The sequence below is a fragment of the Arthrobacter sp. Sr24 genome, from assembly GCF_054511175.1.
On sequence record NZ_JBTNDB010000002.1, the window covers coordinates 1 to 57,671 of the forward strand.

Genomic DNA, 57,671 nt, shown 5'->3' on the forward strand with positions numbered 1-57,671 from the left:
GTCCTTTGTGAGTTCTTTGATCGGTACTCACTGACCATCGCACGATGGCTCTTCACATCAGAAATTCGATGCCAAGCAACGGGAAACTACACCACTTCACGGGACGTAACCAAGTTTCCCTGCCTGGTTTCAAGAAGTGGCTTCAACTTTTGGCTTTCAGGGCCGTGGATGTTGAGATGTTCCGATCTTAAACTGTGTAGCCCCTCATGGATGAGAGCATGGTCAACGCGTGCCCGGATCGAATTTCGTTGCCGGGAGTCCAAACGTTCCGAACTCTAGTTTTTGGGGCCACTCGTGCCGGCGGGTAGATGCTGCTTGTCGGACCGGGAAATGCTGACGGCCGCAACGACGGTACCAATCACCACGCCCACCAGAGTATCGGCGACGCGGCTCACTGCGGCGTCCGGACCCAAATTTGTGCCCAGCCCGGTCATGATCAGTGCCATGGGGGTCACCGCGATGGTGGTCAAAGTGTAGTTCTTGAGCACCAGAAGCTCCGCCATCACTTGGAGAATGATGACGAGAACCACGGAGGGCCAGAAGTCCAAGGCCAGCGATAAGATCCCTACTGCCACGATGGCGCCGAGCACGTTACCAACCAAACGTTGGATACTGCGCTGCACGGTGGTGGCATAGCTCAGGCCCTGCTGCGCTGCGATGGCACCCATAGTGGCCCAGAGGGGATGATTCAGGCCAAGTCCGACGGCGGCCCAGCCCGAGAGTGCGGCGGCTGCGGCCATGCGAAGGGCTTGGTGGATGCTGGCCCTAGCGCTCAGCTCGGCCTTGGCTGATTCCATGAATCCCTGCGGCACGAGGCTCCGGGTGGGAGCTGTGGCTGACATTGCGGAGTTCAGTGGTGCTGAAGCGGGTGGGATGCCGTGGATCTTTCGAAGCTCGGATTCGTGCTGGGACAAGCGGCTAAAAGCTTCAGAATGGGAGCCGTCAATGGAGGACTCAAAGAATCCCAGCGCAGCTTCGGCTTCATCCAGAAGCAGGTGCAGTGTTGCCGCGTCCTGATGGAGTCTCACAGAACGTGAATTGGACGTGCGCAACGTCCCGGCACTGACCGTCACCGATTCCCGGGCCGAGCGCAAACTGGCCTTGGCAGCGGCCCGCAGGGGGCCGGCGTCGTCCGCTTCTAGGCGAAGAATATTGGCGATGGCCCGCGCAACAGCCAGTCGGGAGGGCGCCATCGGTACCCAGAGAGCCGGCGCCATGGCCGTAAGCCAGCCAACCAATACTCCGATGATGATGGCGACGATGGGGCCGAGCATGCTCGCGTAACTGTGTGTGAATCCCGATCCGGCTCCGGCAGCGAATACTAGAATGACGGCGCCGGGACCTGAGATGCGGAACGCCAAGAAGACGTGCGCGGCCAGCCCTGCAAGTACGGAGAGGACCACTATTTGAATCAGCATGGGCACTGCCGCAGCGCCGAGTAGGGTGCCGATGACCATGGCGATAACCATGCCAGCACCAACAATTGCCATCATGCGACCCAGCCTGCGGTACGGCTGATAGCGTCCAAAGGCGCTGGTTAGGGCCCCTAGTGCTGCCATGCCGGCAAGTTGAGGCTGACCCAATAGACCACCGGTGATGAGCACAAGGGTGGCCGCAATTCCGACTTTGATGGCCGTGGTGAAGATGGCATCGGCCGGGCGCACAACAAAGGCTTCGCGCCAGGCGGAGCGCGAGAGTGGATGGGCCAGTGCGGCGCCGGTGTGGCGGAATCGGGTGGTTGTGGTCATCCGTCCATTCTACAATCTATTTTACTAGTAAAATAGATTTAGGCCTGTGAGTGTTGTCTCTAGACTGGAACTATGAAAGCAGGGGCGATGGATTTTGTTGATCGGGCGCGGCAGGGCTGGGAGATATCGCGCCCGGACCTAGATGTTTCCAGTATCGAAGTCATGGGACGCATTGGGAGAATTGGGGCGCTGTCGGCCCATGAAGCTGGCCGTGCGTTGCAGTCGGCGGACATTACCCGGGCTGAATTCGATGTCATGTGCACCTTGGCTCGCGGCAATGGCCCCCTGCGTGCCAGCGAAGTTACCAACGCAACTATGCTCAGCGGCGCCTCCACCACCAAAAATGCGGAACGGCTCGTCAAGCGCGGATTGATCGAGCGTTTGCCGTGGGAGCACGATGGTCGGGTGGTCCTGTTGCAGCTCACGGCCAAGGGTGAGGCTCTCATTGACCGGGAGTTTCCGCGCTTCTTGGAGGCAGACGCGGCCATGCTGTCTGGGCTTACCCTTCAGGAGCGGGCGCAATTAGCCGCGCTGCTGCGCAAAGTTGCCCTGACCGTTGAAGCCTTGGCCTAGCTCTGGCTCCGCCTGCGTGTGTGGGGCAGTGCTCTGGCTGCGGGCTCCAATGGTGTGGGCGACAGATGCCGACCACCATATCCGTGGAGTCAGTGTACTCATACGCACCACTTGAAGTTACTGGTGCGTATGTGCACTCATACGCTCCACTGCGCCTGAGTAGTGCGTATGACTGCAGGCTCGGAGGGGCAGCGCTCAGCCAGCCATAACCAGACACGTGCTCGATGCGGTGGCCAGGACCCGGCCTTCGCTATCGCGGATGTCAGCCTCGGCAAAGGCTGCCCGGCTGCCAGGCTTGGTGATCCAGCCGTGGACGGTGACGCGCCCGGTGTCCCGGGTGATGCCGCGAAGCATGGAGACTTTCAATTCCAAGGTGGTGTAGCCAACCCCGGCAGGCAGCGTTGACTGGACGGCGCAGCCACACGCCGAATCGAGCAGTGTGGCAGCAAATCCGCCGTGGATGGAGCCGATGGGGTTGTAGTGCGAGGCATCAGGAGTGGCTGCCAGCAGCACATCCCCGACGCTGGCTGTGAGGAATTCGATGCCGAAATGACTGGCGATTGGCGGTGCCGGGAAGCGTCCGTCAATGATCGCCTGTAGTTGTTCAACGCCCGGCAGGCCAAACACCTCGGCCAGATAGGGGGCGGGGTCCTCGTAGCTCAGGGTCTTGCTCTGGTGCGGAAACGTGGATCGCTGTGTCATTGCTGGCCGCCTCGAAAAAGATAAATGGGTCTCCTTTGGAGCATAGTGCGCCAGCCGCTGCCGCAGCGAAAGTTACCGATGAGTAGCCGCCACGTATATTACCCTAGCGCGGGGAGCCGGGAGAGCAACTCTTGGGCGGCCTTCGCAGGATCTTGAGCTTCGGTAATCGCCCGCACCACCACAATCCGGGAGGCGCCGGCAGCCACCACTTGATCCACGTTGGACAGATCCACCCCGCCGATCGCAAACCACGGTTTAGTGGTCGCCAGGGAAGCGGCGTGCTCAAGCAGGGAAAGCCCCACTGCGGCCCGGCCCGGCTTAGTGGGAGTGGCCCAGAGCGGGCCCACACAAAAATAGTCGGTGTTGGGATCGGCTGCAGCGGCGGAAACCTGTGAGAGATCGTGGCTGGAGAGGCCTATTGAGACAGACGTGCCCACGAGCGAACGCGCTGCGGGCAGTGGCAGATCCTTCTGGCCAATATGGAACACGGGCGCACCGCTTAAGGAAGCAAGATCGGCACGGTCATTCACGGCCCAGAGCTTGCCACATTCCTGCGCCACGGACTTCAAAACAGCCAGCAACTCCAGCTCCTGCGCCGCCTCAATGGACTTGTCGCGGAGCTGGATGATGTCTACACCACCGGCGTAGGCGGCCCGCAGAAAATCAGCAAAATCTCCTTGTTTGCTGCGCGCATCCGTGCACAAATAGAGCCGAGCACTTTGTAACGTTGGGGTGGAAATAGCGGCGGCGGCAGCGGGGATGGCAGAAGTTTGGGTCATATCTCATAGACTAATGCAGTACCGCGGGAGCCAGTGAAGCTGGCTGAGAGGGCGCCGATTGCGCCGACCGAACAGCGCCCCATGCGGGCGCCAGAACCTGATCCGGATCATGCCGGCGTAGGGAAGGAAGCACTGTGAGCGCTGTTGCGCCAGAAATTTTGACCACAGAGGTGGCCGTCATTGGTGGCGGAATCATTGGCCTAGGCATCGCGTGGGAAGCCCAACGCGCCGGCCATTCCGTCACCGTCATTGAGCCCGCTCCCGTCACCGGGGCCACCTTTGCTGCGGCTGGAATGCTGGCACCGGTGAGCGAGCTGCACTACCAAGAAGAGGCCTTGCTGAAGTTGACGCTGGCCTCGGCGGCCCGCTGGCCAGCGTTCGTGAGCTCCCTCCCGGACGGCCTGCCTACAGGCTTCAACACCTCCGCGACTTTGGTCCTGGGAGGGGACCCTGCTGATCGCCAAGCCCTCTCAGATTTACGTGATGTGCAACTGAGCCATGGCTTGGAGGTTTCGCAGCTGAGCATTCGTGAAGCCCGGGCGCTGGAGCCCATGATCAGCCCGCAGATTTCCTGCGCCTACAAGGTCGAGGCAGATCATCAGGTTGATCCGCGCGCCATGGCGGCGGCGCTGCGGGCAGCGTTGGCCGCAGGGGAGATTGCGCGAGGTTCATCGGCGTCGTGCTTTGTTGAACAAACAGCCACCGCTCTTTTGCATCAGGATCCGAGCAACACACATTCACGGGTGACCGGCGTGCTGCTGGACGATGGCCGCGAGGTTCACGCACGGGAAGTGATTGTGGCCAACGGGCTGGGTTCACCTGCCTTGGCGGGCCTGCCGGACGGACTGAATTTGCCCATCCGCCCCGTGTACGGTGACATTCTCCGCCTCGGCGTTCCGGAACATTTACGCCCGTTGACCACGGCCACCATCCGCGGCATGGTGCGTGGATTGCCGGTCTACCTTGTGCCTCGCGAGGATGGCACTGTGGTCATTGGAGCCACCAGCCGTGAGGATCACAACGCGGGCGTCAGCGCCGGGGGAGTGCACCAACTCTTGCGCGATGCCCAAGTGCTACTGCCCGCCGTGGCTGAACTGGAGCTCCTTGAATGCATGGCCCGTGCCCGCCCCGGAACCCCGGACAACGCGCCACTGCTGGGCCGCGTCTCCGGATCCGACGGGCGGGACATTCCCGGCCTCATCATTGCCACCGGCTTCTTCCGTCACGGTGTTTTACTGACCCCCATTGCCGCGATCATTGTGCGCCAACTGCTGGGGAACATCACGGATCTGGCGTGGGAGCACTTCCGTCCGGACCGCTTTTCACCCACACTTAGCCCGGCGCGTACAGCCGGCCCCGGCCACCCCGCCACCGCTTAGGAGCACGCTATGAACACGATCAACCTCAACGGATCCACCGAGTCTCATGCGGAGGGAACCACCGTGGCCCACCTGGTGACAATCATGACAGGACGGGAACTGCTACCTACTGGTCAAGCGGCCGACGGCGGGCGGCTCGGTGTTGCTGTTGCCCGCAACCAAGAAATAGTGCCCCGCAGCCAGTGGGCCGCCACCGCCATTGAAGACCTAGATGAAGTGGAAATCGTCGCCGCAGTCCAAGGCGGCTGAGGTGCCTTCGCGCGTGACGCCGCCTCACTAGACCCCACAGACTGACACTGATTCTTCCCCACTCCGAAAGTGAACGCCATGACTGAAATATTGACCCGCAATGACGCCCTGGTGATTGACGGGGTGGCTCTGAACTCACGCCTCATCATGGGCACCGGCGGCGCCCCCAGCCTGAGCGGCCTGGGTGCTGCGTTGATGGCTTCCGGGACCGAGCTGACCACCGTGGCCATGCGCCGCTACTCGGTGGATGAGTCAGCAGGAGGCGGCACCAACTTGTTCAAGCTGCTGCTGGAAAACAACATCCGCATCCTGCCCAACACCGCTGGCTGCTTCACAGCCCGCGAAGCGCTCATGACGGCTGAACTGGCGCGGGAAGCATTGGAGACTGATTGGGTGAAGTTGGAGGTAGTGGCCGATGAACACACGTTACTGCCCGATGCTCTGGAACTAGCCGAGGCCACCGAACAGTTGGTCAACCGCGGCTTCAAAGTCTTCGCCTATACCAATGACGATCCCGTCCTGGCGCTGCGCTTGGAGCAGCTCGGTGCAGTTGCCGTCATGCCGTTGGGAGCCCCCATTGGCACAGGACTGGGCATCCTCAATCCGCACAACATTGAGCTGATTGTGTCCCGTGCTTCCGTGCCCGTAGTGCTCGACGCCGGAATCGGCACCGCCTCCGACGCCGCCTTGGCAATGGAGCTGGGTTGTGACGCAGTATTGCTGGCCACGGCGGTTACCCGCGCACAGAATCCAATAGTCATGGCTGAAGCCTTTAAACACGCGGTCATCGGTGGCAGACTTGCATCACAGGGCGGCCGGATTCCTAAGCGGGCGCATGCCTTGGCCTCGTCAGCGATGGCTGGCCGCCCCGACTTATAAGACCTGGGTGTGGGGGCCAAGGCGCGTGGAATCGCTGAAAGGATACGCTGATGGCTTCCCCAGATGATGTGCTGACCTGGGCCAGGATCCACAAGGAAATGGAATCGCTGCCGCAATGGCGTTACAGCGGTGACCTGCGCACGGTCCTGAAATGTCCGACGTCGGCCGTTGCCTTGAAACTCTTCGCCACCATTGGGGAACTCGCCCAAAAAGCGAACCACCACCCAGATGTGGATTGGCGCTATGACACCTTGTTCATCGCTACCAGTTCCCATGACGCTGGCGGACAGATTACCGCTCGTGACATAGCTTTGGCGCGTGCCATTTCGGCTGCGGCAGTGGAGGCAGGGGCGATGGCCAGGCCAGATCTGGTTGTCAGGACCTGAGCACCGCCCCCAGTCCAGAAAATCCGCCACCGCTCCCCACATCCGCGCGTCGTAGGACGGGGCGGATGTGGGGGACGGGCGCGGATTTAGTGGTTTCTGCTGGGGGAAACGCTGTCAGTGAAGCTGCAGGATCGCAGTGCTGCGCTGCACCTGCTGGGCGTGGCGGGCACGACCCACAAATGTGGCGGTGGCCCAAGCAACGGCCCCACCGACCACCATGGATAGAATCCACGGAATCCACGCAGTGGCACTGTCATTGTTCAGGCCCAGTGCCATGGTGAGAATCCACACCAGCAATGAGGCGGCCACGGCGGCCCCGGCAGGCAGTACCGCACCAAATGTTGAACGATGCTTACTGACCGCCCAAGCTATTGCGCCAAAAGCACCTGCTGTGAGGGCAATAATGACCAGGGCAACCATGAGTATTTCCGTCTCTACGAGGTGGGATCTGTGAAGGCGCCGAATCCGACGCCGCGAGCCTTTTCGCCACCAATTTCAACGTAGCCTAGCGCGTTGCCGGGAACAATGATCACACGGCCCTTTTCGTCTTTAAGACGCAGCTCGGTGCCCTTGGTCAGTGCCTCAGAGACCTGATTGGCGACGTCGTCCGCACTCTGGCCGGACTCAAGGATGATTTCACGGTTGACGTTCTGGATGCCGATCTTAATTTCCACAGTTATCTCCTTGATGCACGCGTGCTTTTAGATGGATATAACAACCACTCTAGGGGCAGTCGCGTCAGGATTCCTTGGGGAAGCGGCTAATTCCGCGCCAAGCTAAACGGTAGACCAGATCGCTGGCCACCTCGAGGTCAAGATCGCCGCTTTCTTCTAGCCAGTAACGTGCGCTGACCTGGGCCATGCCAGCCAATGCACGGCCCAGGAGAGTTGCCTCAACCGGGGGCAGCTTGGTGTCATCGGCGATGACAGCGCCAATAGCGTCGGCGTAATTGGCGTTGAACGTTTCCAGACGCGCAGCCACCTCTGGGTCATTGACAAGATCGGATTCAAAGACCAACCGGTGGGCCTGATCGTCATTGGCCATGAACTCGAAGTAGGCCTTGATGGCTGCCTGCACGCGCAAGTCATTGTCAGTGGTGGAATTCAAGGCGGCCAGCAACATGGTGGTCAACGCTGCCAAATGGCTGTCCAGCAGCGCCAAATACAGTTCCCGCTTACTGGGGAAGTGTTGGTAAAGGACAGGTTTGCTGACTTTGGCGGTTTCGGCGATTTCATCCATGGCCGCGCCGTGATAGCCGTGGTTGACGAAAACTTCCAGGGCTGAGGCGAGCAGTTGTGCTCGGCGTTCATCACGCGGCATGCGGCTGGGCTGCGCCCGTGACACGCGAGGATCCTTCGCGGCTGAATCCAAAGTCATGACGGCGGCCTTTCCCTGACGTTGCCCGTAGCGGATGCGTAGGGCGGTTTGTGTCATTCTACCGGCCGGTAATGAGCCGTCCTCTGCAAGCAGGACTAGATTACTAAGTATGGTTTCCTTGATTCAACCCTTGACCACGAGTAAATCTGCACACCAGGCACCGTTGGGTCCGTTGGTGGAGCCGGGTCCGCCGCTGGCAGAAGAGGAACTGGAGCGGTATTCACGCCATGCGTTGATCCCTGAAATTGGTTTGGATGGCCAGCGCCGGCTGCGCAATGCCCGGGTGCTGGTGATCGGTGCCGGCGGGTTAGGCTCTCCGGCGTTGCTGTATTTGGCCGCGGCCGGAGTTGGCACGCTGGGCATCATTGACGACGACAGCGTTGAGCTGAGCAATCTGCAACGCCAAGTCATCCACGGCGTGCATGACATTGGACGCACCAAACTTGAATCCGCTCGCGACTCCATTCTGGAACTGAACCCCGGCATTACGGTGATCTTGCACCAGCTCCGCCTCGATTCCTCCAACGCGCTGGAACTCTTCGCCGACTACGACATCATTCTCGACGGCGCCGATAACTTCGCCACCCGTTACCTAGTCAACGACGCCGCCGCGATTCTTGGCAAGCCCTACGTGTGGGGTTCGATCCTGCGCTTTGATGGCCAAGTCAGCGTCTTCTGGGACAAATTCGGCCCCAATTACCGCGATCTCTACCCCGAACCTCCGGCCCCCGGCACCGTCCCGTCGTGCGCAGAGGGTGGCGTCTTCGGTATGTTGTGCGCCTCGATCGGGGCCATGATGGTCACCGAAGCGGTCAAACTCATCACCGGGATCGGCCAGTCCTTGCTGGGCCGGCTCTTGATTTTTGATGCGCTCACCGCCAGATGGCGCGAAATTCGCATCTCCAAAGACCCCGCCGCGCCGCCCATTACAGAGCTCATTGACTATGAAATTTTCTGCGGGCTTTTTCCTGCCCAGAAGAACGACGCCGATCTCATCTCCGTGGACCAGCTCGCCTCACGCTTGACTCGCCGGGAGCAAGGCGAGGAAGACTTTGTACTCGTGGACGTACGGGAGCCAGTGGAATTTGAGATAGCCCGGATCCCCGGTTCCATCCTCATTCCCTTGGCCGGTATCCGTGACGGATCCGCGCTGGAAGCCTTGCCGCAAGACGTCCCCATGATCCTGCATTGCAAGGCGGGTACCCGCTCGGCCCAAGCACTGGCGAGCTTGCGCGCAGCCGGTTTTGCCGACGTCGTCCATCTTGATGGTGGGATGGACGCTTGGGCTGCTGCTAGCGACAAATAGCGCCCACAGGAGTACATTTCGGGCTAAGAGTTTCCTCACGCATGGAGGATCCGGCAGCCAGCGAAGAGGCGCATTATGAGTCGCAATGACCTTCCAAAAACCCCGCAAATTCCCTTGAATTCCGGGTTTGGCCACTACAGTACGGCAGCCTCGGTGATGGAGGGGATGGATTTGTCGGGCTGCGCGGCGATTGTGACAGGCGGCTACTCGGGGTTGGGCTTGGAGACCGTGCGGGCACTGGCCGGTGCGGGGGTGGAAGTCAGTGTTCCGGCGCGCCGGGCTGATCATGCCCGCGGAGTACTCGCGGCGGCGGACTTGGGTGGTGTGGCCGTATTTGAGATGGATCTTGGCTCGCAGGACAGTGTGAAACGGTTCGCTGCTGCGTACCTTGGCTCGGGGCGGCGCCTGGATATTTTAGTCAATAATGCAGCCATCATGGCGTGCCCGGAGACGCGCGTTGGGCCTGGCTGGGAGGCGCAATTTGCCACCAATCATTTAGGTCATTTCACGCTCGTCAACGAGCTGTGGCCCGTACTGTCCGCTGATGGTGCACGCGTGGTTTCCTTGTCCTCTACGGGGCATAAACGTTCCGGGATTAACTTTGATGACCCGCAATTCACTCACGGGTACGACAAATGGGAGGCCTACGGGCAGGCAAAAACTGCCAATAGTCTGTTTGCTATTGAACTGGATGCACTAGGTGCTGAGCACGGGGTGCGGGCGTTCGCCGTCAACCCGGGTGGCATCATGACGGGTTTGCAGCGGCACCTGACACAGGAAGAAATGGTGGCTGCCGGCTGGATGGATGCCCAGGGCACGCTGCGTGAGGGTTTCAAGAATACGGAGCAGGGTGCCGCCACATCTGTGTGGGCTGCCACCTCACCGTTACTTGATGGACGTGGCGGGGTTTACTGCGAAGACTGTGACATTGCCGCACCCACCGACCCCGCCTCGGAGCTAGCCAACGTTGCCGGTGTGGACGCTCACGCCATTGATCCGGAAAGCGCCCGGAGGCTCTGGGAACTGTCCGCGGAACTGACCGGGGTTAACGCGTTCGGCTAATTCGGGGCTAATAGTTCGGGTAATGGATATCCGGCTAGCTCCAGATAGGCCATCAGCGGTGGCGCCAAGAAGTCTGCGCACCTCGAGTGTGCAGTTGCTGTACGCTTTTGGGCGTTTTCGGTCCTGAAACGTACAGCAAGTGCACACTCGAGGCTGGCATGGAGGGAATTCCGGTAAGACTGACTGCAGATATGCCGGACTACCTTCGCGTATCGGAAGGCCAAGAGCGGTTCAGCGACGAGTAGGTCTGGTGGAGGTTACTTTTTGAGCTCAATGTGCAAGCTGAGCTAACCAGATACGCACTATTCGAATAATCGGGTGTGGCGGTCGGGCCGTGGGCTGCAGGCCGCGAGTATTGCGCAGGCTAGGCGATTGCCTCGGTGTCCGTGGCCGTTTCGGTGCGGGAGTCGGAGGAGGCGACGGGTCCGCCGTCGGTCTCTACTTTTGAATTCAGTGCGGAACCGATGATTTCAGGTGAAAGCTTGAGCCCATACAGGACATCCAACGCGGCCAGGTAGCTTTCGGAATCGCCCGCGGCTGCCAATTCCTTCGCGCGGACTGTGGGCACATGCAGCAGCTGTTTGACCATCCGGCGCATGGCAAATTCCACCTCGGCGGTGGCGGCATTACAACCGTGCTGCTTACGGACCTTGGCCAGCTCGTCATCCAAGACACTCATGGTGTGCCGGCGCAGAGCCACGATGGCGTGATCAAGGGAGCGCGCGTTACGAGCCTGCTCAAAGTTCTTCGTAGCATCGGCCACCATGGCCGAGGCTTGGGCCAAGGTGGACTCCTGTTCGGCCGGGGCCGCCTGCCGCACGGTCTCCAGCGTCAACAGGTCCACGCCGGGAAGAGTAGCCACATCGGCGTCAAAATCATGAGTCAGCGCAAGGTCAATCACCGTCAACTGCGGTGAATCGGTGTGGCGCACCTGTGCCAAATCAGCCTGTGTGATTTGCTGCCCTGAGCCACTGCAGCCCACCAGCAAGGAGGCCTGTGCCAGCGCTGAGGGGAGTGAGTGTTCATCAAGGGCGGTGCCCCCACGTGAGGCCACGAAAGCGTCGGCCCGGCCGGAGGAGGAATACACGGAAATGTCGGTGCAGCCGCGCTGCATCAGCTGGGCCATGGCCGCCCCGGCGTAGGCGCCCGTGCCAAAAAGTACCGCTGATTTTCCGGCCAGCGAGCTGGCTGCTGCGCTAGCGTTTGGCGACACGCCGGCAAAAGGTGAGATAGCGTCCTGGAGTTCGCCGGCAGAAGGTGCGCTAGCGTCCTGGAGTTCGGCGGCGAGGTCCAATGCCACGGAGACGATGGACATGCCACGGCGGCCCAGCGCTGTCTGGGCGCCCACTTCTTTGGCGGTCTTCGCGGCGGACTGGAAGAGCCGCACCAGCGACGGGGTGGTGACACCCAATTCCTGAGCGGAACCCAAGGCGCGGCGTACTTGGCCGGCAATTTCACGTTCGCCGACCACTGCGGAGTCCAAGCCCGTGCTGACGGCGAATAAGTGACGGACCACAGCATCGCCCTGCAGGGTCGCCAAAGCTTGGGAAACGTGGGTTTCGGCTAGGCCGGAATGCCGGCTAATGGCTTCGATGGCCGTGCTGCGTGCCGCTTCAACGTCCTCGCCGCTACTGGCCTGAACATACAACTCATAGCGGTTGCAGGTGGTCAGTGAGACCAGTCCCGCTACTGGATTGTTGCCAGCGCAGAGCTCAGCACTGACCGCCGCGGCACCGGCACTGAGGCGGGCAACGGTTTCCAGATCAAGGGAGGTATGAGAGGCGACGAGCGAAAAAAGGACCACAATTTCAATATGGTAGACCCCCAAGCTGGGAGTTTATGCACAAGAACTCACAGACCGTCAGTAAAAAGTGTGATTCTGATTACCGGTGACGCAACTGCTGCACCCTCCTACGGTGACAGCTTGTGCACAAAAGCCACTCAGATTGGCTATGTAGGGTGGTGCCATGACACTGAGCCCAAGCCACCCCCTGATGGATGGCCGCACCGCCAATTCCCCGCTGATCACCGCGTATCGAGGTGAAAAGCCCAGCCGCACCCCCGTCTGGTTCATGCGCCAGGCAGGCCGATCGCTGCCCGAATACCGCGAACTGCGGGTGGGTACCACCATGCTGGAATCGTGCCTGAAGCCGGCCATGGCCGCTGAAATCACCCTCCAGCCCGTTCGCCGCCACGGCGTGGACGCAGCCATTTTCTTCTCCGACATTGTCATTCCGCTCAAGCTGGCTGGCGTGGGCGTGGACATTGTTCCCGGCGTTGGTCCGGTCCTGGACAAGCCCATCCGTACCGCCGCGGACATTTCTGCGCTGCCCGAGCTGAGCGATGAATCCCTGGATCCGATCCGCGAAGCTGTTGCGCTGACAGTCGCCGAGTTGGGCAACACTCCGCTGATCGGTTTTGCCGGGGCCCCGTTCACGGTGGCCGCCTACATGGTGGAAGGCAAACCCTCCCGCGACCATCTGGGCCCGCGCACCATGATGCATGCGCAGCCTGAGCTGTGGGAAGAACTGATGAACTGGGCTGCCGACGCCTCGGGCAAGTTCTTGCGCGCCCAGCTGGAAGCTGGCGCCAGCGCCGGTCAGCTCTTCGATTCCTGGGCGGGGTCGCTGGGACTGGCCGACTACACCGAACATGTGGCCCCGGCGTCGTCCAGGGCCTTTGACCACGTCCGCGATCTTGGCGTTCCGCTGGTCCACTTCGGCACCGGAACCAGCGAACTGCTGGGGGCCATGCACGCGGCAGGCGGGGACGTCATGGGCGTTGATTACCGGCTGCCGATGGATGAGGCTAACCGCCGTCTTGGCGGTTCGGTGCCGCTGCAGGGCAATATTGATCCGGCCCTGCTCAACGCACCGTGGGAGGTGCTGGAGAAACACGTTCGCGAAGTGCTGGCGGCTGGCTCCGCGGCGCCTTCACATGTGGTGAACTTGGGGCATGGAGTGCCGCCGGAAACCGATCCGGCCGTCCTGACTCGCCTCGTTGAATTGATTCACTCCATCTAGCATCTAGGTCAGATTTGGCCCACGCTAGATTGGCCCGCACCGCAAACCGTCCCAGTCGCAAAAGGGGAGACCATGGAAAACCGCAGACTCGCAGCTAAGGCCCAGAAGCCACAGAGCCATCCGGCTCCCAACCAGGCAGTGGTGGTGGGTGGCGGAATTTCCGGGTTGGTGGCAGCGCTGGATCTGCAGGCGGCCGGTTTCCAAGTGAGCATTTACGAGGCCGGCTCCGCGTGGGGCGGCTGCGTTGGTGTTCATGAACTGGCTGGAGTGAAGCTTGATAGCGGAGCGGAATCGTTCGCGACGCGGAACACTGCTGTTGCGGATCTGGCCACCGAGCTGGGTCTGGGGTCCAAGATCGTGACCCCTGACCCGGCCGGCGCCTGGGTGTGGCTACCCGAGGGACCGGTGCCGTTGCCGCGCACGGGAATCCTGGGGATCCCATCAGATCTCACGGCGCCTGAGGTTAAGGCTGCGCTGGGTTCCGCCGGTGTGCTCCGGGCCGCCCTGGACGCCAAAATGCCCGTCACCATTGGCACCACCGAGGCCGTGAGTAGTGTGGCAGATCTGGTCCGTCACAGGATGGGAAAGCGGGTGCTTGAACGCCTCGTGGCACCCGTTGTTGCGGGCGTACATTCGGCTGATCCGGAACTGCTGGACGTTGACATGGTGGCCCCGGGGCTGCGCGCGGGCATCCGCGAACACGGCTCCCTCGCCGCTGCCGTCGCCGCCCAGCGAGCGGGAGGCAGCAAGCCCGGTTCCGCCGTGGGTGGGCTGGAAGGTGGCATGCATACGCTCATCAGCGCCCTCGTTGCGGCGTTGCAAAAAGCGGGCGTCGCCATGCATTCCGGGCACCGCATCAAGGCAATTTACCGTGGCGATACGCAGGAACCGAAAAAGACTGAAACCGCGTACGACGGCGATGAGCCGTTGCGCTGGATCGTGGACTGGGAGCACGGCACAGAACGCGGATTCGAAGCCGCCAACTTGCTGGTGGTGGCCACCGACGGCCCCACTGCGGTCAAGCTCCTGGGGCAAGAAGTCCCCAACCTGAACGCTTTTGCCCCGGCGCCGGGCCCCGATATCAGGCTAGTCACTCTGGTGGTGGATGTTCCTGAACTCGATTCGGCACCGCGCGGCACAGGCGTCCTGGTAGCCCCTGAGGTGGATGGTGTCCGCGCCAAGGCCCTCACGCACGCCACCGCCAAGTGGGAATGGCTGGCTGATGCCACCGGCCCCGGAACTCACATCTTGCGCCTGTCCTACGGCCGTGCTGGCATAAAACCGGCCGACGCCGTCCGCCTCACCGCCCGCACACCCAGCGAGGAAGACCTGGTCACTACGGCCCTGCGCGACGCCTCAACACTCTTGGGGATTCCCGTCACCGAATCGGATCTCTTAGGCTCGGACATTGTCCGCTGGCAGGGCGCATTGCCGTTCGCCGCCGTCGGGCATCAGGGGAAAATCGCCAAGGTTCACGCACTCGCCAACGATGTTCCAGGGCTGGTGCTGACTGGGGCATGGATGAGTGGAAACGGCTTAGCAGCGGTAGTCAGCGGCACTCGCCGGCAGGTGCGCGCCGTGGTGGACGCCGCTGGTCGAGTGTGAGCTTGAGCACTTTCTACGCTTTGTAGAGAACTACGATTTAAGCTTTCGGGCCAATGGGTGCAAACTTGAACTCATGAGCCACACTTCTGCACAAACTGTCACTAAAACTCCTGCCGAGACTCCGTTCACTTTGTGGACCGTGTTCAAGCGGACCGGATCCTTCACGGGCGGGGAAGCAGCGGTGAGCGAATTCGAGGCACTCGTTGCCTCGCTGGCCACCGAAAGCATCACCCTGCGCGGAGCCTACGACGTTTCCGCGATGCGCAACGATGCCGACATCATGGTGTGGCTGGTGGGCGCCGAGGCCGAAGGCCTGCAGCGGGCCATTCGCAGCATCCGCCGCACCGAGCTGTTCGCAGCCACGGACATTGCCTGGTCCGCCATGGGCGTGCACCGCGAAGCAGAGTTCGCCAAGTCCCACGCACCGAGCTACATGGGCCCCAACGGCGCCAAGGGCTGGGTTTGTGTCTACCCGTTTGTGCGCTCCTACGACTGGTACATCTTGCCCGCCGAGGACCGCTCCCGGATGCTGCGTGACCACGGCATGCTGGGCCGGGAATACCCGCAGGTCCAGGCCAACACCGTCTCCGCCTTCGCCCTGGGCGACTGGGAGTGGCTGCTGGGCCTGGAAGCGGACAACCTGGTCGATTTGGTGGACATGATGCGTACCCTGCGCTACTCCGATGCCCGCCTGCACGTACGAGAAGAAGTACCCTTCTACACCGGCCGCTTCGTTGAGGCAGCCGAGATTGCTGAGGTTCTGCGATGAACAACCGTAAAGTAGCGCCCGCCGAATACGATGCCATTTTGCTGGCATCTTTTGGCGGTCCCGAAGGCCAAGATGACGTCATCCCGTTCCTGCGCAACGTCACCCGTGGCCGCGGTATCCCCGACGAGCGCCTCGAAGAAGTCAGCCACCACTACCGTGCCAACGGTGGCATTAGCCCCATCAACGCACAGAATCGTGCGCTGAAGGCGGCGCTGGAAGTCGAGCTCGCAGCCCGCAACATCGCCCTGCCCGTGCTGTGGGGCAACCGTAACTGGGATCCCTACATCCCCGCCGTGTTGCAGGATGCGTACGACGCCGGTCATCGCCGACTCTTGATGGTCACCACCAGCGCATACTCCTCATACTCTTCCTGCCGCCAGTACCGCGAAGACATTGGCATCGCCCTGACCGAAAGCGGTTTGGACGGCAAGCTAGCCGTGGATAAGGTCCGCCAGTACTTTGACCACCCCGGTTTTGTTGAGCCTTTCATTGAAGGCACTACTGCTTCGCTGGCCAAGGTGCGGGCCGAGTTGGCCGCCGCTGGTACTCCGGAAGCTCCCGTACACGTCATGTTTGCCACGCACTCAATCCCTACTCGGGATGCCGAAGCCTCGGGCAACTCCGAGTTGGAACTGCGCGCGTTCACCGAGAACTCGGCTTATGTGGCGCAGCACCTGGCCGCAGCCGAAGCCATCATGGCCGCGGTTGATCCGGACCAGGAATGGTCACTGGTGTACCAGTCCCGTTCAGGTGCCCCGCATGTGCCGTGGCTGGAACCAGACATCAACGATGCCTTGGCGCAGCAGGCCGCGGCTGGCATCAAGGGTGTTGTTGTGGTGCCGTTGGGCTTTGTCAGCGACCACATGGAGGTCCGGTGGGATCTCGATACCGAAGCCGCAGAAACATGCGCCGAGTTGGGCCTGAGATTTGACCGTTCCCCAACACCGGGAACACACCAAAAGTTTGTCAGCGGCTTGGTGGACTTGATCTGTGAGCGCACCATTGAAAACCACATTGAAGAGCGCCCGGCCATGACAAAGCTGGGTCCGTGGTTCGATGTGTGCAATCCAGGCTGCTGCGCCAACTTCCGTGGAGAAAAGCCCGCCATCTCAGAAGTGGGCAGCACCGTAGGCCTAGTCTCCTCGCCGGCTGGTTCCTGATCGTCGTGGCTGAGACACTGGCACATGTGAAAATTGGAACCCGGGGAAGCAAGCTGGCCCTGAGCCAGACCGGACAGATCACTGAGAAGCTCGCCGCCGTGGGAGGTTTTGAAACGGAGATTGTGCCCGTCAAGACCGACGGCGATGTACTCACCGGTCCGCTATCTCAAATGGGCGGCACTGGTGTGTTTGCCGCCCAACTGCGCTCGGCTGTTTTGGACGGCACAGTGGATGTGGCTGTCCACTCACTGAAGGATCTGCCCACCGCAGCAGTGCCCGGCCTGACATTGGCCGCGATTCCTGTGCGTGCTGATGCCAGGGACGCACTGTGCTCCCGCGACGGGCTCAAGCTTGCCGAATTGCCTGTTGGCGCCTCGGTTGGCACGGGTTCCCCGCGCCGCGCAGCTCAGCTTCTGGCTACCCGTCCGGATCTTCTCATTGTGGATATTCGTGGCAACGTGGATACCCGGCTGGCCCGGGTCCCCGGCTTGCCGGGTAACCCTGACGCCGAACGCGTGGATGGCAAAGTAGCTGATCTGGATGCAGTGGTGCTTGCAGCCTCTGGTCTGGGAAGGATTGGGCGGCTCGATACCGTCACCGAATTCCTGGAATCCGACATCATGCTCCCGGCCCCCGGTCAAGGCGCTCTCGCGCTGGAATGCCGCGTTGCTGACGCAGAACTGACAGGGGTGTTGGGGCAGTCGCTCTCCGCGATTGACCATCAGGACACGCGCTTGGCCGTCACCGCCGAACGTGCTCTGCTGGCCCGCCTCGAAGCTGGCTGCAGCGCACCGGTCGGTGCCCTAGCCCACCGCAAGGGCTCCATGCTTTATTTGGAAACCATTGTGGTCTCCCTCGATGGCACCCGCTCAATGCGACTCAAGAAGGCTACCGATGGGCTCACGAAGCTCGGTGCAACTCTTCTCGGAATAGAACTGGCCGAGGAACTCCTCGCTGCCGGTGCGGGTGACCTGGCGGATTTGGCCGGCACCGCGAAATGATCGAAAGCGGCGACGGCAGGCGTGGCGCGGCCGGATCTCTCTCGGGCTTGCGCGTCGCCGTAACCCGAAGTGCTGACCGGGCCGGGGCAATGGCAGACGCGCTTGCCGCGGCTGGTGCGCAACCGGTTTTGGTCCCCGTCATTGATTTTGAGATGGGCGAGCAAAAGGTTCTCGGGGATTCGCTGCGACGGTTAGCTGCGGGGGACTACCGCTGGTTGGTGATCAGTTCCATCACCACTGTGCGGGCACTGAAGCAATGGTGCGCGGCGGCAGGAACGTCGCTGGAAGCATTGATTCCGGCGTCCACCTCCGTGGCAACTATCGGCCCCACCTCTGTTGCCGTCCTGGCGGCAGAGGGAGTCCACGCTGTCCTAGCGCCGGTGGACTTACAGTCCGCGGCGGGCCTCGTGGCCCTCTGGCCCGAGTTCAGTCCCTCCACCGACGCCAGCAATAAGGTCCTGCTGCCGCAATCCAATATCGCCGAGCCCACCCTCGTGGAGGGCCTGTCCGCCCAGGGCTGGGCGCCAGAAATTGTCACGGCCTACAAGACCGTGGATTACCCGGCTAAACCTGAGCTACGGCTGACGGCTACGTTGACCGGCCGCTCCGGCAGTAGCCCCATCTCAGCGGACTACCCGCTGCTCAACCCGGCCGAAGCGGCAGGGGAGATCCGTCAGGGGGCGATTAACGCCGTCGTACTTGCCTCGGGAAGTGCAGCGCGCAGAGTGGCGGCCACCATGGCGCCGCTGCCACAGAACTGTCTGCTCATCGCCATCGGTCCGCCCACGCAGGCCGAAGCTCAGCGATTGGGCATGGTGGTTGCCGCGACCGCCACACACCCTACGCCTGAGAGCATCGTGGCCGCGCTGGCCCGGGCCCACACTAATTTTCTAACCCAGTAAGTTACGGAGTCTTCATGAGTTTCCCCCAGCACCGCCCCCGCCGCCTGCGCACCACCGCCGCCATGCGACGGTTGGTTAGCGAATACTCAGTGGCGCCTGCGGACCTGATTCTGCCCGTGTTTATTCGTGAAGACCTCAGCGAGCCCAAGCCCATCACCTCGATGCCGGGCGTTGTGCAACATACAACGGCGTCGCTGGTGGCCGCTGCACGTGAGGCCGTGACGCTGGGGTTGGGCGGCATCATGCTGTTCGGGATTCCGGCGGAACGCGACGCCACCGGGACTGCTGGTCTGGATCCCTTTGGCGTTCTGAACAAGGCCATTCGGGATGTGCGCGCGGCCGTGGGTGATGATCTGGTGATCATGAGCGATCTGTGCCTGGATGAATTCACCGACCACGGACACTGCGGAGTGCTGGATTCCGCTGACCAGGTGGATAACGATGCCACCTTGGAGATTTACGCCAAAATGGCTGTTGCGCAGGCTGCGGCGGGGGCGCACGTGGTGGCGCCGTCGGGCATGATGGACGGCCAAGTTGCCGTGATTCGCGAGGCACTGGACTCCGCAGGTTTCTCGAAAGTTTCTGTGTTGGCCTACGCCGCCAAATACGCTTCAGCGTTCTACGGTCCGTTCCGTGAAGCCGTTGATTCACAGCTCGACGGCGACCGCCGCACCTACCAAATGGACCCCGGTAACCGCACCGAAGCCCTCCACGAGGTTGAACTGGACCTCGCCGAGGGCGCGGACATCATCATGGTCAAGCCGGCCATGAGCTACCTGGATATTCTGGCCGATGTGGCAGCAATGAGCCCCGTACCCGTAGCCGCATACCAAATCTCCGGTGAGTACGCGATGATCGAGGCAGCCGCAGCAAATGGTTGGATCAACCGCCGCGCGGCCATTGAGGAATCGGTGCTGAGCATCAAACGCGCCGGTGCCTCCATGATTCTCACCTACTGGGCGGCCGAACTGGCCGGCTGGCTGCGCGAAAACTAACACTTCTTTTCTATCTGTCACCTTAGTATTTAGCCCTGAGCAATTTGCCTCTAGCCAAGGAATTTTCATGACCTCCTCGCAGGAACTTTTTGACCGCGCCAAGACCCTCATGCCCGGTGGGGTGAACTCACCCGTGCGCGCCTTTGGCTCGGTGGGAGGTACACCGCGCTTCATGGTCAACGCCAAGGGCGCCTACCTCACCGACGCTGACGGCCGCGACTATGTGGATCTGGTGTGCTCTTGGGGCCCGGCACTATTGGGCCACGCGCACCCGGATGTGCTGGCAGCCGTGCACGCCGCCGTGGATCACGGACTGAGCTTTGGCGCCTCCACCCCGGCCGAAAGCGAACTGGCCGCCTTGGTGCAGGGGCGAGTCTCCGGCGTCGAACGTCTACGCATGGTGTCCACAGGGACCGAGGCCACCATGACGGCTGTGCGCCTGGCCCGCGGATTCACTGGCCGGGACCTGATCATCAAGTTTGCCGGTTGCTACCACGGTCACCTGGACTCGCTGCTGGCGGCAGCAGGCTCAGGCCTTGCTACCTTGGCGCTGCCCGGTTCTGCCGGTGTCACTGCCGCAACCGCTGCCGAAACGCTGGTGCTGCCGTACAACGATCTGGCTGCCGTAGAGGCCGCCTTCGCCGCCCAAGGTGACCGGATTGCTGCCGTCATCACGGAGGCTGCGCCGGCCAACATGGGCGTTGTGACACCGGGGGAGGGGTTCAATGCGGGCCTCTCACGCATTACCACCGCCCACGGCGCGCTATTGATCCTGGACGAGGTCCTCACCGGATTCCGGGTTGGCGCAGCAGGCTACTGGGGACTGACCGGCGGCTCTGCTGAGTCAACTGAGCGCTGGACCCCTGATCTATTCACCTTCGGCAAGGTCATCGGTGGAGGTTTGCCCACCGCTGCTTTGGGTGGCCGCGCCGACGTCATGGATTACCTGGCCCCACTGGGCCCGGTCTACCAGGCAGGCACGTTGTCCGGAAACCCGGTGGCCATGGCGGCCGGTGTGGCCACGCTGACCGCAGCCAACTCTTCCGTCTACACCGCGGTGGATGCCCGCTCTCTAGAACTCTCAGCTGCACTGTCTTCTGCGTTGGCCACCGAGGGCGTTGACCACTCGATCCAGCGCGCTGGCAGCCTGTTCTCCGTAGCGTTTGGCACCTCGAGGAACGGCGTTCACAACTACGACGACGCACAGGCCCAGGAAGTGTTCCGCTACGCGCCATTCTTCCACTCCATGCTGGATTCCGGGGTCTACCTGCCGCCGAGCGTTTTCGAGGCCTGGTTCCTCTCAGCCGCCCACGACGACGCCGCCATGAACCGCATCTTTGAGGCCCTGCCGGCCGCGGCGAAAGCAGCAGCAGGGGCCACCGCGTAGCCTTTCGGGTCCTTGCCCGAGGGTCCACGCGTGATCGACACGCGTGATCGACACGCGAATGCCGCCGTTTCCGCTATCTGTCAAGGTTCACGCCTAGATTAGTCGTGGAAACGGCGGCATTTTCATCTCCGCGGCGCCGTTGAGAAACTGCTTCCGGTCGAGTGGTGCCACTTTGTTTATACGCAGCCCGGACCTCTCGAATTGCGGTGCAATGAAAGTGACGCACTCTAGCCGGGGTTGGCGTGCGTATAAACAAAGTGGACTTCGTTTATACGCCAAACCCACGGCCGAGTCCGGCGCATAAGAAAAGTGGACGGAACCGCGTCATGGGCGCACCAACTTGGCCACCTCAAGAAGAAGCAAGATATGCCAGACTAACCGGGTGAACACTATTGTGCAGATTGCCGCAGTCCACCGAGACACTGCCCACCGCTTCAGCAAGGAACCGGTGGAGCAGATTGATCTCGAAGCAGGGCTTGGCGTGGTTGGCGATGCTCACCGCGGCGTCACAGTGCAGCACCTCTCCCGAGTCCGAGCAGATCCCACGGCGCCGAATTTGCGCCAGGTGCACCTGATTCAGCAAGAGCTCTTCGAATGGTTGGCGCCGAAAGGGTTCAACGTTGCCCCTGGCCAGCTGGGGGAGAACGTGACCACTCAGGGCATCGACTTGCTGGCACTCCCGCGCGGCACGCGTCTGCACCTGGGCGAATCCGCCGTAGTGGAGCTGACGGGTCTGCGTAATCCTTGTGCCCAGATCGAGAACTTCCAACCAGGCTTGCTGAAGGAGCTCGTTGGCTACGACGACGGCGGGACCTTAGTTCGCCGGGCAGGCGTCATGGGGGCGGTTCTCACCGGCGGCGTCATCAGCCCAGGTGAGGGAATCGCCGTCGTACTTCCACAGGGACCGCACGAGGCTCTGGAACGCGTTTAAACAACTGTAGGCCTGGAGAGGCTCACTGCACCGACGATCCGGTGAGCGAGCCAATCCAGGCCCACAAAAAACGCTAGAGGACGTCTGAGAGGAAGCCCTTCAAACGGTCCGTCTTCGGCTCGGTGAATAGCTGATCCGGTGGACCGGTCTCAACCACCACGCCGCCATCCATGAAGGTGACGGTGTCGGAGACGTTGCGCGAGAAGCCCATCTCGTGGGTCACCACAACCATGGTCATGCCGCCCTTGGATAGATCAGTCATGAGCGCCAGAACGCCCTTGACCAGCTCGGGGTCCAGTGCCGAAGTGGCCTCGTCAAAGAACATGACTTCGGGCTCCATAGCCAACGCGCGAGCAATTGCCACACGCTGCTGCTGGCCACCGGACAGGTTCCCGGGGCGGGCATCAGCTTTGTGAGCCAAGCCCACCAAATCCAGCTGTTCCATGGCCTTGGCGCGAGCCTGATCCTTGGGCATCTTGCGAATCTTGATGAGCGCCAACGCCACATTGTCCAGCACCGTTTTATGGGGGAACAAGTTGAACTGTTGGAACACCATGCCAATACGACGGCGGAGCTCATCCGGGTTGTCCTGCAGGACGGACATGCCGTCTAGCAGGATGTCGCCCTGATCTGGTTCAATCAACCGGTTCATGACGCGCAATAGCGTTGACTTGCCCGATCCCGAAGGGCCAATGACCGAAGCCGTGGTGCCCTTGGGTACGTGCAGGTCAATGCCACGCAACACTTTGTTGGAGCCGAAAGCCAGATGGATATTTGTGGCTGTTAGGGATCCTGATGAAAATTCGCTCATGGGCTAGGCTCCCTTTCCAATGACTGCAGCGGCCTCGTCAGGCTCAACCTTCTGAGCTTTGCCTTCACGCATGCGCTTGTCCATAAAGTTCACCAAGTGGGTGAGCGGGATAGTCAGGCACAGGTACAGCAGTCCAGCGGCTACCAAGGGGGAGAGGTTTCCTGTATTGGCTGCAGAATCGTTGCCGATGCGGAAAATTTCACGCTGGCTGGCGAGCAGACCTAGCATGTAGATCAACGAAGAATCCTTGATCAAAGAGATTAATTGGTTCACCAGCGCTGGCAGAACACGGCGGATTCCCTGGGGAATGACCACCAGTGTCATGGCTGAGCCGTAGCTGAACCCCAGAGCGCGGGATGCCTCGAGCTGACCCTTTTCGACGCTTTGAATACCGGAACGGAAAATTTCACCAATATAGGCCGCGGCCATGAGGGACAGCGCCAAGATTCCCAGAGGGTAGGGGTTGGTGCTGCCTGTCAGCATGCGGAATACCGGACCCAAGCCAAGACCGATGAGCAGAATGGTCAAGATGGCAGGTAGGCCACGGAAAATGTCCGTGTAGATCCTGGCAATCCAGCGGGCTATGGGATTGCGGGCAATGCCCATGACCGCCAAGATCATGCCCAGAACACACCCGATAATGGCCGATGTGACGGCCAGAATCAAGGTGTTCGGTAGTCCGACTGTCAGCATTTCGGGGATTACTGCCCCCATTGCCTCCCAGTCGAAAAACGTTTTTGCGAGTTGCTCAAGTACATCCATTTATTACTAGGCCTTCGGAACTACGACGGCCTTGGAGCCCGGGGTCCAGTCTTCGGGCATGGGACGTGTGGGGTACCACTCCTTGGTCAGTTCGGACCAAGTACCGTCAGCGATGACTGCATCGAGTGCGGAGTTCAGGGCGTCGGTCAGAGCCGTGTTTTCGGAATTTACGGCGTAAGCGGTGAAGTTCTGGGTGTTGACAACTTCTTCAGCGATGACAGTGTCGTCGCCTTCCTTCACCTGGCCGGTGGCCTGCTGGGAAGGAGCAACCCAGGCGTCAACCTGGCCGTTCTTCAAGTTCGCGTAGGCGGTGTTGTAGTCGGCGAAGCGTACCGGTTCGATCTTCAGCGTATTGGAGACGTAGTCGTCCTGGACGGTGCCGGTGACGACTGCGATGCGGGTGTCTGCCTTCAGATCGGCGAAGCCCTTGATGGCTGAATCTGTCTTGGCAACCACTGCCATGTAGCCGAAGTCGTAACCGTTGGTGAAGCCAACGTTCTTGCGGCGAGCATCAGTGGTGGAGATTGAGGAGGATCCGACGTCGAACTGCTTGTTCTCAACCTGTGCAAGCAATGCCGAGAAGTCAGTGGACTTGAATTCGACCTTCAATCCCAGCTTCTCACCCATGGCGCGGAGGAGTTCGTTGTCGTAACCCGTGAAGACGCCATCCTTCAAGAAGATGTTCGGCGGGGCATCGGAGAGCGTTCCCACGGAGATCGTGCCCGGGGTGGTCAGACCGAGAGCTGCAATGTCGATCTTGTCCAAGGCAGTGACATCCGCGGTGGTGTACTTATCCAGCGAGACCTGGTCGCTACCGGCGAGGGCGTCGGTGGGCTTTGCGGAGTTCGTTGCATCCGTGCCGCCGCCGCAAGCTGCGAGGGTGAAAGCCAGTACAACGGCGACCGGGGCGGCTGTGAGCCACTTCAGGGCAGATTTCTTCATCAAACATTCTCTTTCATTGCAGGAGCCCAACCCGAAGGACTGCCCGAGTGGGATAAGCGTGACGTGGGAGTGCGGGGAAGAAACTCTCAGGAGTTTCTTAGCAGAACTCAACCAACGGAACTAAATTATGTCACCCCGCCGGAAATTATGGCGGATGCGAACTAATGCGAAGTAAAGAGGGTGTTCGAAGAAATAATCGGCGAACATTGGGGCGTTCATCAGGGCAGCGATCATGCCCTAGCCAGCGCGAGCGCACGACTGACGCGCAGGAGGCTGTTCGGCTCTCAGATTTTCTTTGTGATTTAGCTCATATGAGCGGGTTTTTGGGCCCTCAAGTCAGGGCAGAACGGGCCAATTGCCCTCGATGACGGCGGCGGGGTCCTTGACACGGCGCAAATAGGCTTGGAAATCAGCGGCCTGGTCCCGGGCCCACCCCACCTGGGCGTTGTGCAGATCCATCACATCGATGCGCAGTGCGCTGTATTTTGCCGCCAGCGCATCGGCCAGTCGGAGCGTGGCTTCGGCGTCGGCTGCCGAGGTGTGGGCATCCTGGAGACTGATCCCGTATTCCTCACACAACGCCACCAGTGTCCGGCTGCCCTTGCGGAATCGATCCACGTTCTTGTTGCAGATGAACGGGTCGATGACCGGGGCCGCGGTAATTTGGGACAGACTGTGGCGGCGGGCCTCATGGGCCAGAACGGTGAAGTCGTAACTGGCGTTGAAAGCGATCACGGGGATGTTGTTGGCAAACAGTGTTGCGAGCACAGCGCCAACCTCGGCCGTGACCATATCTGAAGGGCGGCCGTTCTCGCGGGCGTGCTCGGTGCTGATGCCGTGGATGGCGGCAGCCTCTTCCGGAATTTCCATGCCGGGATCAGCCAACCACTCATGCGTATCCACCACGGTGCCGCCCTCATCGACCACAACAATTGAGGCCGTAACGATCCGGGCCGTGCGGGGATCCTTGCCAGTGGTTTCTAAATCAAAGGCGGCACGAGGATGCATATTCCAGCTAGTCATGACACTTACGGTACCGGTTGGCACCGACATTTATTGCAGCCACGGCCCGTTCACCAGCTCAGCCGTGGCACAAACTACGCTGGAGACATGCGTGAGGAGTATGTTGAGGCAGTTCTGGCGGTGGCTGAGCTCATCCCAGAGTCCAAGGTTTTGTCGTACGGCGACATTGCTGCCCTGCTGGAAAGCGGTGGTCCGCGCCAAGTGGGTGCGGTGATGTCCGCCCAGGGCAGCGCTGTGGCGTGGTGGCGGGTGATCCGGGCCAGTGGGTCTGCTCCGCTGTGCCACGAGCGGACGGCGCTGGAGCACTATCGCCAAGAGTCGACGGCGTTGCGTGGCGACACCGCGGCGGCGGCCGTGCCGGGCAAGAACCCGCCGTGGCGCGTGGACATGGAAAGTGCTCGTTGGAACCCGCAAGAGTCGGAGTTTGAGCTCATCGACGCCATCGCTGCGGCCCTGCATTCCGCTGCTGGTATGGACTCCAGTTCCGCCGCGGAGACGAATGTCAGAATGTCAGAGCCTCGTGGTGAACTGGGCATATGAGCACGCAAGCAGAGCACGCCCAGCTGGCAGAGCAACAGCTGACTACTGACGCGCGGGATGATGGACCGGTATCCGCCCACCCGGCGCGGTCTACGCCAGTGAGCAAGAACTTCCAACCCCTGCCCCGGCTGGTTTTGGTGAAGCCTTCACAAAGCATCAAGACCGAGTTGCCGCTCAGTGCCGACCAACAAATTGTCGTTGATCTGGCGCCCGGCACCGGGCCCGTTCTGCTCTGGGGCGCCCCCGGCACCGGCAAGTCCACGGTGCTGATCGAGGCTGCAGTCAAAAGGATGGAGCACGACGGCGTTGATCCAGCGGGTGCCCTCCTGCTGGCCCCTTCCCGGTTAGCTGCCGCTAAACTTCGTGACGGTTTCAGTGCTCGGCTCACCAGAAGCATCAGTACTTCTCCAGCGCGTACGTGGTCCTCATATGCCTTTGATCTGCTGCGCCGGGCCACTGTGGCAGGCCGGATGCCACATCTGGACGGCCCGCCACGGCTCATGAGCGGTCCCGAGCAGGACTTGATCATCAAGGACTTGCTGGCCGGGCACAAGATGGGCTTGGGCACCGACCCGAACTGGCCCGACGAGCTCAAAGATGCCTTAGAAACGCGCGGCTTCCGGCAAGAACTCCGGCAACTCTTTGACCGCGTCATCGAATACGGTCTCCTACCCGAGGAACTGACACAGCTGGGCGTTGCCAACCGTCGCCCCGACTGGGTGGCCGCAGCCTCGCTGTACTCCGAATACCGGGATGTGGTGGATTGGGGCAAGTCAGGTTCCTTTGACCCGGCCGGTATCATCACAGCAGCCACCACGCTCTTGCAACTCGATGCGGAGTTCCTAGCCGCCGAGCGTAGCCGGTTGGAACTGATTGTGGTTGACGATATCCAGGAGGCCAATAGGAGCGTCCATGAACTCCTGCAGTTGGTGGGCCGGGGCAAGGACATTCTGGTGGCGGCCGCTCCGGACGTTGTGGTGCAGGGATTCCGTGGCGCCCGCCCGGACAAGGTGGCGACCTTGGCCCAATCGCTGGGCACCGAGGAAAAGCCCTTGCAACAATTTGTGCTGTCCACCTCGCACAGGATGAGTCCGGCTGTTGCGGGCGCGTGGTCAGGGGTTGCCGAAAGGATTTTCCAGATCCGCGGCGGGCAGAAAGCTCGCGAGCTTGCGTGGCCGGAACCGGTCAGCCAAGGTGGGCCGGAAGCAGCAGCCGGGAACTCGGCGTCGTACGTCAGGGCGCATGTGGTGGCTTCAGAAGTCCATGAATTACGGCTGGTGGCGGAGCGAATCCTGCACCTGCAACACATTGAAAAGCACAGCCTGGACCAGATCGCAGTGATCGTCCGGACGGGTTCTGCCCTGGCCGCACTGCAACGGTATCTGAGCGGGCTGGGCATCGCCGTGAAGGTGCCTGTGGCGGAGAACCCGGTCCGTGACGAGCCGGCGGTTCGCCCTCTATTGGAGGCTTTTGGGGTGGCGCTTAATCCGGGGAAGCTCGACGCCGAGGCGTCTGTGGCGCTGTTGACCTCCCGGTTGGGGCGGTCAACGGCGTTGCAATTGCGCCGTTTACGCCAAGCTCTGCGGCAACAGGAATTGCAATCTGGTGGTGGCCGGGCCAGCGACGAACTGCTGGTTGAGGCGTTGCTACACCCGGAAAAGTTGGCATCATTGGGATGGGAAGCGGCCAACGCCACCCGAATCGCTGCCATGGTGGCCGCCGGCATTGACGCCGTAGCCCAGCCCGGAGCTAACGCCGAAACTGTCCTCTGGGCGCTCTGGGAAGCCTGCGACAGCTCCGGAACGTGGGAAAGCCAAGCGTTGCGAGGCGGGCCCACTGGTATTCGTGCCGACAGGGACTTGGATGCGGTCATGGCGTTATTCCAGACAGCTGAACGTTACGTAGACCAGCTGCCCGGCTCGAGCCCGCAGCAGTTCCTGGATTATTTGCTGAGCCAGGAGCTGCCCATGGATACTTTGGCTGCACGCGCTCAGCGCACCGACGCGGTGGAGATCCTCACTCCGGCGAGTGCTGCCGGACGTCAATGGCAGGTGGTCATTGTCTCGGGCTTGCAGGAAGGTGTGTGGCCCAATACCCGGCTGCGTGGGGAGCTGTTGGGCAGTCAGCTATTGGTGGATGTGCTGGAGAATGGGGCCGAGATGGCCCGGCAGATTGAGCCCGCGGCACGCATTAGAGATATCCGTTACGACGAGTTGCGCAGTTTTTCCGCTGCCATTTCACGGGCTGGGCAAAAGCTGATCCTGACGGCCGCGGCCGGTCAAGATCTCCAGCCCTCACAATTCATTGACCTTGCCGCCCCGTACATTCCCGTCACTGATTCAGGGGGCGAATCGCAGTATCCTGTACGTCCAGTGGAACAGGTCCCACGGCCCATGACGTTGAGGTCGTTGGTCTCTGAATTGCGACAGGAATCGGAGATGTATGCCAATCCGGAGGCTGGGCGAATGCTGGCCGTGCTGGCTCACGAAAACATCCCTGGGGCTGATCCGCAGCAGTGGTGGGGTTTGTTGCCACTGAGCAGCGAGGCCCCCATTGTTCCTGCTGGCGAACCAGTCAACGTTTCCCCGTCCAAAGTGGAGGAGGTTCTCAAATCACCCCTGAACTGGTTTATCCGGGCTGCAGGTGGGGAAGCAACCACCGATTTCGCGCGGAGCTTGGGAACCCTCATTCACGCCATCGCCCAGGACATTCCGAACGGCGCAGGACATGAGTACCTGGCTGAACTGGACAAGCGCTGGCCCACCTTGGGCCTGCCCGATTCATGGGAAACCCAGGTGGACTACAAACGTGCCCAAGAGATGCTGGGGAAGTTGGCCCAGTACGTGGTGGAAGCCCGCCAACAAGGACGCACGCTGATTGGTGTGGAAGAGGACTTCAGCGTAGATATTGGTCAAATCCCTGGCACGGTTGCTGGTCCAGTGGGTGAGGAGCCAGCCGAAGAACCAGCCCCAGAACTAGAAGCCGTGGAACGAGAAGCCCCGGAACGAGAAACCCTACACGCGGATGCTTCGGAAATTCCTGCGGGGAGTCCGGGCCACGTGGTGCGGTTGCGTGGTCAGGTGGACAGGCTCGAAGCTGATTCCAACGGGAACCTGATGGTGGTTGATATCAAAACCGGCCGCGCCAAACCCACCAAGGATCAAGTTCTGGTCCATCCGCAGCTGGGTGCTTATCAAGTGGCAGTGACAGCGGGCGGCTTCGCCGAACTGGCCGAGGCCGCAGGGTTCTCCGGATCTAGCTCCGGGGGAGCGGCCCTGCTGCCGCTGGGTGATGGCACCAAGAGTGTCAAGACCCAGGATCAGCCAGCCATGGTTCCTGGCAGCGAGAATGATCCCACCGCCAAGGTGATGGAAGCTGCACTTCTGATGGCACAAGCAGTATTTCCCGCCCGCCACGGCACGGACTGGTCCGAACGTAACGGATGCCCTCTGCCTACTATTTGCCCGCTGTGCCCGGAAGGGAAACAAATCACCGAATGACACTTTCACAGCCCTTGAGCCCGTATGAATTGGCCGAATTGTTGGGGCAATTCCCGCCCACACCGGAGCAGGCCGCCATCATTTGCTCGCCTCTGGAACCGCTGCTCGTCATTGCCGGAGCCGGGTCAGGAAAGACCACCACCATGGCTGATCGCGTGGTGTGGTTAGTGGCCAACGGGCTGGTGCTGCCGGAAGAGATCCTCGGTGTCACCTTCACTCGCAAAGCCGCCGGTGAGTTGGCGTCCCGTATCCGCGGGCAGCTGGCCAAGTTGGGTACCTTGGCGGGCTCTGGTGAGGTGGACTTGGCGCCGGCCGCAGCAGCTAAGGATGCTTTGGAAGCCAAGGTTTCCACCTACCATTCCTACGCCAGCGGCATTGTCACCGACTACGGACTGCGCCTCGGGATCGAACGTGATGCCGTGGTTCTTGGCGCCGCGGAGGCATGGCAACTGGCCAGCGAGGTGGTGGAAGCCCACAACGGCGCTCATGAACACTTCACGGCTGCCAAATCGACGCTGATTCAGTCCGTCATGGATCTGGCGGGGGAATGTGCTGAGCACCTCCAAGAGCCCGAGCAAGTCCAGGAAACCATCGCGGCTTATCTGGAACGATTCGACGCCCTGCCCTACATCGCCGAGACCACCAAACCGCGCACCGCCCTGGTCAACAAACAGCTGGATGTTTTGCGGACCCGTGGTTCGGTGGTGGAGCTGGTCCAAAAATATGCCGAAGCCAAGCGGCGTCGTAACGTTTTGGACTACGGCGATTTAGTGGCGTTGGCGGCCAAGATCGCCCAAGAAGTCCCGCACGCCGGCGAGGTGGAGCGTCAGCGGTACAAAGTGGTGTTGCTGGATGAATTCCAAGACACCTCACACGCTCAGCTGCAGCTCTTCGCCGAGCTCTTCGGATCCGGGCACCCCGTGACGGCTGTGGGCGATCCCCACCAGTCCATCTATGGCTTCCGTGGGGCATCTGCCGGGCAGCTGTTCCGCTTTCCCGAAATTTTCCTCAAGTCCGACGGCGGGTACGCACCGACTGCCGAACTCACCATCGCGTGGCGAAACTCAGCCCATATTCTCGACACCGCCAATGTTATGTCTGCAGAACTTGCCCAAGCACAGACCCGCAAGGCCAACGCCAAACTGGGGGCTGGGCTAACTTCGGAAGAGCGGGATGCCGCCGGTCCCAGGGTAGTCGTGTCACCTTTGCGCGAGAAACCCAACGCACCCGACGGGGAAGTAGTACTGGCTCGCTATGAAAGCGAAATAGCTGAGGCAGAAGCCATCGCCGATGAAATCCTGGACCGGAAGGGGGATTTCACTCACCGCAGCGGGACCCAAGGTGCCATGACAGTGGCAGTGCTGTGCCGCCGTCGTGCGCAATTTGCTGGGTTACAGAGCGTCTTTGAAGCCCGTGGCATCCCTTACGAAACCGTGGGCCTGAGTGGGTTGTTGAGTACCCCGGAGATTGTAGATCTGGTGGCCACGTTGCGGGTAATAGCCGATCCCGGACGTTCGGATGCCTTGATGCGGCTGCTGACCGGTGCCCGTTGGCGCATTGGGCCCTTGGACCTCATGGCATTTTCTGACTGGGCACGGCACTTGGCTCGGCGCCGAAAGTGGGCTGCCGAAAACCGCGTGAACTTCAATGCCGCAGCTTTGCGCGGTGAGGTGGAACCAGATTCGCACCACGGCACCCAGAGCGCAGATAGTGGCGCGGAAGGGGGCGCTGAAGGTGCACCGGACGTTGTAGTGAGCGCAGACCTCGTGGACGCCTCATCGCTGATCGAAGCCCTGGATTATCTCAGTGCAGACTACTGGCCGGACTCAATACGCCCCTTGTCGGACACAGCGCGGGCCAGGATGTTGACGCTACGAGACGAGCTGCGCATGCTGCGCACTTTTGTCGCCGAGGATTTGAGTAACCTGCTCGGTGTGGTGGAGCGGACCATGCTGCTGGACATTGAGCTAGCGGCCAAGCCCGGCGCGAGCATTCATCATGCCCGTCGTAACCTTGATGCCTTTGCGGACGCAGCCACAACCTTTATGCAGGCGGCTCAAAGGGTAGACTTGGATGCCTTTCTTGGGTGGCTGGAAACAGCAGAATCTGAAGAAGGCGGGCTGGAAATGACGCCCCTTGAGAGCAACCCTGATGCTGTGGCACTGCTCACCGCGCATGCCTCCAAGGGTTTGGAATGGGATGTGGTGTTTGTTCCCGGCATGAATATGGGGGCGTTCCCGAGCACCCGGGCTGACCGTTGGAGCACGGGCGCAAAATCACTGCCTTGGCCATTGCGTGGCGACCGGGAGGACCTGCCTGAATGGGACCTCAACGTTCCGGATTTGAAAACGCTCATGGACAACGAGAAGCTGTTCGCTGCCGATGTCGGTTTGCATGGTGAGGAAGAGGAACGGCGGCTGGCGTATGTCGCTTTCACTCGAGCCCGTGATTTCCTCATGTGTTCTAGCACGGTGTGGGGGAGCGGGAAGAAACCGCTCCAACCATCGCCCTTCATTTCAGAGTTGCTGGTTCTGGCCGAAGGAGCCAAGCAAAGCGCCCGAATTTCGCTGTGGTCCCCTGATCCAGAGAAAGATGCCGAAAACCCCACCAGCGCAGGTTCTGAAAGTGCGCTGTGGCCTTACGACCCGCTCAACGGGCCTGAGATTCAAGGCCGTCCCGGAGCCGTGAAACGGGTGGGCCGGAGGGAGAACGTGGCGCGATCGGCTGCAGCCGTAGAGGCTGAACGGGAAGCAATTCGCGCCAGTGGACTCACGCCGGAGAAGCTTGCTGCACTTGTTGGTGGCAGTGAATTCTTGGCGAGTCACCCTCGGTGGGGGTTGGAGACCAGCGTGTTGTTGGCACAGGAAAACGTGGAATCGGACCAGCTCCGGGTGGAACTGCCACCGCATATTTCAGCTTCGCGGTTGGTAGCTCTGAGCGAAGATCCGGAAAAGGTCACCCGGGCCATGCGCCGGCCAGTTCCCACTAAACCTGGCATGGCAGCGCGCAAGGGAACGGCCTTCCACACGTGGATTGAGGATTTCTTCGGCACCACGGGGCAGCTGGACTTTGATGAAACTCCCGGAGCTGACTCCTATGTGGACGAAGCCTACGGGCTGAACGACATGCAAGAAACGTTCAAGAATTCTCAGTGGGCTACTCGGGTTCCCGCCGAATTGGAGGTGCCCATTGAAACCAGAGTGGCAGATGTGGTGGTTCGTGGGCGCATTGATGCGGTGTTCAGGGATGCCGACGGCGGTTGGGACTTGATCGACTGGAAGACCGGTAAGGTCCCCGGAAAGCAGCAGTTGGCGGTCCGTGGGGTGCAGCTGGCCGTATACCGGCTTGCTTGGTCGCGCCTCAAAGAGGTGCCACTAGATCAGGTGCGGGCAGCGTTTTACTACGTGGGCCAGGATAAGCTCATCCGTCCCGTGGACTTGGCTGGTCAGGAGGAACTGGAGGCCATCGTCACCAACGCCTATTCCGCCTGACATGTACCGGTGGCGACTACAGCTACCGCTACTTATCGAGAGGAATGACCTTCAGCGCGGTGGTGTCCACTTCTTCCCCAGAGGATGCTGCCGCCGGGGCAGCGTCCTTAATGTCTTTAGTGTCAGTGGTTGACTCATCAGCATCATCAGCGTCAGTGTTGGATGCGCCAGCGACCTTAGTCGCCTTGGCAGCCTCATCGTTCGGAGCTTCGAGATCGACGATTGGAACGCCGGCTGCTGCGGTTCCCGGCAGCACAGCGGCCTGTGGAGCGTTGGCTTGCGCTTGGGATTGGGCTTCAACGACCGAGATGGAAGCGGTCTCCGGAGCCGGCTCCTCGCTGGCCTTTACCTGCGGTGCCTTTACCTGCGGTGCCTTTACCTGCGGTGCCTTTGCCTGCGGTGCGCTGGCTTCGTTCGCCGCAACGACGGATGCAACGGGAGCAACGGATGCAACGGGAGCAGCCACAACAGTCGGTTCAACGCTGATGGGCTGGCCACCGTGCTCGGCAATATCGGCTTCGAGGGTGCGCAGCATGGATTCTGCGTCCTCCACCATGCGAGCGCTGTCGGCGGCATAGCCCTTGACGAGCCACTGCGCCAGCGCAAACTCGGCGCTGAGGGCGGCTCTGCGCAGCAGATGCGGATCCGGGGTTTCGTGGCGGGCGCCGGCGTAAGCCTGCAACACCGTGTCAACAAAGTCAGGATCATCAACGGCAACGAGCCACGCGAAATCATCAGCGGGATCGCCCACTCGCAGCTCGGTCCAGCCATTGACGGCGGTGACTTGGTCGCCGTCGAGCAATATATTGTCTTCGTGCAAATCTCCATGGACCACACAGGCGTTGAAGCGCCACAGGGCCACGTCTTCCATGGCGTGTTCCCATCGACGTAACAAGGCCGGCGGAATCTTGCCCGTGGTAGCCGACTGGTCAAGCTCGTTGAGCTTGCGCTGACGGAATTCATTGGCGGTGTAACTTGGCAGATCGTAATTGGTCACGAGCTCCTGGGGGAGATCATGAATTGCGGCGATAGCGGCACCAATCTCCATGGCCAAGGTGGCGCCTCCGGCAGAGAGCTGCTCTACCGTGTACGCCTTCCCCCGAATATGGGAATACACAAAAGTGATGAGTTCCCCCTGCCGCACAGTTCCTGCCACGGTAGGCAGCAAGAAGGGCAGCTCTGCTCGAATGGCAGGGGTGAAGGCGCGCAGTACCTGGCGTTCAGTTTCCAAGCGCGTACTGGCCTCGGCATGGCGCGGCGAACGTACCCTCCAGCGCCGATTTTCCGAATCCACGAGCAATGCGGAGCAAAAATCGGCTGCATGATCAGGTTCCGGGCCAAAAGCTGTGACGTTGAGTCCGGGCACGGCGGCGCTGGCAATAGCGGCCAGTTCAATTGCAGTCATTCTTCTCACCCCTCCACCGTAGATCGCGAAGGCGCCAAACCTCGCTTCCTAGAGGCGGCGAGTCGCAAGAAGTCGTACCCGCATCCTCCTGCACCGGCCACTGGACAGCGCCACGTTGTCCACAATCACGTGCTGCGGAATGTAAAAAAGGGCATTGGATGCGTACGGTAGAAACATGACCAAACCCAACCTTTCCCCCGACGCCGTGCTGGACCGAGAATGCGAACAGCGCGGTGAGGCCGGATTTTTGGAGGCCGTGGTGGAGACGGCAGCCCACAAGGTAGTGCTCTTCCACCGCGGCAGGGCACTGGTGACCGGCGCCAGCCTCAATTCGCTGGCATATCTTGATCCCTCACAACTGCCCCTGGAGCTCCCAGCCGGGACCCTCTCGGTGTACCTCGGCAAGGTCCTTGACGGCCACGGGCATACCCTGCCATCGGGCACGGAGCTGGTGCTTGTCGCTTTACCGGACGACGCCGGAGAGCCGGCTTGGGTGCCGGAGGGCAGCTCCTTCGCCGGTTACCGGGCAGCCGCCGGGCAGATGAGTAGCGCCGAGGCAGAGATTTTCATTCAGGCTCAGGCAGTTGCCAACTGGCATGCCACTCACGCCTTCTGCCCGCGGTGCGGCAATGCCACCGACATCCAGGCGGCAGGCTGGATGCGCCGGTGCAGCCATGACGGTTCCGAACACTTTCCTCGGACCGATCCTGCCGTGATCGTGGCCATTGTCGGAGCCCATGACAAGATCTTGCTGGCCAACAACTTCGCATGGGATGAAAACCGCTACTCCACCGTGGCCGGTTTCGTAGAGGCTGGAGAAAGCGCAGAAGCAGGCGCGGTGCGTGAAATTTTTGAAGAAGTGGGTGTCCGGTTACATTCTCTTCACTATCGTTCATCCCAAGCATGGCCGTTCCCCCGGTCCTTGATGTTGGGCTTCCTGGGCTACACGAATGACACAAATGCCACCCCCGACCTGACGGAAGTTCGGGCAGCCCGGTGGTTCGGCAGGGAAGAGTTGCAGGACGCGATCTTGGCCGGCGAAGCAGTAATCTCACCCCGGTTGTCCATTGCGCGCGAACTGATTGAGCACTGGTATGGCGGAAGAATTATCGATGCCGGTGAAGTCGATGCCGGTGAAGTCGACCCCGGTGCACAGGTATGAGTTTTGACCCCAGCCAGGTGGGTCTGCCCGTCATGGATGAACGCACTGCGGAGGAGAAGATTCTCTCCGGCCTGGATGAAGAACAACGCACAGTTGCCACCACACTGAACGGGCCTCTGTGCGTGCTGGCCGGCGCCGGCACCGGCAAGACGCGCGCCATCACGCACCGCATTGCCTATGGCGTGCACACCGGTGTCTACAATCCCAACCGCCTCCTAGCCGTAACCTTTACGGCCAGAGCTGCCGCTGAAATGCGTACCCGGTTACGCGATCTAGGCGTGGGCACTGTCCAGGCCCGCACCTTCCATGCCGCAGCGTTACGGCAGCTGCAGTATTTCTGGCCGCACGCCGTCGGCGGTCAATTGCCAGGCCTGCTAGAACACAAAGCACAGGTCATTGCCGAGGCCGCGCGTCGGCTCCGGCTTCCCACTGACAGGGCCGCCATCCGGGATTTGGCTGCCGAAATTGAGTGGGCCAAAGTGTCCATGATGACCCCGGAAACGTACCTCATCAAGGCCGAAGACCGCGGCGAGCCCGGTGGGTTGGACAAGGTCACGGTGGGCCGGCTCTTCCAAGGATACGAAGATGTGAAAGCGGATCGAAACCTCATTGACTTTGAGGATGTTCTGCTGATCACCGTGGGCATACTGCAGGAAGATCCGCGAGTAGCCGCCACAGTGCGGGACCAGTACCGGCATTTTGTGGTGGACGAGTACCAGGATGTTTCCCCACTCCAACAGCGCATGCTCGATCTGTGGCTGGGTGGTCGAGACGAGCTATGTGTGGTGGGAGATGCCAGCCAGACCATTTACTCCTTCACCGGCGCCACCCCACGCCACCTGCTGGAATTTCCACAGCGCTTCCCCGAAGCAAATGTGGTCAAGTTGGTCCGCGACTACCGTTCCACCCCGCAAGTGGTGGGCTTGGCCAACAATCTGCTGGCCAACAGGCGCAGCGGAGGCCTGACTGCAGACGCGCTCTGGTCCAAGCCGCTAGAACTCGTGGCCCAGCGCTCGGGCGGACCGGCACCTGAATTCATGGAGTGCAGCGATGACGAGGCCGAGGCAGCGGCCGTTGCGGCCAGAATCAAGGTGCTCGTTGAGCACGGAACACCCGCCAGCGAAATTGCTGTGCTGTTCAGGACTAACGGCCAATCCGAAGCTTATGAGCAGGCGTTGACCGCAGCCGGGCTGGGATACCAATTGCGCGGCGGCGAGCGGTTCTTCGCCCGCAAGGAAGTCCGCGATGCCATGCTGCAGCTCCGTGCGTCCTCGCGGGCTGCCGAAGATGAAGCTCTGGGTCAGCTGGTCCGCGATGTGTTGGGTAACCTCGGCTACCAATCAGAGGCCCCCAAAACAGGCGGCGCCGTGCGAGAACGGTGGGAATCGCTCAGTGCAATTGTTGCCCTGGCTGATGAGTTGTTCATCTCTCGCAGCACCACGGAGCATACCTTCTCGATCGTGGACTTTGTCGCCGAACTTCAGGAACGGGCCACAGCTCAGCACGCACCCACCGTCCAGGGCGTCACGCTGGCTTCCTTGCACTCGGCCAAGGGTCTGGAGTGGGACGCCGTTTTTTTGGTGGGTCTCAGCGAAGGCTTGATGCCCATTTCCTTTGCGGACACCCCAGAGACGGTAGATGAGGAGCGACGGCTTTTGTACGTGGGTATCACCCGTGCTCGGGAATACTTGAACTTCTCTTGGTCTACAGCACGTACACCAGGGGGCCGCGCAAATCGCAAGCCTTCACGGTTCTTGGACGGCTTGCGGCCCAATACAGTCGGCGGGGGTCCCGCCGGCCCGCGCATGGCCACGACCCGAAAATCGCGCAAGCTGGCAGGGCCATCGGTGTGCCGGGTATGCGGGAAGATCCTCAACACCGGGGCTGAACGCAAGGTGGGACGTTGTGCCGATTGCCCTCCCGGGTACGACGAAGCCGTGTTTGAGCAGTTGCGGGAATGGCGTTTGAAGGAATCAGTTTCCGCATCGGTACCAGCTTTTGTGGTGTTTACCGACGCCACACTCATGGCCATCGCCGAGGCAGCTCCTGCTAATTTGGATGAGCTGGCAGCACTGCCCGGAGTAGGGCCTTCCAAACTGGAACGTTATGGGGACGCAGTCTTGGAGATTGTGGCTGGCTGATTCTGCCATTGACAGCCGCAGTCAGGGTGGGGGCTGAAATCCTGCTCGGTCCAGCGTCCGCTCCCAGCATGGAAACTCATCACGGCGGACCAAGCGCTGGGCTGATTGACGCCGTCCAGAAATAGCAATGCCTGTGTGGCTGCGGTACCAGCCAACGCCAGCGAGGTAGCGCTCGCTTCTAAACGTCCCGCTGAATGCCCGCTGGCAGGCCCATTTGAAGGCTCGTTTGAAGGCTCGCCCCCGTCGTCCTGCAGCCACTGTGAATCAGGGCCGCTGCGCTGCCGCTCCACACAGTCTGCGCAGGCAGTCGCCCCGGGCACAACCAGCGGACCCACCGTGCCGTCCTGCTCGCGATGCAACACCAACAGATGGGGCCGTTCGGTTCCCAAGAAACGGGACGTCAGCTCAGCTGCCGCACTGTCGAAACCCACCAGAACGCCAAGATCAAGGCTCGCAAGGCTGGGTCCTCCGGCGCCGCCGTCGTGCACCATGTGAATGCGAGTGAGTGGATCTAACGCTGTGAGGTGACGCCGCAGAGCCAGGGAGCGCGGGATGCCAATATCGGCCTTGGAATAGGCGCTCGGGGACACGTCTGAGGCGGTGACGGGGGAGTCGTCCTCGAGCAGGAGCGTGCCCACTCCGGCGTTAGCCAACGCCCCGGTGAGGGTGGCTCCGGTGCGGCCCAACCCCACCACATGGACCACGTTCTGCTGGCGCTGAGCCAGACGTTTCCGCGCCGAATCTAAGTACAGGCCCAAGAGCGCTGTGCGGTCAGGACGCAGCCGTTCCTCGCGGTAACCCTGCGTGGACAGTTCGGCGTCGTGACACAAAACAGGGGCCAACATGGTACAAATTTCTTGGGCACGCGCGGCAGGGACACCAAGTTCGACGGCGGAGCTCATCACCGTGTCATCGGGGATACCGCGGCGCAGCGCCTTGACGAACGCCACGTCGGTGGACTGTAAGCCCTCCAAGATCAGACCGGCGGGTCCCAGCCCAATTTGTATGCTGTGCGCTCCTCGGCTGACCATGCGAAGCGCCGGATTGACAGCTGTCATGATGATCTCCCTGAGGATTTTGGCGACTAGATGCCGTAGTTAAAATCATTGCACTTGAGGTGTAGGTCTGCCGTGAGTTATCCACAGCCAAGAGTTCTCCACGAGTTGTCCCCGAACAGGGGCAGCGGCGTGCGCTGGGGGAGTCGGTGGCGGTACGGTCAATATATGGCACCAGTAACAGCACCGAGGACTCTCGCACCGGCAACCACGCCCGCACAGAAACCCGCACCCGCAGCATCTGGCCGTCGCAGCCCCATCGGAACAGGAACCAGGGGACCCTTAGGCGATTCCATCTCGCGCCACCTGCTCAGTTCAGGGGATCCGATCGTGGTCAGGCGGACCACACGGCGTAAAACAGGGCTTGCTGCATTTTGGGAAAATGGGCAGGCAGTCATCGCTGTGCCGGCGCGCCTCAGTCTTGAAGATGAGCAGTATTGGGTGCCGCACATGGCCGCCAAGCTGGAACAAAGCAAACAACGCGAAGCGGGTCTGGCTGGACGCAGGCGAGCCCCAGCCAGCGACGTTGCCCTGTTGCAGCGCAGCCACTCACTATCAGCTCAGTTCTTGGGTGCCCGGGCTGTGCCGGAATCAGTGCGCTGGGTCAACAACCAAAACGACCGCTGGGGATCGGCAACCCCAGCCCGGGGAACTATCCGCATTTCTCACCACGTGCAAGGTATGCCGGACTGGGTCTTGGACTATGTGTTGTTGCATGAACTGGCTCACTTGATCCATCCGAACCACAGCCCAGCATTTTGGGCGGAACTGGCCGGCTACCCGAAGCTGGAAGAGGCCAAAGCGTTCTTGCAGGGTGCCTCATTTGCTTCCGCCCGAAACATCGTGGGTATGGGCGAGGGCATGCAGGATGAAGGTGACCATGGAACTGATGCTGGCAGTGAAGGCTCGGTGTCATCCATCTAAGCAATTAAGCAACGACGGCGGCGGGAACCGCAGCTCCCTGCTGTAGCAGTGGAGCTGCGGTTCCCGCCGCCGTCGTATGGCTTAGGGAAGGTGGCTCAAACGGGAGTTGCTTGAACCGAGGACCTCTTAGCCCTTGTCCCCGGAGCCGGAGCCGGTCTCGGGGTCTGTTTCTGGGTCTGTTTCTGTTTCGGTTTCTGTTTCCGTGTCTGTGTCAGGCTCAGTCCCGGATACCTCGTCTGAGGCGTCTGAGGCGTCCGCGGAGTCTTCGGCCTGGAAGTCGTCAAAGCCGCCGTCCAGCAGCTTGGCCAATGCCGCATCAACGTCTGATTCAGAAGCATCCTCGGCGCTACGACGGGCACTAAAACCAGCAGCGTCATCCAAGTCAGCAGAGGTAGGCAGCAGATCTGGGTGGTCCCAAATAGCGTCACGGCCAGCAATGCCACGCTGGTCTTTCAAAGAAGCCCACAGGGCCGCAGCTTCGCGGAGCCTGCGCGGACGCAATTCCAACCCCACGAGGGACCCGAAGGCATGCTCGGCCGGACCACCGGTGGCACGGCGCCGACGGATAGTTTCACGGATGGCCGCAGCAGCAGGCAGATTGGCTGCTGCCTCAAAACTGAGCTCGTCTACCCAGCCTTCTACGAGGGCTAGGGCTGTTTCCAGCTTTGCCAATGCGGCGTCCTGCTCCGGTGTGCGGGCCGGCATGAAGACACCCTCGGACAGGGCCGCCTGCATGGCTTCGGGGTTGGACGGGTCTAGGTTCTGGGCGAGATCTTCAATACGAGACATGTCAATGTGGATGCCGCGTGCGTATGATTCGATGGCGCTCAGCAGATGACCGCGCAGCCACGGAACCTGTACGAAGAGTCTGGCGTGAGCAGCTTCCCGCAGGGCCAAGAACAGCAGAACTTCCTGTTCTGGAACTTCCAAACCTTCTCCGAAGGCCTTGACGTTGGCAGGCAGGAGGGCCATTTGCAGGTCGGCCAATGGGATACCAATATCGGTGGAGCCGACAACTTCCTTGGCCAGCGCGCCCACAGCGGCACCAAGCTGCATGCCGAACAGGGCGCCACCCATGTTCTGCATCATCGAGGCCGCACCGCCCATCATGGACTTCATCTCTTCGGGCAGCTGTTCGTTCATGGCTGTGGAAATGGCGAAAGCAATACTGTTTGCTACCGGCTCGGTCAGGCGCTTCCACGTCCCCAGAGTTTCCTCCACCCATTCCGCGCGAGACCAAGCACGGCCCACGATCGCGGTCGCGGCGAGGTCCGTGAACGGGTTTAGCCACATCTCCGCCAGACGCAGAGCATCATCAACTTCACGCTGCTGGGCTGGCGTCACTGACGGGTCATCCCCGGCGGCTGCTTTTCGAGCAGCGTCGTGGGCCAAGTCCCAATTGACGGGAGTGTCCGAGGACCCGCTCATCATGGCCTGTACCTGGGAGAACATTTGGGCGAGCGCATTCGGATCTGACGGCAAACCCGCAGCTTTAGCCAGTTCCGCTGGATCGAAACCCTCCATGCCAGCTCCGCCCATAAGGTTGGCGAGCATTTCCTGAAGCGGATCCTTCGGGGTTTCGTCGTCGTTGTTGGCTGGTGTGGAAGACATGATGGCCCGTTCGTTGGCGTGGACGCTGAATATCTTCACGTTACCGCCGCCGCGCAGCGTTGTCGCCCTGTGGCGGCCCGCTGTTCGCTCTAGGCAAAGGGTGCGGGCCTTGCAGGGGCGGCACTGTGGCATTCACTGGATGCTCCCAGCCGGGGCACAAGCACAGCACATCGAGACACAGTAAGGTTGGGGGTTGGTACCCCGTTTAATGTGAGTATTTTTGGTCCACGGGTGCCTGCCAGACCCGAGTGAATGTGGAAAGGTCACAGCTTTGAGCCAGGAGACACCCGAAACGGCGGCGACGCCACGCGGTTTTCGCGACAAAAGAATCTCCCTCATGGCGGTCTCTGGTGTACTAGCTGTGGTGTTAGGCGCAGCTGCACTGACGTTACCTGTGCCCTATGTGATCGAATCCCCGGGGCCTGCCATTAACACAATTGGCGAGCTCAACGGTGAGCCCATCATCACCGTTACGGGCCACGAAAGTTTTGCGCCAACCTCCGGCAGCCTTGATCTGACCACGGTTCACCTCACCGGCGGCTTGCCTGAGAGCCCGGTCAACTTTTTCAATGTGCTCTCTTCATGGCTGACACCGTCCCACACGGTCTACCCGGCCGAACTCATGTACGCACCTGGGGCCAGCCAGGACGTCATTAATAGTGAGAATTCCGCGGCTATGACCGGGTCTCAGGAAAATGCCACCGCAGCTGCCCTGACAGCCATGGGTATTGACTTTGAGAGCAGTCTGGCTGTGGCCATGGTCCCTGCTGATGGTGCCGCGTCGGGCATCATGAAGCCCGATGACGTCCTGCTCGCCATTGACAACAAAAAAATTACCGACCTGGGGGTTATCCAGACCGTGTTGGCCGAGGGCGCCGGTGAGCCCGTGCAACTTCAGATCCGGCGAGACGGTGCTGAGCAGACGGTGAGCCTCACCCCGAAACTGGGTAGCGAGGACAAATATTTGCTGGGGGTCCAGATCCAAAATGTGTTTAAGTTTCCCTTCGACGTCCAGATCACGCTGAGCAACATTGGTGGACCCAGTGCAGGGATGATCTTTGCTCTGGGCATCATGGACAGCCTGACACCGGGAGATCTCACGGGAGGAAAAAAGTTTGCTGGCACGGGAACTATTGATCCCGCGGGGAATGTCGGCGCCATTGGCGGCATTGCCCAAAAGCTTGTGGGCGCTCGCAGCACGGGCGCTGACTATTTCTTAGCACCTGCAGCAAATTGTGGCGACGTAGTTGGACACATTCCCGATGGCTTGCAAGTCATCAAGGTGAGCACGCTCGAAGAAGCCTATGACGCTGTGACCCTGATTGGTTCCGGCAAAGACAGCTCAGGACTTCCTACATGCAAATAACAATTGAGTCCCCATGCGTAACGATTGCGCATCACACGGAACTTGGCCCACGGCCCGTTCGTGGCACCCTTATGGAAGTACCCCCAGTTTTTCGTCTCCAACAGTTGAGTAAGAGGTAGAGAGTGACATCCCGCCCAGCCCCGCCGCCGAGCAATACCATCCGGCCCAAGCGACGTAGCGCATTGATGCCCACCATCATTGTCGTGGCGGTGCTTGTGGTCGCAGTGCTGATCTTTTCGGGGGCCTACACGGATCTGCTCTGGTACAACCAGATTGGCTTTTCCGAGGTTTTCTGGACCGAACGCATTGCCAAGATCCTGATATTCATTGCTGGCTTCCTCATCATGGCAGTGGGTGTGTACTTCTCCATTCGGGCCGCTTATAAGGCGCGCCCCATTTATGCCCCCGACAACGCACATGAGGACAACCTCAACCGTTATCAGATGCAGCTGGAACCGATCCGCCGAGTGGTGATGCTTGGTGTTCCGATCATTTTTGGTTTGTTTGCCGGCACAGCAGCTATGGCCCAATGGGAAAAGGTGATGCTGTTCCTCTACCGTGTTCCTTTCGGTTCAACTGACCCCGAATTCGGGCTGGACGTTAGCTTCTACACCAACACCCTGCCGTTCCTGGGCTTCTTGGTGGGCATGCTCATCAGCGCTGTGGTGATAGCTTTCATCGCCGGAGTGCTGACCCATTACCTATACGGTGCCATCCGGTTAACTGAACGCGGCATCTTCACCACGCGCGGCGCGCAAATCCACATCGCCATTCTCGCCGGCGTCTTCCTGTTGCTGCTAGCTGCAAACTTCTGGCTGGGCCGCTACGCCACACTGCAAGACAACAGCGGGTTCCGTGCTGGGGCCATGTTCACCGACGTCAACGCCGTCATCCCCACCAAAGCTATTTTGGCCGCGGCCGCTATCATCGTGGCTATTTTGTTCATTGTGGCCGCATTCATTGGCAAGTGGAAACTGCCCCTGATTGGTGCGGGCATGCTAGTCGTCACCGCAATTGTTGCTGGCGGTCTGTACCCCATGGCCATCCAGGCATGGCAGGTCAAGCCCTCGCAGGGAAATGTGGAAGCTGAGTTCATTCAGCGCAACATTGAGATGACTCGCCAGGCTTACGGACTCTCGGATATGGAAGTCACCCCTTACAACGCAACCACGACGGCGGAAGCCGGCGCTCTGCGTCAGGACGCCGACACTGCGGCTAACATCCGTCTGCTCGACCCGAATCTACTCTCAGCCACCTTCCGAGAGCTAGAGCAGTACCGCCCGTACTACGAGTTCCCCAAGACTCTCAATGTTGACCGTTACACCGTTGACGGCGAAGTTCAAGATGCGGTGATTGCTGTGCGTGAGTTGAACCCCGACGGGTTGAACCCAGCTCAGCAGAATTGGTACAACCAGCATTTGGTTTACACCCACGGCTACGGCATGGTGGCTGCCTATGGCAACACCGTGACAGCCGATGGCAAGCCGGAATTCATGCAGTCGGGTGTGCCCTCCACAGGTGTGCTGGGAACGGACTCCAGCTACCAGCCGCGGATTTACTTCGGCCAGTCCATGACTGAATACTCCCTCGTAGGTGCTGAAGAGGGCACCGCACCCATTGAGCTGGATCGCCCGCAGGGCACCACCGGAACAGCAGATGAGAAAGCCGAATCGGAATCTCTGACGACCTTCACCGGCAACGGTGGGCCCAGCGTGGGCAACTGGTTCAACAGGGTCATGTACGCGCTGAAGTTCCAGTCGACGGACCTGTTGCTGACCAACGGTGTCAACAGCAAGTCTCAGATCCTCTACGACCGAACGCCCGAAGAACGTGTGGCCAAGGTTGCGCCGTACCTGACCATTGATGGAAACCCGTACCCGGCCATTGTTGATGGCAAGGTCAAGTGGATTGTTGATGGCTACACCACCAGCTCCTACTACCCCTATTCACAGCAGCAGCAGTTGCAAGAAGCCACTACGGACTCTCTAACGGCCACCAATGGGATGGCTCCGCTCCCCAATGCTTCTGTGAATTACATCCGCAACTCGGTCAAGGCCACTGTGGATGCTTACGACGGTTCCGTTGACCTATTTGCGTGGGACACTGAGGACCCGATCCTGAAGTCCTGGCAGAAAATCTTCCCAAGCACCATCAAGCCGTACACGGAAATGTCCGGGGACGTCATGTCTCACGTACGTTACCCGGAAGATATCTTCAAGGTACAGCGTGAGCTGCTGGGCCAGTACCACGTGACTGATCCGGACAAGTTCTTCCAGAACACCGAAGCATGGTCCGTCCCGGATGACCCCACCACCGCGGCCACTGACAAGCAGCCGCCGTACTACCTGTCCTTGAAGATGCCCGGCGCCGAGAAGGCAGCCTTCTCGTTGACCACGAACTTCATTCCCCAGGAAGTGGCCGGAACCGACTCTCGCAACGTCTTGTACGGGTTTATGGCAGCTAATGGTGATGCCGGAAACGTCAAGGGCGTTAAGAGTCCTGACTATGGGAAACTGCAGTTGCTTGAGTTGCCGGTGGAAACCCAGGTACCAGGTCCCGGCCAGGTGCAAAACACCTTCCGAACCGATCCGAGGGTCTCTGATCAGCTGAATATTCTGACGCTTGGCCAGTCCGAGCTGAAGAACGGAAACCTGCTCACCCTGCCTGTGGGTGGCGGTCTGTTGTACGTCCAGCCCGTCTACCTGCAATCAAAGGGTGCGACGTCCTTCCCGACGCTGCAGCGCGTGTTGGTGGCTTTTGGTAACAAGATTGGTTTCGCAGCCACCTTGGATGAGGCTCTGGATGATCTCTTTGGCGGTGACTCCGGTGCCGCAGCCGGTGATGCCAACGTGGAGAAGATTCCTGACGCAGCTGTGTCTGAGCCGGGAAGCCCTGCACCGTCCGGAACGAGTACCAATCCAGCGCTTGCCAAGGCGCTTCAGGACGCCAGCGCAGCCATCAATGAAGGACAGGCTGCTCTCGCCAAGGGTGATTTCACCGCTTACGGCGAGTCTCAGAAGAAGCTGGAAGCGGCTATCGCAGCCGCCGTCGCAGCTGAAGGTGCCCCGGCAACGCCTTCCACCCCGGCGCCCACAGCCACACCTAGTCCTAGCGCGGCACCATAGTTCCGGCGTCGTTAGCTAGATAACGCGTTATCAGCGGTAGTCGTAAGGCCCGGTCACCTCACAGTGACCGGGCCTTACGACTACCCTCGTGAGCGCGGATGGGCACACAGTTGCCGCAGGAGATGAACGTCACGTGCTTTCAGTTTGGCCTGCTGGTGAATGGCCGGTAAAGTAATAAACACATCGCGGGGTGGAGCAGTTCGGTAGCTCGCCGGGCTCATAACCCGGAGGTCACAGGTTCAAATCCTGTCCCCGCAACTCCACAAGAAAACCCCCAGCCTTATAGGCTGGGGGTTTTCTGTTTTCCGGTGGTGGGCCCACGCCCGCGACGGGCCCGCGAGGTACCAGATTGGGGAGCGGGTGGGGACTAGAACGGCCAGAACACCGGGACCAAGAACACCGCAACGGCTACGTAGAGCGCCATGATGACCAAGCCGAACTTCCAGTAGTCGCCAAACTTGTAACCTGCAGGGCGCATGATCATCATGTTCGCCGGAGTGGCAATGGGTGTGAGTAGGGCCGCGGATGACGCCACACTGACACACATCAGTACAGTGAGCGGTGAAAGCCCCGACTCCGTGGCCACCGACAAAGCGATCGGGATAATAATCAGGGCCGTTGCAGTGTTGCTGATCAGCTGCCCCATGACGGCTGTGACAACGAAGATACCAATGAGCAGCAGATACGGACTCCCACCTCCGGTCAGCGTGACAATCCCGTCTGCCAGCAATTTTGCCGTGCCTGTCTTGGTGATCGCGGCAGATAGGGGAATCATTCCGGCCACCAAGATCAGGGTTTGCCATGCCATTGAGCGGTGCGCTTGGCCAATGGTGACCACCCTAGTCAGAACCATGGCCATGGTTGCCAGAAGAGCCGCTACGGCCGTCGGGACGATGTTGGTGGTCATCAGGACCACCATGGCGGCCAAGATGATTAAGGCCGGGACGGCTCCTGAACCTAGCGGAACGGTTTGGCGACGAATGGCATCGGGGGAGTCCACCAGCAGGACGTTGTGGTCCCGAGTGTGCTGGTCCAGCTCCTGCCAGCCACCTTGCAAGAGAAGGGTGTCTCCGGCCTTGACGCTGCTTACTTGGCCATCGGGCACATTGGCGGCGGCAGCTTTACCTGCTCGCTGGTGGGCCAGCACCACCAGCGAGCCGCTCTCGGTGACCATGCCTGGATAGACATTAGTGCCAATGAGATTTGAACGTGGTGCCACCAGCACTTCGGCGACACCAAAGGATTTACTGATTAAACCGCAAGCAATCACATTGTCATCGGCAGCCTCCACCGTCATCTCGTGTTTAACGGCGAAATCTGCAATGTCAGTGGCCGTGCCGCGCACCACCAGGTAATTGCCGGCGTCGAGCGTCTCCCCTGTGGCTGGCTTCCCAGTAGCACTCTGGACGCTGATCAGGTGAACTCCGCCACGAATGGCAGGCAGCACTCCAACAATTGGTCGGTCCACATGGATGCTGCCAGCCGGGATGAGCAGGCGAGCAAGTCCGTGTTCATCGGGCCAGTACTGGCGCAGTAACACGCGAGAGTGCTCGCTGAGATCCTTGGGCCTGTCCTCGGGGGTCCGTTGCGGCAGTAGTTTGGGGCCGAGGTAGATGGCAATCAGGATGGTACCGATGAGCAGTGGCATCCCCACCAGGGCAAACTCAAAGAAGCCAATTCCTTTGCCGGTGGAATCGATGGCTGCCTCAAGGATCAGGATGTTGACGGGGGATCCGGTCAATACGAGCAGAGAGCCAGCGTGGGCCGCAAAGGCCATAGGCATGAGCAGCTGTCCAGGTTCCCGACCCAAGCGTACGGCCAACACCACCACCATGGGCAGCAGCGCAGCGACGGCGCCATTGACGCTAATGATGGCTGTGAGCAAAGCCGTAAAGAGCATAATCAACGCGGTGAGCCGTGGTCTGCTTTCGCCGGCAAAGCGGACCAGTAATCCGCCCATCCAGGTGGTGATGCCAGCGGCGTCAATGGCCTCGGCCACCACAAAGAGGGCGGCGATGAGGATGACAGTCTGGGAGCCAAATCCAGAAAATGTTTCATCGACGTTGATGATTCCCGTGGCGAAGAGTAGCAAGGCCACACCAATGGCTACGATTTCGACAGGGATTTTATTCCAGATAAATATGACAATCGTGATTGTCAGAATTGTCAGCATTACGGCTATTTCACTCATAGGCAAAGATTAGTTAAAAACAGTGGCTTGAACAATGCTGAAGCGGTATTCTTCGTGTGTAGATCCTGAGCATAATTTCTGACTGAAAACCACAGTGGACTGCTAATTAGGTCCCATAATTACGCCTAAGGCCAGCGTGGTGGTCCTACAACGCCACCGTTGGTTGGCGTTAATAACTGAATCAACTGGAGTTAATAATGCAGTTCTTCGAAGTTTTTTGGTCAATTACCATTGCGTTCTTGTTCTTGGCCTATTTGATCCTCCTGTTTCAAATTGTGGCCGATATCTTCCGTGACCAAACGCTGTCCGGCGTCTTCAAGGCAATCTGGATCTTCTTTCTTCTGGTGACGCCCTATATCTCTGCGCTGATTTACATCATTGTCCGCGGAGCTGGCATGTCCGAGCGGAATGCCAAGGTGGCCTCGAGCGCACAGGCGCAGACCGAGGAATATTTCCGCCGCGTAGCTGGAAGTCAAAGCCCGGCGGACCAGATTTCATCGGCCAAGAACTTGCTGGACTCTGGCGTCATCAACGACGCTGAATACGCACAGCTCAAGGCAAAGGCCCTAGCCTAACCGTTTCACCTCTTTGAAAGGTTCGCTACGCATGGCACATACACCCATCAAGCTCATCCCGGAATCCTACGATCCGGCTCCTTCCCTCCGTCTTGACCCATCCGTTAGTGCCGCGTCCGCACCCGGTGGTGGGGCAAGCGCCGTCGGATATTACGTCTCCACTGATGGTGACGTTCCGGAGGAGGTAGGACTAGACCGGGACTCCTTGGCGTCCGCTGGATTCACCGGGGCAGCCGGCCAGTCTTTGGTGCTTGTCCGTGAAGGTTCCACGGCGGTCATCGCCGTGGGTGCCGGAAGCGGTGTCGTGCGCACCGTGGATGAGTTGCGCGACGGCGCCGCAGCGTTTGCCGCCGCCGCTGCCCGTCACGAAAAGCTTTCGCTCGTGCTGCCGGCAGGCCATCGCGTTGGCGCCGAAGCTGCCGCACAGGCATCCATAGAGGGCGCGCTGCTGGCCCGGTACCGTTTTGACGCGCTCAAGAGTGATCCCAAGACGGTTGCTGTTGCCAGCTTTGAGATTGTTGGTGCCGGCGAGGGAGCAGAAGCCGGTGCGGCCCGCGGCAAAGTTCTGGCCCGTTCGGCCGCGCTTGCCCGCGACCTCGCAAATAACCCGCCCGGCCACCTGACAGCCGCCGAATATGCGGACTTTGCTTCCGAGCAGGGACCCTCCTTCGGTCTAAGCGTTGAGACGTACGGCTTGGACGAGCTCATTGAGATGGGCTGCGGGGGCCTGTTGGGCGTTAACGCTGGCAGCTTCGAGGAACCGCGGCTGATTGTGCTGCGCTACGTCCCGGCGGGTGAACCCACAGCTCATTTGGCGTTGGTGGGCAAGGGCATCATGTACGACTCCGGAGGCATCAGCCTCAAACCCTCGGACCCCATGCACCTTGCCATGAAGATGGACATGGCCGGATCCGGTGCCGTCATGGCAGCTATGACGGGTCTGCGGGACTTGGGTGCCACAGCCGCGGTCAGCGCGTGGCTGGTCTGCACCGACAATATGCCCTCCGGGACAGCCACCAAGCTTGGCGACGTCCTCACGGCACGCAACGGCACCACGGTGGAGGTCAAGAATACCGATGCTGAAGGCCGCTTGGTCATGATGGATGCACTCAGCTTGGCCATGGAAGAAGCCCCTGACGCCATTGTTGATGCTGCCACGCTGACCGGCGCTGCGATGGCTGCACTAGGAACCCTGGTCGGTGCCGTGATTGGCAACGATCAGGCACTTGTAGAGCAGATCAAGAGGGCCGGCGCCGCAACGGGCGAGTCCATCTGGCAACTCCCGTTGGAAACCCGGTACCGCAAGCAGCTGGACTCTGACACTGCTGACATCTCCAATATGGGTGGCCCCACGGCCGGTGCCATCACTGCCGGACTGTTCCTAGCCGAGTTCGTCAAAGGGACGCCCTGGGCGCATTTGGACATCGCCGGCACCATGAAGAGCGATTCTAATGATTCCTGGCGCCCCATCGGCGCCACGGGCTTTGGTACCCGGTTGCTGAGCGAATTCATCCTCAATTACACCAAGCCCTAAGGCATGGCGGCCGATCCACTAGCTAGGATCAAGAACAGGCGGCGAAGGACTCCCCACGAGCCCTCCGCCGCCTGCGTCGTTCATCAGCCATTACAGAGCGGAACCACCCCACGATGATCCACCCGGAAGTGCTCGCCTGGCTGTTGCTTGCCGGCCACATCATCCTCGGCGCCATCGCCGTTGCATATATTTCTGCCCGGCGCCGCCCAGCTACGGCCATCGCTTGGATGCTGACCATCATTTTCATCCCCTATATAGGGTTCGTGGCGTTCATGCTGGTGGGCTTCTCGCGCCTGCCCGCCGCCCGCCGTGACAAGCAGAAATATGTTAACGAGCTCATCCTGGAACGCACTGAGGGGTTCGATCAGCTCAGCCACAAGGAGGAGTGGCCCCCCGGCCTGCCCGGCCTGGTGACTCTCAACAGTGCGCTCGGTGCGCTGCCTATGGTGGGAGGCAACGACGTCGAACTTCTCCCGGATTACCACGGTTCCATCGCGGCGATGGCGGCGGAAATTGATCGAGCACAGCATTATGTGCACGTGGAGTTTTACATCCTGGTGCACGACGACGTCACTAAAGTCTTCTTCGATGCGCTAGCTCGGGCGGTGGCGAGGGGAGTGCGAGTGCGTGTGCTCAGCGATCATCTGGCCGCGCTCATGAACCCGGGGCGGAAGGAAACGCTGGCCCGACTCTCTGACATGGGGGCCGAGTACCATGCGATGCTGCCGTTGCGCCCGTGGAAGGGTCATTGGCAGCGCATTGATCTGCGCAACCACCGCAAATTGGTGGTGATTGACGGGGCTGTGGGCTTCACGGGTTCGCAAAATCTGGTGCACGAGAGTTATAACAAGAAGAAAAACATTGCGCGCGGGCTGCGCTGGCACGAGTTGATGATGCGTATGCACGGGCCCGCCGTTAGGGAGCTCGACGCCGTATTTGTGACCGATTGGTATAGCGAAACCGACGTGCTGCTGGAGCTGGATACCTCACCGGTGGTGGTGGATCCCGCTGAGTATCTGGTGGATGCGCAGGTGGTGCCCAGTGGGCCGAGCTTTGAAAATGACAATAATCTCAAGCTGTTTGTGGCCATGATTCATCAGGCCACGGAGCGGGTCAGCATCACCAGCCCCTACTTTGTGCCCGAGGATTCGGTGCTGATGGCCATCATCACGGCCGCTGGACGCGGGCTGTCGGTGGAGCTGTTTGTCTCCGAGATTGGCGATCAGGCCATGGTTTATCACGCGCAGCGTTCCTACTATGAGGCGCTGCTGCGGGCCGGTGTGAAGATTTATCTGTACAAGGCGCCGGAGGTGTTGCACTCCAAGCACTTCAGCATCGACTCGGATGTGGCCGTTATTGGGTCCTCGAATATGGACGTGCGTTCATTCTCGCTGAACATGGAGATCTCGGTGCTGATCCACAGCGAGTCCTTTGTGCAGCAATTGCGTGTGATTGAGGACGGCTACCGGGCCAATAGCCGCGAGCTGGAACTCACCGATTGGGTCAAGCGACCGGCGTGGGAAAAGTTCTGGGACAGCGCGGCGAGACTGACCTCCAACCTCCAATAGCGGCCCCACCCCTCCGACGCTAGTGCAGCAGTGGCGGCTTTTTCGGGAACGCTAGTGCAGTAGTGGCGGCTTTTGGGCGACGCTAGCTCACTTGGCCGGCTTTTTTGAATCCTTTGGACACCTTGGCGGCTTTGGCCTTGGCGGCTTTGGCCTGCGCCCGTTGGCTAGCCAGCATCGCCTTGGATTCGCCGATGTCTCCAATGAATGGGCGCAGCCAGGCCGCTTGGGGATGCGAATCAATCAAGATTGCCCGGGCAAAGAGGGTAAGCGGGACGGCCATCAAAGCACCGAGTGGGCCCAAAAGAGCCGACCAGAAAATGACCGACAAGAACGTCAATGTCATGTTCAGGTTCACCGAACCAGAGACAAATTTGGGCTGGATGATGGACTGGATCAGAGAGTTGATGACCCCGTAGAAGGCCACCACGCCTATGAAGGTGGGTAGCCCGCCGGCCAGAAGAGCCATGATGGCGGCTGGAACAAGGCTGATCCAAAAGCCAATGAAAGGAATGAAACCGCACACAAAGGACAACAGTGCCCACAACCCTGCGCCCGGGACTCCGAGGATCAGCAGCAGGGCGAGGTTCAGAGCGGCCACGATGGCGCCGAAGATGGTGGTCATGATCATGAAGGAACGGGAAAGTCTTGCGAAGTTAGTCAGTGCCTCCACCACCGGGGCACGCTTTTCTTTCACTGCGTCAAGAATCGTGGGGAAGTAGGTGGCGTCGATGCTCATGAACATGACTAGCAGCAGCAAGAACACGAGCCCTGAACCCAGGTTTATGGCGCTGCCCAGTAAGTTGTAGGCTGTGTCGATCAAAACTCGCAGGTCAACGGAGTCCACAATGGCGCGAACCTGATCGTCGCCAATGCCGAGGTTGTCGTGCAGAAAATTCCGTAGATCGGCACGCAATTCCGTAATTTGGGGCGCAAATTGTGGCAAAAGCCGGGTAAGTTGAACGGCCGATACCCAGAGTGATGCCACCAGCGCACCGATCATTGCGTAGACAGAGAGGATGCTGACCATGCCCGCCAGTACAGGGGGGAATCCCCGCAGCAGGAGTCGTTGTTTGACCGGATAGACGCAGATGGTCAGCACAAGCGCCAAGAAGACAGGACCCACAATCGAGGAAATGCGGCCGAGACCGATTAACACGATGACGGCGGCCGCCAAACTGATCAAAACCTTGGTTCCCGATGACTTTGGAGTCGGTGCGGAGGCCGGACTTCCCGTTGAAGCACTCATGATGTTTCCGTTTCGATCCTGCCAGTCCAATGCCCCAATGGCATTGAAATTATCCTATCCGTGACAGGACCCCCTCGAAGGGTGCCATGAGGAATTTTCAGCGACTGTCACGGCGTTGAGTTTCGCAGGCCAGGCGGCGAGAGCCCAAGTGGGCCGACCGTCGTCGTCCATCAAAATGTGCCCGAACCGCTGCGCAATGGGCCGTGGAGAATTTTTCGAGAGCGATCTGCGTACACCGAACTGAAGGGGGCGTGAGAGGTTGATCCAATGATTTGTGACGCACGACGGCGGTGAGCGGCTGCCCGTGACGGCGCCCGCGTGGTGCTCATTGCCGAGGAAGGCACCCTTGGCCCGCGACTTGAAGGCACCCTTCATTGGGTGCTTCTGGCATTGAGGTAGACAGCGGACTAGTCGTGGCTGCGTTGGGTGATGGCCACGACGTTGCCACCATGGCCCGCTCGGCGAGGCGCGCAGTGGTACGTTCTGGCAGGATCTGCAGTGTCCCTCATACCGCCTGTGTGCTCTCAACGGGCAGGAATCTGGAAGTTTCGCCCGATCCGAACGAGCTCATTGCCGATGTCAATGTGCGTGGCAGCTTCATGTGGTCCAGGGTTGCTCGGCCGCACCTGCTTGAGGATATGAATTCGCACATTCTGACGCTGAGCCCGCCCCTGAATATGGACCCAAATGGCTCAGAGCGAATCACGCCGACGCCTTGGCCCGGAACCACTCCTGCTACTGCTGCCGCTACCGGTGTCTTGGATGGGGTGAGATGATCCGGCGCCTGTGGTTTCCGGGCGACAAGCTGATGCCGCCGCACGATTCTCATCATCAGCAGCCGGGAGCTCACGGGGTGGACCATGGTTGATGAAGAGCTCCTGCTGGCCCGTTCCTGAGTGTTTTTCGGTCTACGCTGTCGACCCGCCCGCAGAGTTGATGCTGGATCACTGCGGACCACTGGGGATCACTGCGGACCACTCAATCTGCTGGCCAAGACGCATTGCGCGGTGGTTCCGAACGGAAGCGCTGTGCCGCATCGCGCTAGCGTCGCGCGAAAACCAGCCATTGCTGCGCTAGCGTCTGAAGGAGGTGAAGGAGGTGAAGGTGAGGCGTTCTTAGATGGCTGGGATGACTTCTTCGACGATGACCTTCAAGGAACTGGCCAGCAGCGTATGGACTTGCCGCCGGGTCAAGGTCTTGCGCAGCAGCCATTCGCGTCCGCCGCTGCGAGCCAACTGCGCATAGATCCGGAAAATAGCGCGGATCTGCTCCCTGTCTTGCGTGCGTCCAGCGAATCCACAGGCTTGGATGAGCAGCTCGATGGAGTCGTTCTCCGCTGCGATCAAGATCTGCTCTAAGTCAGGATCCCGGCCCATGCTGCCGCCACCAAAAGAGAGCCACGACGCCCCGGATTGCTCCAGGGAATCCAGGAACCAAGCCACCGCCACATCAATCCGTTTCTCAGCAGGGCCCTCCGGAAGCTCCGAGACGACTACCTCGGATACCGTGGAGCTAACCTTGATGACTTCCAGGTACAGCCCGCGTTTGTTGCCAAAATAATGATTGATCAGCCCGCGCGCCACCCCCGCCGCAGCCGCAATATCGGTTGCCGAAACATCCTCGTACGCTCGCTCATTGAAAAGTTGTTGCGCGCAAAGGAAAATCTGCTGACGCCGTTCATCCGGGTTGAGCCGTTGTCTGCGCGGCTCCTCTGAACGTTCGACGCCGGCCACCTCCTGCGCTGCGGAAGCGGCGGTGGGGTGCGGGGCTGGGCTTGAGCTGCTCATGGTGTGGAGTCTGTCTCTACGAGGGGACTCTCGAGCCAAGGGAGCCACTGCGGCAGACCTTCCGGCACGGACAAGGGGAAGTGCGGCTGACGTTTCTCCAGAAAAGACTGCACGCCCTCCACGGCATCGAGGTGTCCGGGGAGTTCGGCGATCAGCCGGGAATCAATGCTGTGCACGGGTAGTGGTGAGTCCAACCCGGAGAGCCGATTGAGCATTTGCCGGATCACAGCCGTGGAGACGGCGGAGGTGTTGGCAATGAGGTCCCGGGCCAAGGCATAGGCAGCGTCAAGCACGTCGTCCGGTTCATGCAGGGAGGTGACGAGTCCGGCGTCGAGCGCTTCTTGGGCGCCAAAAAGTCTGCCCGTCAGCATCCAGTCAGTGGCGCGGGAAACGCCCACCAGACGCGGCAAGTACCAGACCGAGGCGCCTTCCGGGAAGATGCCGCGGCGGCTGAACGGGAAGGAAAAACGGGAATCAGTGGACGCAAGCCGGAAGTCGCAGGACAAGGTGATGGTCAGGCCGCCGCCCACACTGACGCCCCGCAGGGCCGCGATGACAGGCTTGTTCATGCCGAAAATAGTTTTGGAGCAGCGCCCGGCCGGTTCTTGCCAGTCGGCTCCTGCATCGGTGGGTGACACGTCAAAGGCGCCAGCGCTCAGGTCCGCGCCAACGGAAAAGTCCTTGCCCACACTGGTGAAGATGGCAACGTGCACGGCGGGGTCAGCGTCGGCCGCTAGAAAGGCGTGTTCGAGTTCGTGCGCCATTCTCAGGGTGTAACCGTTGCGGGATTCCCTGCGGTTGAGGGAAATCGTGGCGATGCGCTCGGCAATGACGTAGGTGATGGCCGTGTAGGGAAGGGTGATTTCAGCTGTCATGACCATCGCTTTCATGAACGGAAAGTTAAGACTCGCGCCACCTATTGACACGGTGTCAATAGTCCTGCACGATTGGCGGTAAGTCAACAACCATCTCCATCCCTATCAGGTCTGCCCGTTGCAGGATTGAAAACGCTCCCGCTCTCAACGGGCTTGAATCCATTACGCTCCTACACTCACCCCATCAGCGCGCACCATCAAAACTGTTCTGCCAACCGTCCGCCCGCAACGCTGCGGGTGCGATGACCATGGAAGGGAAGCTCACGTGAGCGAACAAGCTGTACCTGAAGCATTTGTCTACGACGCCATTCGGACCCCGCGAGGACGCGGCAAAAAAGGCTCCCTGCATGGAACCAAACCGATCGATCTTGTGGTGGGACTGATCAATGCCCTCCGCGAACGGAACCCCGGCATCGATGAAGACCTCATAGACGATCTGATTCTGGGCGTGGTTTCGCCCGTAGGCGATCAAGGCGCCGTCATTGCCCGCACCGCGGTCCTTGCCGCGGGACTGCCAGACACCGTGGGCGGTGTGCAGATCAACCGCTTCTGCGCCTCCGGACTGGAAGCCGTCAACATGGCCGCCCAAAAAGTCCGCTCAGGCTGGGACCAGCTCATCATCGCCGGAGGCGTGGAGTCCATGTCCCGCGTGCCCATTGGCTCCGACGGCGGCGCCTGGGCCATGGACCCGGCCACCAATTACGATTCCTATTTTGTACCGCAGGGTGTGGGAGCCGACCTCATTGCCACCATGGAAGGCTTCAGCCGTGTGGACGTCGATGCCTACGCCGTGCGCTCGCAGAAGCTGGCAGCGCAGGCCTGGCAAGAGGGCCGCTTTGCCAAGTCAGTGATCCCAGTCAAGGACCAAAACGGTCTGGTGATCTTGGACCACGATGAGCATATGCGCCCCGAATCCACGCCAGAGAGCCAGGCCGGTCTGCGGCCTGCTTTCGCTGCCATGGGTGAGGCTGGCGGCTTTGACGCCGTGGCACTCCAGAAGTTCCATGCCGTGGAGAAGATTGATCATGTCCACACCGCCGCGAACTCCTCAGGAATTGTCGACGGCGCTGCCCTGGTTTTGGTGGGTAGTGCTGCGGTGGGTGAGCAGCTGGGACTGAAGCCGCGCGCCCGGATCGTAGCCACGGCCACCTCGGGGGCCGACCCCACCATCATGCTCACCGGCCCCACACCAGCTACCGAGAAATTGCTGAAAACCGCCGGGCTGACCGTGGCGGACATTGACTTGTTTGAAATCAACGAGGCCTTCGCTTCCGTCGTCCTGAAATACCAAAAGGACTTGGGAATTCCGCAGGAGAAGCTCAACGTCAACGGTGGCGCCATTGCCATGGGCCACCCATTGGGAGCCACCGGAGCCATGATTCTGGGCACGGTGCTGGATGAGTTGGAACGCACCGACAAGCGCAGGGCCGTGGTGACCTTGTGTATTGGTGGCGGCATGGGCGTGGCAACGTTGATTGAAAGGGTCTAAAGCGATGAGCGAGGAAACCATGAACTACACCAACACCATCCGCTGGGAACAAGACTCCGATGGTGTTGTCATCTTGACGTTGGATGACCCCAACCAGTCGGCCAACACCATGAACAGTGACTACATAGCCTCCATGCAGGCCACCCTAGAGCGTCTCGTGGCAGAGAAGGAGACCATCACCGGCGTCGTGCTTGCCTCGGCCAAGAAGACCTTCTTTGCTGGAGGGGACTTGAAGGATCTCATCACGTCCACGCCGGAGGATGCGCAAAAGGTTTTTGAGCTGGGGCAGAAGATCAAGGGACAGCTGCGCATCTTGGAAACGCTCGGCAAACCAG

Annotated in this window: 48 protein-coding genes and 1 tRNA gene (1 of these 49 running past the window's edge); 31 read left to right on the forward strand and 18 right to left on the reverse strand. The window is 60.5% G+C overall.

Annotation, left to right across the window (positions count from 1 at the left end; translation table 11 throughout):
• Window positions 1–275: 275 nt before the first annotated feature.
• Window positions 276–1,748 carry an FUSC family protein gene (locus ACX80D_RS02025; RefSeq protein ID WP_459320900.1) on the reverse strand — a complete coding sequence of 491 codons (1,473 nt, stop codon included), beginning with the start codon at window positions 1,746–1,748 and terminating at the stop codon, window positions 276–278.
• 72 nt (window positions 1,749–1,820) lie between these two features.
• On the opposite strand from ACX80D_RS02025, the gene ACX80D_RS02030 reads away from it, so the two are divergent.
• The gene (locus ACX80D_RS02030; RefSeq protein ID WP_459320902.1) at window positions 1,821–2,321 is read left to right on the forward strand and encodes a MarR family winged helix-turn-helix transcriptional regulator; all 501 of its coding nucleotides are present in this window, start codon (window positions 1,821–1,823) and stop codon (window positions 2,319–2,321) included.
• 195 nt (window positions 2,322–2,516) lie between these two features.
• Here ACX80D_RS02030 and ACX80D_RS02035 read toward each other — a convergent pair whose 3' ends face one another.
• Both ACX80D_RS02035 and thiE read right to left on the reverse strand, forming a co-directional pair.
• The gene (locus tag ACX80D_RS02035) at window positions 2,517–3,023 is read right to left on the reverse strand and encodes a PaaI family thioesterase (protein ID WP_459320903.1); all 507 of its coding nucleotides are present in this window, start codon (window positions 3,021–3,023) and stop codon (window positions 2,517–2,519) included.
• A gap of 98 nt (window positions 3,024–3,121) precedes the next feature.
• On the reverse strand, window positions 3,122–3,802 hold the full coding sequence (thiE, locus tag ACX80D_RS02040; protein ID WP_459320904.1) for a thiamine phosphate synthase: 681 nt from the start codon (window positions 3,800–3,802) through the stop codon (window positions 3,122–3,124).
• A gap of 134 nt (window positions 3,803–3,936) precedes the next feature.
• On the opposite strand from thiE, the gene thiO reads away from it, so the two are divergent.
• The 4 genes from thiO to ACX80D_RS02060 all read left to right on the forward strand — a co-directional run bounded on the left by thiO (window position 3,937) and on the right by ACX80D_RS02060 (window position 6,695).
• Window positions 3,937–5,181, forward strand: coding sequence for a glycine oxidase ThiO (thiO, locus tag ACX80D_RS02045; protein WP_459320905.1), 1,245 nt, complete (start codon window positions 3,937–3,939; stop codon window positions 5,179–5,181).
• A 9-nt stretch (window positions 5,182–5,190) separates the two neighbouring features.
• Window positions 5,191–5,430, forward strand: coding sequence for a sulfur carrier protein ThiS (gene thiS, locus ACX80D_RS02050; protein ID WP_459320906.1), 240 nt, complete (start codon window positions 5,191–5,193; stop codon window positions 5,428–5,430).
• 78 nt (window positions 5,431–5,508) lie between these two features.
• Window positions 5,509–6,309 carry a thiazole synthase gene (locus ACX80D_RS02055; RefSeq protein WP_459320907.1) on the forward strand — a complete coding sequence of 267 codons (801 nt, stop codon included), beginning with the start codon at window positions 5,509–5,511 and terminating at the stop codon, window positions 6,307–6,309.
• A gap of 50 nt (window positions 6,310–6,359) precedes the next feature.
• Window positions 6,360–6,695, forward strand: a complete 336-nt coding sequence (locus tag ACX80D_RS02060) for a 4a-hydroxytetrahydrobiopterin dehydratase (protein ID WP_459320908.1) — start codon at window positions 6,360–6,362, stop codon at window positions 6,693–6,695.
• Window positions 6,696–6,809: 114 nt separating this feature from the next.
• Here ACX80D_RS02060 and ACX80D_RS02065 read toward each other — a convergent pair whose 3' ends face one another.
• From ACX80D_RS02065 to ACX80D_RS02075, 3 genes are all read right to left on the reverse strand, one after another.
• Window positions 6,810–7,115, reverse strand: a complete 306-nt coding sequence (locus ACX80D_RS02065; protein WP_459320909.1) for a hypothetical protein — start codon at window positions 7,113–7,115, stop codon at window positions 6,810–6,812.
• A gap of 14 nt (window positions 7,116–7,129) precedes the next feature.
• Window positions 7,130–7,369 carry a DUF3107 domain-containing protein gene (locus tag ACX80D_RS02070; RefSeq protein ID WP_459320910.1) on the reverse strand — a complete coding sequence of 80 codons (240 nt, stop codon included), beginning with the start codon at window positions 7,367–7,369 and terminating at the stop codon, window positions 7,130–7,132.
• A 64-nt stretch (window positions 7,370–7,433) separates the two neighbouring features.
• Window positions 7,434–8,072 (reverse strand): TetR/AcrR family transcriptional regulator, encoded by a 639-nt coding sequence (locus ACX80D_RS02075; RefSeq protein WP_459321130.1) that lies wholly within the window; start codon window positions 8,070–8,072, stop codon window positions 7,434–7,436.
• A gap of 109 nt (window positions 8,073–8,181) precedes the next feature.
• On the opposite strand from ACX80D_RS02075, the gene moeB reads away from it, so the two are divergent.
• Both moeB and ACX80D_RS02085 read left to right on the forward strand, forming a co-directional pair.
• Window positions 8,182–9,378 (forward strand): molybdopterin-synthase adenylyltransferase MoeB, encoded by a 1,197-nt coding sequence (gene moeB, locus ACX80D_RS02080; RefSeq protein ID WP_459320911.1) that lies wholly within the window; start codon window positions 8,182–8,184, stop codon window positions 9,376–9,378.
• A gap of 75 nt (window positions 9,379–9,453) precedes the next feature.
• Window positions 9,454–10,440, forward strand: coding sequence for an SDR family NAD(P)-dependent oxidoreductase (locus ACX80D_RS02085; RefSeq protein ID WP_459320912.1), 987 nt, complete (start codon window positions 9,454–9,456; stop codon window positions 10,438–10,440).
• A 364-nt stretch (window positions 10,441–10,804) separates the two neighbouring features.
• Here the strand turns inward: ACX80D_RS02085 and ACX80D_RS02090 are convergent, their stop codons facing one another.
• A complete protein-coding gene (locus ACX80D_RS02090) occupies window positions 10,805–12,244 on the reverse strand; it encodes a glutamyl-tRNA reductase (RefSeq protein ID WP_459321131.1) in 1,440 nt (479 codons plus the stop codon).
• A gap of 163 nt (window positions 12,245–12,407) precedes the next feature.
• Between ACX80D_RS02090 and hemE the strand changes: the two genes are divergently transcribed.
• The 9 genes from hemE (at window position 12,408) to ACX80D_RS02135 (ending at window position 22,213) form a co-directional block, all read left to right on the forward strand.
• Window positions 12,408–13,463 carry a uroporphyrinogen decarboxylase gene (gene hemE / locus ACX80D_RS02095; RefSeq protein ID WP_459320913.1) on the forward strand — a complete coding sequence of 352 codons (1,056 nt, stop codon included), beginning with the start codon at window positions 12,408–12,410 and terminating at the stop codon, window positions 13,461–13,463.
• Between the two features lie 72 nt (window positions 13,464–13,535).
• Entirely contained in the window at window positions 13,536–15,068 is a 1,533-nt protein-coding gene (hemG, locus tag ACX80D_RS02100) for a protoporphyrinogen oxidase (RefSeq protein ID WP_459320914.1), read from the forward strand.
• A 73-nt stretch (window positions 15,069–15,141) separates the two neighbouring features.
• Complete coding sequence (hemQ, locus tag ACX80D_RS02105; protein ID WP_459320915.1) at window positions 15,142–15,837, forward strand: hydrogen peroxide-dependent heme synthase; 696 nt, start codon at window positions 15,142–15,144, stop codon at window positions 15,835–15,837.
• On the forward strand, window positions 15,834–16,997 hold the full coding sequence (locus tag ACX80D_RS02110) for a ferrochelatase (RefSeq protein ID WP_459320916.1): 1,164 nt from the start codon (window positions 15,834–15,836) through the stop codon (window positions 16,995–16,997). Before hemQ ends, ACX80D_RS02110 begins: the two co-directional genes overlap by 4 nt.
• A 17-nt stretch (window positions 16,998–17,014) precedes the next feature.
• Complete coding sequence (gene hemC / locus ACX80D_RS02115; protein ID WP_459321133.1) at window positions 17,015–17,998, forward strand: hydroxymethylbilane synthase; 984 nt, start codon at window positions 17,015–17,017, stop codon at window positions 17,996–17,998.
• Window positions 17,995–18,900 (forward strand): uroporphyrinogen-III synthase, encoded by a 906-nt coding sequence (locus tag ACX80D_RS02120; RefSeq protein ID WP_459320917.1) that lies wholly within the window; start codon window positions 17,995–17,997, stop codon window positions 18,898–18,900. The genes hemC and ACX80D_RS02120 overlap by 4 nt, the downstream gene beginning before the upstream one ends.
• 14 nt (window positions 18,901–18,914) lie before the next feature.
• Window positions 18,915–19,895, forward strand: coding sequence for a porphobilinogen synthase (gene hemB, locus ACX80D_RS02125; RefSeq protein ID WP_459320918.1), 981 nt, complete (start codon window positions 18,915–18,917; stop codon window positions 19,893–19,895).
• A gap of 67 nt (window positions 19,896–19,962) precedes the next feature.
• A complete protein-coding gene (hemL, locus tag ACX80D_RS02130; RefSeq protein WP_459320919.1) occupies window positions 19,963–21,282 on the forward strand; it encodes a glutamate-1-semialdehyde 2,1-aminomutase in 1,320 nt (439 codons plus the stop codon).
• A gap of 382 nt (window positions 21,283–21,664) precedes the next feature.
• Complete coding sequence (locus ACX80D_RS02135; protein WP_459320921.1) at window positions 21,665–22,213, forward strand: MOSC domain-containing protein; 549 nt, start codon at window positions 21,665–21,667, stop codon at window positions 22,211–22,213.
• A gap of 73 nt (window positions 22,214–22,286) precedes the next feature.
• Here the strand turns inward: ACX80D_RS02135 and ACX80D_RS02140 are convergent, their stop codons facing one another.
• From ACX80D_RS02140 to ACX80D_RS02155, 4 genes are all read right to left on the reverse strand, one after another.
• Window positions 22,287–23,024 (reverse strand): amino acid ABC transporter ATP-binding protein, encoded by a 738-nt coding sequence (locus ACX80D_RS02140; RefSeq protein ID WP_459320922.1) that lies wholly within the window; start codon window positions 23,022–23,024, stop codon window positions 22,287–22,289.
• 3 nt (window positions 23,025–23,027) lie between these two features.
• A complete protein-coding gene (locus ACX80D_RS02145; protein ID WP_459320923.1) occupies window positions 23,028–23,786 on the reverse strand; it encodes an amino acid ABC transporter permease in 759 nt (252 codons plus the stop codon).
• Between the two features lie 6 nt (window positions 23,787–23,792).
• Window positions 23,793–24,728, reverse strand: coding sequence for an ABC transporter substrate-binding protein (locus ACX80D_RS02150; RefSeq protein WP_459320924.1), 936 nt, complete (start codon window positions 24,726–24,728; stop codon window positions 23,793–23,795).
• A 336-nt stretch (window positions 24,729–25,064) separates the two neighbouring features.
• On the reverse strand, window positions 25,065–25,751 hold the full coding sequence (locus tag ACX80D_RS02155; RefSeq protein ID WP_459320925.1) for an exonuclease domain-containing protein: 687 nt from the start codon (window positions 25,749–25,751) through the stop codon (window positions 25,065–25,067).
• 87 nt (window positions 25,752–25,838) lie between these two features.
• On the opposite strand from ACX80D_RS02155, the gene ACX80D_RS02160 reads away from it, so the two are divergent.
• Genes ACX80D_RS02160 through ACX80D_RS02170 form a run of 3 tightly spaced genes read left to right on the forward strand, consistent with a single transcriptional unit; the run spans window position 25,839 to window position 33,282 of the window.
• Window positions 25,839–26,291 (forward strand): MGMT family protein, encoded by a 453-nt coding sequence (locus ACX80D_RS02160; protein ID WP_459320926.1) that lies wholly within the window; start codon window positions 25,839–25,841, stop codon window positions 26,289–26,291.
• Complete coding sequence (locus ACX80D_RS02165; RefSeq protein WP_459320927.1) at window positions 26,288–29,791, forward strand: ATP-dependent helicase; 3,504 nt, start codon at window positions 26,288–26,290, stop codon at window positions 29,789–29,791. The genes ACX80D_RS02160 and ACX80D_RS02165 overlap by 4 nt, the downstream gene beginning before the upstream one ends.
• Window positions 29,788–33,282, forward strand: a complete 3,495-nt coding sequence (locus tag ACX80D_RS02170; protein WP_459320928.1) for an ATP-dependent helicase — start codon at window positions 29,788–29,790, stop codon at window positions 33,280–33,282. The genes ACX80D_RS02165 and ACX80D_RS02170 overlap by 4 nt, the downstream gene beginning before the upstream one ends.
• A 28-nt stretch (window positions 33,283–33,310) precedes the next feature.
• Here ACX80D_RS02170 and ACX80D_RS02175 read toward each other — a convergent pair whose 3' ends face one another.
• Complete coding sequence (locus ACX80D_RS02175; protein WP_459320929.1) at window positions 33,311–34,687, reverse strand: macrolide 2'-phosphotransferase; 1,377 nt, start codon at window positions 34,685–34,687, stop codon at window positions 33,311–33,313.
• A gap of 175 nt (window positions 34,688–34,862) precedes the next feature.
• Between ACX80D_RS02175 and nudC the strand changes: the two genes are divergently transcribed.
• Window positions 34,863–35,849: an NAD(+) diphosphatase gene (nudC, locus tag ACX80D_RS02180; RefSeq protein ID WP_459320930.1), complete on the forward strand. Its 987-nt coding sequence runs from the start codon at window positions 34,863–34,865 to the stop codon at window positions 35,847–35,849.
• Complete coding sequence (locus tag ACX80D_RS02185) at window positions 35,846–37,990, forward strand: ATP-dependent DNA helicase UvrD2 (RefSeq protein ID WP_459320931.1); 2,145 nt, start codon at window positions 35,846–35,848, stop codon at window positions 37,988–37,990. Before nudC ends, ACX80D_RS02185 begins: the two co-directional genes overlap by 4 nt.
• On the opposite strand, the gene ACX80D_RS02190 is transcribed toward ACX80D_RS02185, so the two are convergent.
• Window positions 37,954–39,048 carry a ThiF family adenylyltransferase gene (locus ACX80D_RS02190; RefSeq protein ID WP_459320932.1) on the reverse strand — a complete coding sequence of 365 codons (1,095 nt, stop codon included), beginning with the start codon at window positions 39,046–39,048 and terminating at the stop codon, window positions 37,954–37,956. The genes ACX80D_RS02185 and ACX80D_RS02190 overlap by 37 nt on opposite strands.
• Window positions 39,049–39,213: 165 nt before the next feature.
• On the opposite strand from ACX80D_RS02190, the gene ACX80D_RS02195 reads away from it, so the two are divergent.
• Window positions 39,214–39,969: a M48 metallopeptidase family protein gene (locus ACX80D_RS02195; protein ID WP_459320933.1), complete on the forward strand. Its 756-nt coding sequence runs from the start codon at window positions 39,214–39,216 to the stop codon at window positions 39,967–39,969.
• 126 nt (window positions 39,970–40,095) lie between these two features.
• Here the strand turns inward: ACX80D_RS02195 and ACX80D_RS02200 are convergent, their stop codons facing one another.
• The gene (locus ACX80D_RS02200; protein WP_459321134.1) at window positions 40,096–41,580 is read right to left on the reverse strand and encodes a zinc-dependent metalloprotease; all 1,485 of its coding nucleotides are present in this window, start codon (window positions 41,578–41,580) and stop codon (window positions 40,096–40,098) included.
• Between the two features lie 337 nt (window positions 41,581–41,917).
• Here ACX80D_RS02200 and ACX80D_RS02205 point away from each other — a divergent pair, with 337 nt between their 5' ends.
• The 3 genes from ACX80D_RS02205 (at window position 41,918) to ACX80D_RS02215 (ending at window position 46,329) form a co-directional block, all read left to right on the forward strand.
• Window positions 41,918–42,946, forward strand: a complete 1,029-nt coding sequence (locus ACX80D_RS02205; RefSeq protein WP_459320934.1) for a YlbL family protein — start codon at window positions 41,918–41,920, stop codon at window positions 42,944–42,946.
• 185 nt (window positions 42,947–43,131) lie between these two features.
• The gene (locus tag ACX80D_RS02210; RefSeq protein ID WP_459321136.1) at window positions 43,132–46,071 is read left to right on the forward strand and encodes a UPF0182 family membrane protein; all 2,940 of its coding nucleotides are present in this window, start codon (window positions 43,132–43,134) and stop codon (window positions 46,069–46,071) included.
• A 184-nt stretch (window positions 46,072–46,255) separates the two neighbouring features.
• Window positions 46,256–46,329, forward strand: a tRNA-Met gene (locus ACX80D_RS02215).
• A gap of 109 nt (window positions 46,330–46,438) precedes the next feature.
• Here the strand turns inward: ACX80D_RS02215 and ACX80D_RS02220 are convergent.
• Entirely contained in the window at window positions 46,439–48,262 is a 1,824-nt protein-coding gene (locus tag ACX80D_RS02220) for an SLC13 family permease (RefSeq protein WP_459320935.1), read from the reverse strand.
• A gap of 197 nt (window positions 48,263–48,459) precedes the next feature.
• On the opposite strand from ACX80D_RS02220, the gene ACX80D_RS02225 reads away from it, so the two are divergent.
• From ACX80D_RS02225 to cls, 3 genes are all read left to right on the forward strand, one after another.
• Window positions 48,460–48,837, forward strand: coding sequence for an SHOCT domain-containing protein (locus ACX80D_RS02225; protein WP_459320936.1), 378 nt, complete (start codon window positions 48,460–48,462; stop codon window positions 48,835–48,837).
• Window positions 48,838–48,868: 31 nt separating this feature from the next.
• Window positions 48,869–50,371, forward strand: a complete 1,503-nt coding sequence (locus ACX80D_RS02230) for a leucyl aminopeptidase family protein (protein ID WP_459320937.1) — start codon at window positions 48,869–48,871, stop codon at window positions 50,369–50,371.
• Window positions 50,372–50,484: 113 nt separating this feature from the next.
• Window positions 50,485–51,939, forward strand: coding sequence for a cardiolipin synthase (cls, locus tag ACX80D_RS02235; RefSeq protein WP_459320938.1), 1,455 nt, complete (start codon window positions 50,485–50,487; stop codon window positions 51,937–51,939).
• Window positions 51,940–52,021: 82 nt separating this feature from the next.
• Here cls and ACX80D_RS02240 read toward each other — a convergent pair whose 3' ends face one another.
• Complete coding sequence (locus ACX80D_RS02240; protein ID WP_459320939.1) at window positions 52,022–53,185, reverse strand: AI-2E family transporter; 1,164 nt, start codon at window positions 53,183–53,185, stop codon at window positions 52,022–52,024.
• Window positions 53,186–53,559: 374 nt separating this feature from the next.
• Here ACX80D_RS02240 and ACX80D_RS02245 point away from each other — a divergent pair, with 374 nt between their 5' ends.
• Window positions 53,560–53,961: a Rossmann-fold NAD(P)-binding domain-containing protein gene (locus ACX80D_RS02245; RefSeq protein ID WP_459320941.1), complete on the forward strand. Its 402-nt coding sequence runs from the start codon at window positions 53,560–53,562 to the stop codon at window positions 53,959–53,961.
• Between the two features lie 339 nt (window positions 53,962–54,300).
• On the opposite strand, the gene ACX80D_RS02250 is transcribed toward ACX80D_RS02245, so the two are convergent.
• Window positions 54,301–54,972, reverse strand: a complete 672-nt coding sequence (locus tag ACX80D_RS02250; protein ID WP_459320942.1) for a TetR/AcrR family transcriptional regulator — start codon at window positions 54,970–54,972, stop codon at window positions 54,301–54,303.
• Entirely contained in the window at window positions 54,969–55,847 is an 879-nt protein-coding gene (locus ACX80D_RS02255) for an enoyl-CoA hydratase-related protein (RefSeq protein WP_459320943.1), read from the reverse strand. Before ACX80D_RS02255 ends, ACX80D_RS02250 begins: the two co-directional genes overlap by 4 nt.
• A gap of 265 nt (window positions 55,848–56,112) precedes the next feature.
• Between ACX80D_RS02255 and ACX80D_RS02260 the strand changes: the two genes are divergently transcribed.
• Together ACX80D_RS02260 and ACX80D_RS02265 are read left to right on the forward strand one after the other, a co-directional pair.
• Window positions 56,113–57,336, forward strand: coding sequence for an acetyl-CoA C-acetyltransferase (locus tag ACX80D_RS02260; protein ID WP_459320944.1), 1,224 nt, complete (start codon window positions 56,113–56,115; stop codon window positions 57,334–57,336).
• Between the two features lie 4 nt (window positions 57,337–57,340).
• On the forward strand, window positions 57,341–57,671 hold the 5' end (the start) of the coding sequence (locus ACX80D_RS02265; RefSeq protein ID WP_459320946.1) for a 3-hydroxyacyl-CoA dehydrogenase NAD-binding domain-containing protein. It continues 1,850 nt past the right edge of the window; 331 of the gene's 2,181 nt are visible here — the first part of the coding sequence; the start codon lies at window positions 57,341–57,343; its stop codon lies off the right edge, out of view.

Coding starts and splice junctions, on each gene's coding strand:
- ACX80D_RS02025 (WP_459320900.1), bottom strand. CDS start 1,748: ATGACCACAACCACCCGATTCCGCCACACCGGCGCCGCACTGGCCCAT.
- ACX80D_RS02030 (WP_459320902.1), top strand. CDS start 1,821: ATGAAAGCAGGGGCGATGGATTTTGTTGATCGGGCGCGGCAGGGCTGG.
- ACX80D_RS02035 (WP_459320903.1), bottom strand. CDS start 3,023: ATGACACAGCGATCCACGTTTCCGCACCAGAGCAAGACCCTGAGCTAC.
- thiE (WP_459320904.1), bottom strand. CDS start 3,802: ATGACCCAAACTTCTGCCATCCCCGCTGCCGCCGCCGCTATTTCCACC.
- thiS (WP_459320906.1), top strand. CDS start 5,191: ATGAACACGATCAACCTCAACGGATCCACCGAGTCTCATGCGGAGGGA.
- ACX80D_RS02055 (WP_459320907.1), top strand. CDS start 5,509: ATGACTGAAATATTGACCCGCAATGACGCCCTGGTGATTGACGGGGTG.
- ACX80D_RS02060 (WP_459320908.1), top strand. CDS start 6,360: ATGGCTTCCCCAGATGATGTGCTGACCTGGGCCAGGATCCACAAGGAA.
- ACX80D_RS02065 (WP_459320909.1), bottom strand. CDS start 7,115: ATGGTTGCCCTGGTCATTATTGCCCTCACAGCAGGTGCTTTTGGCGCA.
- ACX80D_RS02075 (WP_459321130.1), bottom strand. CDS start 8,072: ATGACTTTGGATTCAGCCGCGAAGGATCCTCGCGTGTCACGGGCGCAG.
- moeB (WP_459320911.1), top strand. CDS start 8,182: ATGGTTTCCTTGATTCAACCCTTGACCACGAGTAAATCTGCACACCAG.
- ACX80D_RS02085 (WP_459320912.1), top strand. CDS start 9,454: ATGAGTCGCAATGACCTTCCAAAAACCCCGCAAATTCCCTTGAATTCC.
- hemE (WP_459320913.1), top strand. CDS start 12,408: ATGACACTGAGCCCAAGCCACCCCCTGATGGATGGCCGCACCGCCAAT.
- hemG (WP_459320914.1), top strand. CDS start 13,536: ATGGAAAACCGCAGACTCGCAGCTAAGGCCCAGAAGCCACAGAGCCAT.
- hemQ (WP_459320915.1), top strand. CDS start 15,142: ATGAGCCACACTTCTGCACAAACTGTCACTAAAACTCCTGCCGAGACT.
- ACX80D_RS02110 (WP_459320916.1), top strand. CDS start 15,834: ATGAACAACCGTAAAGTAGCGCCCGCCGAATACGATGCCATTTTGCTG.
- ACX80D_RS02120 (WP_459320917.1), top strand. CDS start 17,995: ATGATCGAAAGCGGCGACGGCAGGCGTGGCGCGGCCGGATCTCTCTCG.
- hemB (WP_459320918.1), top strand. CDS start 18,915: ATGAGTTTCCCCCAGCACCGCCCCCGCCGCCTGCGCACCACCGCCGCC.
- hemL (WP_459320919.1), top strand. CDS start 19,963: ATGACCTCCTCGCAGGAACTTTTTGACCGCGCCAAGACCCTCATGCCC.
- ACX80D_RS02140 (WP_459320922.1), bottom strand. CDS start 23,024: ATGAGCGAATTTTCATCAGGATCCCTAACAGCCACAAATATCCATCTG.
- ACX80D_RS02145 (WP_459320923.1), bottom strand. CDS start 23,786: ATGGATGTACTTGAGCAACTCGCAAAAACGTTTTTCGACTGGGAGGCA.
- ACX80D_RS02150 (WP_459320924.1), bottom strand. CDS start 24,728: ATGAAGAAATCTGCCCTGAAGTGGCTCACAGCCGCCCCGGTCGCCGTT.
- ACX80D_RS02155 (WP_459320925.1), bottom strand. CDS start 25,751: ATGACTAGCTGGAATATGCATCCTCGTGCCGCCTTTGATTTAGAAACC.
- ACX80D_RS02160 (WP_459320926.1), top strand. CDS start 25,839: ATGCGTGAGGAGTATGTTGAGGCAGTTCTGGCGGTGGCTGAGCTCATC.
- ACX80D_RS02165 (WP_459320927.1), top strand. CDS start 26,288: ATGAGCACGCAAGCAGAGCACGCCCAGCTGGCAGAGCAACAGCTGACT.
- ACX80D_RS02170 (WP_459320928.1), top strand. CDS start 29,788: ATGACACTTTCACAGCCCTTGAGCCCGTATGAATTGGCCGAATTGTTG.
- ACX80D_RS02175 (WP_459320929.1), bottom strand. CDS start 34,687: ATGACTGCAATTGAACTGGCCGCTATTGCCAGCGCCGCCGTGCCCGGA.
- nudC (WP_459320930.1), top strand. CDS start 34,863: ATGACCAAACCCAACCTTTCCCCCGACGCCGTGCTGGACCGAGAATGC.
- ACX80D_RS02185 (WP_459320931.1), top strand. CDS start 35,846: ATGAGTTTTGACCCCAGCCAGGTGGGTCTGCCCGTCATGGATGAACGC.
- ACX80D_RS02190 (WP_459320932.1), bottom strand. CDS start 39,048: ATGACAGCTGTCAATCCGGCGCTTCGCATGGTCAGCCGAGGAGCGCAC.
- ACX80D_RS02195 (WP_459320933.1), top strand. CDS start 39,214: ATGGCACCAGTAACAGCACCGAGGACTCTCGCACCGGCAACCACGCCC.
- ACX80D_RS02200 (WP_459321134.1), bottom strand. CDS start 41,580: ATGTCTTCCACACCAGCCAACAACGACGACGAAACCCCGAAGGATCCG.
- ACX80D_RS02205 (WP_459320934.1), top strand. CDS start 41,918: ATGGCGGTCTCTGGTGTACTAGCTGTGGTGTTAGGCGCAGCTGCACTG.
- ACX80D_RS02210 (WP_459321136.1), top strand. CDS start 43,132: ATGCCCACCATCATTGTCGTGGCGGTGCTTGTGGTCGCAGTGCTGATC.
- ACX80D_RS02220 (WP_459320935.1), bottom strand. CDS start 48,262: ATGAGTGAAATAGCCGTAATGCTGACAATTCTGACAATCACGATTGTC.
- ACX80D_RS02225 (WP_459320936.1), top strand. CDS start 48,460: ATGCAGTTCTTCGAAGTTTTTTGGTCAATTACCATTGCGTTCTTGTTC.
- ACX80D_RS02230 (WP_459320937.1), top strand. CDS start 48,869: ATGGCACATACACCCATCAAGCTCATCCCGGAATCCTACGATCCGGCT.
- cls (WP_459320938.1), top strand. CDS start 50,485: ATGATCCACCCGGAAGTGCTCGCCTGGCTGTTGCTTGCCGGCCACATC.
- ACX80D_RS02240 (WP_459320939.1), bottom strand. CDS start 53,185: ATGAGTGCTTCAACGGGAAGTCCGGCCTCCGCACCGACTCCAAAGTCA.
- ACX80D_RS02250 (WP_459320942.1), bottom strand. CDS start 54,972: ATGAGCAGCTCAAGCCCAGCCCCGCACCCCACCGCCGCTTCCGCAGCG.
- ACX80D_RS02255 (WP_459320943.1), bottom strand. CDS start 55,847: ATGACAGCTGAAATCACCCTTCCCTACACGGCCATCACCTACGTCATT.